This window comes from Citrobacter sp. Cpo045 (genome assembly GCF_030332875.1).
Classification (GTDB): domain Bacteria; phylum Pseudomonadota; class Gammaproteobacteria; order Enterobacterales; family Enterobacteriaceae; genus Citrobacter; species Citrobacter portucalensis.
The window spans coordinates 57,672-115,342 of the sequence record NZ_JAOWGZ010000091.1 but is presented as its reverse complement, the minus strand read 5'-3'; the positions used below and the strand labels follow the sequence as shown (position 1 = coordinate 115,342).

51 protein-coding genes (2 of these 51 cut by a window edge) are annotated in these 57,671 nt (G+C 52.4%); 25 read left to right on the top strand and 26 right to left on the bottom strand.

Annotated elements, in window-relative coordinates; translation table 11 throughout:
• From gspE to nadC, 3 genes are all read right to left on the bottom strand, one after another.
• Nucleotides 1-682, bottom strand: the 5' end (the start) of a protein-coding gene (gene gspE, locus OGY13_RS09320; protein ID WP_213752816.1) for a type II secretion system protein GspE. The gene continues 704 nt to the left of window position 1, outside the view; 682 of the gene's 1,386 nt are visible here — the first part of the coding sequence; it begins with the start codon at nt 680-682; its stop codon lies off the left edge, out of view.
• Nucleotides 683-691: 9 nt separating this feature from the next.
• Nucleotides 692-1,129 carry a prepilin peptidase-dependent pilin gene (gene ppdD, locus OGY13_RS09315; protein ID WP_032942370.1) on the bottom strand — a complete coding sequence of 146 codons (438 nt, stop codon included), beginning with the start codon at nt 1,127-1,129 and terminating at the stop codon, nt 692-694.
• 243 nt (nt 1,130-1,372) lie between these two features.
• The gene (gene nadC / locus OGY13_RS09310) at nt 1,373-2,266 is read right to left on the bottom strand and encodes a carboxylating nicotinate-nucleotide diphosphorylase (protein WP_003837454.1); all 894 of its coding nucleotides are present in this window, start codon (nt 2,264-2,266) and stop codon (nt 1,373-1,375) included.
• Nucleotides 2,267-2,353: 87 nt separating this feature from the next.
• Here nadC and ampD point away from each other — a divergent pair, with 87 nt between their 5' ends.
• Nucleotides 2,354-2,917: a 1,6-anhydro-N-acetylmuramyl-L-alanine amidase AmpD gene (gene ampD, locus OGY13_RS09305; protein ID WP_286637614.1), complete on the top strand. Its 564-nt coding sequence runs from the start codon at nt 2,354-2,356 to the stop codon at nt 2,915-2,917.
• Complete coding sequence (ampE, locus tag OGY13_RS09300; protein ID WP_213752818.1) at nt 2,914-3,768, top strand: beta-lactamase regulator AmpE; 855 nt, start codon at nt 2,914-2,916, stop codon at nt 3,766-3,768. Before ampD ends, ampE begins: the two co-directional genes overlap by 4 nt.
• A 92-nt stretch (nt 3,769-3,860) precedes the next feature.
• On the opposite strand, the gene OGY13_RS09295 is transcribed toward ampE, so the two are convergent.
• The 3 genes from OGY13_RS09295 to aroP all read right to left on the bottom strand — a co-directional run bounded on the left by OGY13_RS09295 (nt 3,861) and on the right by aroP (nt 7,750).
• Nucleotides 3,861-4,811, bottom strand: a complete 951-nt coding sequence (locus OGY13_RS09295) for a glycoside hydrolase family 43 protein (RefSeq protein ID WP_153687615.1) — start codon at nt 4,809-4,811, stop codon at nt 3,861-3,863.
• Nucleotides 4,811-6,217: a glycoside-pentoside-hexuronide (GPH):cation symporter gene (locus OGY13_RS09290; RefSeq protein WP_003829494.1), complete on the bottom strand. Its 1,407-nt coding sequence runs from the start codon at nt 6,215-6,217 to the stop codon at nt 4,811-4,813. The genes OGY13_RS09295 and OGY13_RS09290 overlap by 1 nt, the downstream gene beginning before the upstream one ends.
• Nucleotides 6,218-6,376: 159 nt before the next feature.
• Nucleotides 6,377-7,750 (bottom strand): aromatic amino acid transporter AroP, encoded by a 1,374-nt coding sequence (gene aroP, locus OGY13_RS09285; protein WP_008786209.1) that lies wholly within the window; start codon nt 7,748-7,750, stop codon nt 6,377-6,379.
• Between the two features lie 564 nt (nt 7,751-8,314).
• On the opposite strand from aroP, the gene pdhR reads away from it, so the two are divergent.
• The 5 genes from pdhR to traT all read left to right on the top strand — a co-directional run bounded on the left by pdhR (nt 8,315) and on the right by traT (nt 16,336).
• Entirely contained in the window at nt 8,315-9,079 is a 765-nt protein-coding gene (gene pdhR, locus OGY13_RS09280) for a pyruvate dehydrogenase complex transcriptional repressor PdhR (RefSeq protein WP_003018699.1), read from the top strand.
• 163 nt (nt 9,080-9,242) lie between these two features.
• On the top strand, nt 9,243-11,906 hold the full coding sequence (gene aceE, locus OGY13_RS09275) for a pyruvate dehydrogenase (acetyl-transferring), homodimeric type (protein WP_048236129.1): 2,664 nt from the start codon (nt 9,243-9,245) through the stop codon (nt 11,904-11,906).
• 14 nt (nt 11,907-11,920) lie between these two features.
• Nucleotides 11,921-13,810, top strand: a complete 1,890-nt coding sequence (gene aceF / locus OGY13_RS09270) for a pyruvate dehydrogenase complex dihydrolipoyllysine-residue acetyltransferase (RefSeq protein ID WP_003829487.1) — start codon at nt 11,921-11,923, stop codon at nt 13,808-13,810.
• Nucleotides 13,811-13,985: 175 nt separating this feature from the next.
• Nucleotides 13,986-15,410, top strand: coding sequence for a dihydrolipoyl dehydrogenase (gene lpdA / locus OGY13_RS09265; RefSeq protein ID WP_003829486.1), 1,425 nt, complete (start codon nt 13,986-13,988; stop codon nt 15,408-15,410).
• A 194-nt stretch (nt 15,411-15,604) separates the two neighbouring features.
• On the top strand, nt 15,605-16,336 hold the full coding sequence (gene traT / locus OGY13_RS09260) for a conjugal transfer complement resistance protein TraT (RefSeq protein ID WP_048236127.1): 732 nt from the start codon (nt 15,605-15,607) through the stop codon (nt 16,334-16,336).
• 63 nt (nt 16,337-16,399) lie between these two features.
• On the opposite strand, the gene OGY13_RS09255 is transcribed toward traT, so the two are convergent.
• Both OGY13_RS09255 and OGY13_RS09250 read right to left on the bottom strand, forming a co-directional pair.
• Nucleotides 16,400-17,194 carry a DUF2950 family protein gene (locus OGY13_RS09255; protein ID WP_213752819.1) on the bottom strand — a complete coding sequence of 265 codons (795 nt, stop codon included), beginning with the start codon at nt 17,192-17,194 and terminating at the stop codon, nt 16,400-16,402.
• Nucleotides 17,195-17,204: 10 nt separating this feature from the next.
• On the bottom strand, nt 17,205-18,791 hold the full coding sequence (locus tag OGY13_RS09250; protein ID WP_213752820.1) for a DUF3300 domain-containing protein: 1,587 nt from the start codon (nt 18,789-18,791) through the stop codon (nt 17,205-17,207).
• A gap of 448 nt (nt 18,792-19,239) precedes the next feature.
• Between OGY13_RS09250 and acnB the strand changes: the two genes are divergently transcribed.
• From acnB to OGY13_RS09220, 6 genes are all read left to right on the top strand, one after another.
• Nucleotides 19,240-21,837 carry a bifunctional aconitate hydratase 2/2-methylisocitrate dehydratase gene (acnB, locus tag OGY13_RS09245; protein ID WP_008786215.1) on the top strand — a complete coding sequence of 866 codons (2,598 nt, stop codon included), beginning with the start codon at nt 19,240-19,242 and terminating at the stop codon, nt 21,835-21,837.
• Between the two features lie 174 nt (nt 21,838-22,011).
• The gene (yacL, locus tag OGY13_RS09240) at nt 22,012-22,374 is read left to right on the top strand and encodes a protein YacL (protein ID WP_020996227.1); all 363 of its coding nucleotides are present in this window, start codon (nt 22,012-22,014) and stop codon (nt 22,372-22,374) included.
• Between the two features lie 180 nt (nt 22,375-22,554).
• Entirely contained in the window at nt 22,555-23,508 is a 954-nt protein-coding gene (locus tag OGY13_RS09235) for a 2-keto-3-deoxygluconate permease 1 (protein WP_186413728.1), read from the top strand.
• The gene (gene dtnK, locus OGY13_RS09230; RefSeq protein ID WP_186413727.1) at nt 23,505-24,776 is read left to right on the top strand and encodes a D-threonate kinase; all 1,272 of its coding nucleotides are present in this window, start codon (nt 23,505-23,507) and stop codon (nt 24,774-24,776) included. Before OGY13_RS09235 ends, dtnK begins: the two co-directional genes overlap by 4 nt.
• A complete protein-coding gene (locus OGY13_RS09225) occupies nt 24,766-25,749 on the top strand; it encodes a D-threonate 4-phosphate dehydrogenase (protein ID WP_079934988.1) in 984 nt (327 codons plus the stop codon). The genes dtnK and OGY13_RS09225 overlap by 11 nt, the downstream gene beginning before the upstream one ends.
• 9 nt (nt 25,750-25,758) lie before the next feature.
• Entirely contained in the window at nt 25,759-26,526 is a 768-nt protein-coding gene (locus tag OGY13_RS09220; RefSeq protein ID WP_032942381.1) for a DeoR/GlpR family DNA-binding transcription regulator, read from the top strand.
• A gap of 30 nt (nt 26,527-26,556) precedes the next feature.
• On the opposite strand, the gene OGY13_RS09215 is transcribed toward OGY13_RS09220, so the two are convergent.
• The gene (locus OGY13_RS09215) at nt 26,557-26,904 is read right to left on the bottom strand and encodes a YacC family pilotin-like protein (protein WP_032941691.1); all 348 of its coding nucleotides are present in this window, start codon (nt 26,902-26,904) and stop codon (nt 26,557-26,559) included.
• 153 nt (nt 26,905-27,057) lie between these two features.
• Here OGY13_RS09215 and cueO point away from each other — a divergent pair, with 153 nt between their 5' ends.
• The 3 genes from cueO (at nt 27,058) to hpt (ending at nt 31,301) form a co-directional block, all read left to right on the top strand.
• Complete coding sequence (cueO, locus tag OGY13_RS09210; RefSeq protein ID WP_213752821.1) at nt 27,058-28,674, top strand: multicopper oxidase CueO; 1,617 nt, start codon at nt 27,058-27,060, stop codon at nt 28,672-28,674.
• A gap of 183 nt (nt 28,675-28,857) precedes the next feature.
• Nucleotides 28,858-30,513, top strand: a complete 1,656-nt coding sequence (gene tcp, locus OGY13_RS09205; protein ID WP_186413724.1) for a methyl-accepting chemotaxis citrate transducer — start codon at nt 28,858-28,860, stop codon at nt 30,511-30,513.
• A gap of 251 nt (nt 30,514-30,764) precedes the next feature.
• On the top strand, nt 30,765-31,301 hold the full coding sequence (hpt, locus tag OGY13_RS09200) for a hypoxanthine phosphoribosyltransferase (protein WP_003018658.1): 537 nt from the start codon (nt 30,765-30,767) through the stop codon (nt 31,299-31,301).
• Between the two features lie 70 nt (nt 31,302-31,371).
• Here hpt and can read toward each other — a convergent pair whose 3' ends face one another.
• Nucleotides 31,372-32,034 (bottom strand): carbonate dehydratase, encoded by a 663-nt coding sequence (gene can, locus OGY13_RS09195; protein ID WP_008786227.1) that lies wholly within the window; start codon nt 32,032-32,034, stop codon nt 31,372-31,374.
• Between the two features lie 108 nt (nt 32,035-32,142).
• Here can and OGY13_RS09190 point away from each other — a divergent pair, with 108 nt between their 5' ends.
• The 4 genes from OGY13_RS09190 to OGY13_RS09175 all read left to right on the top strand — a co-directional run bounded on the left by OGY13_RS09190 (nt 32,143) and on the right by OGY13_RS09175 (nt 35,671).
• Complete coding sequence (locus tag OGY13_RS09190; RefSeq protein WP_003829469.1) at nt 32,143-33,069, top strand: ABC transporter ATP-binding protein; 927 nt, start codon at nt 32,143-32,145, stop codon at nt 33,067-33,069.
• Nucleotides 33,066-33,836, top strand: coding sequence for an ABC transporter permease (locus OGY13_RS09185; RefSeq protein ID WP_213752822.1), 771 nt, complete (start codon nt 33,066-33,068; stop codon nt 33,834-33,836). Before OGY13_RS09190 ends, OGY13_RS09185 begins: the two co-directional genes overlap by 4 nt.
• Before the next feature lie 103 nt (nt 33,837-33,939).
• Nucleotides 33,940-34,380: a PTS sugar transporter subunit IIA gene (locus OGY13_RS09180; RefSeq protein WP_032942385.1), complete on the top strand. Its 441-nt coding sequence runs from the start codon at nt 33,940-33,942 to the stop codon at nt 34,378-34,380.
• 61 nt (nt 34,381-34,441) lie between these two features.
• Nucleotides 34,442-35,671: a polysaccharide deacetylase family protein gene (locus OGY13_RS09175; RefSeq protein WP_020996224.1), complete on the top strand. Its 1,230-nt coding sequence runs from the start codon at nt 34,442-34,444 to the stop codon at nt 35,669-35,671.
• Nucleotide 35,672: 1 nt separating this feature from the next.
• On the opposite strand, the gene OGY13_RS09170 is transcribed toward OGY13_RS09175, so the two are convergent.
• The 16 genes from OGY13_RS09170 to thpR form a co-directional block, all read right to left on the bottom strand.
• Nucleotides 35,673-36,734 (bottom strand): fimbrial protein StkG, encoded by a 1,062-nt coding sequence (locus OGY13_RS09170; protein WP_213752825.1) that lies wholly within the window; start codon nt 36,732-36,734, stop codon nt 35,673-35,675.
• Nucleotides 36,735-36,745: 11 nt separating this feature from the next.
• Nucleotides 36,746-37,345 (bottom strand): fimbrial-like protein, encoded by a 600-nt coding sequence (locus OGY13_RS09165; protein ID WP_198802722.1) that lies wholly within the window; start codon nt 37,343-37,345, stop codon nt 36,746-36,748.
• Between the two features lie 14 nt (nt 37,346-37,359).
• Nucleotides 37,360-37,923 (bottom strand): fimbrial protein, encoded by a 564-nt coding sequence (locus tag OGY13_RS09160; RefSeq protein WP_057067425.1) that lies wholly within the window; start codon nt 37,921-37,923, stop codon nt 37,360-37,362.
• Nucleotides 37,924-37,949: 26 nt separating this feature from the next.
• The gene (locus tag OGY13_RS09155) at nt 37,950-38,531 is read right to left on the bottom strand and encodes a fimbrial protein (protein ID WP_057067426.1); all 582 of its coding nucleotides are present in this window, start codon (nt 38,529-38,531) and stop codon (nt 37,950-37,952) included.
• A 34-nt stretch (nt 38,532-38,565) separates the two neighbouring features.
• A complete protein-coding gene (locus OGY13_RS09150) occupies nt 38,566-41,163 on the bottom strand; it encodes an outer membrane usher protein (RefSeq protein WP_286593778.1) in 2,598 nt (865 codons plus the stop codon).
• A gap of 64 nt (nt 41,164-41,227) precedes the next feature.
• Nucleotides 41,228-41,980 carry a fimbrial chaperone gene (locus tag OGY13_RS09145; protein ID WP_137377587.1) on the bottom strand — a complete coding sequence of 251 codons (753 nt, stop codon included), beginning with the start codon at nt 41,978-41,980 and terminating at the stop codon, nt 41,228-41,230.
• A gap of 79 nt (nt 41,981-42,059) precedes the next feature.
• The gene (locus OGY13_RS09140) at nt 42,060-42,665 is read right to left on the bottom strand and encodes a fimbrial protein (RefSeq protein ID WP_213752824.1); all 606 of its coding nucleotides are present in this window, start codon (nt 42,663-42,665) and stop codon (nt 42,060-42,062) included.
• 271 nt (nt 42,666-42,936) lie between these two features.
• A complete protein-coding gene (panD, locus tag OGY13_RS09135; protein WP_000621526.1) occupies nt 42,937-43,317 on the bottom strand; it encodes an aspartate 1-decarboxylase in 381 nt (126 codons plus the stop codon).
• Nucleotides 43,318-43,412: 95 nt separating this feature from the next.
• Nucleotides 43,413-44,267, bottom strand: coding sequence for a pantoate--beta-alanine ligase (panC, locus tag OGY13_RS09130; RefSeq protein WP_008786233.1), 855 nt, complete (start codon nt 44,265-44,267; stop codon nt 43,413-43,415).
• Between the two features lie 78 nt (nt 44,268-44,345).
• On the bottom strand, nt 44,346-45,137 hold the full coding sequence (gene panB / locus OGY13_RS09125) for a 3-methyl-2-oxobutanoate hydroxymethyltransferase (protein WP_057066628.1): 792 nt from the start codon (nt 45,135-45,137) through the stop codon (nt 44,346-44,348).
• Between the two features lie 120 nt (nt 45,138-45,257).
• Complete coding sequence (folK, locus tag OGY13_RS09120) at nt 45,258-45,749, bottom strand: 2-amino-4-hydroxy-6-hydroxymethyldihydropteridine diphosphokinase (RefSeq protein WP_003829228.1); 492 nt, start codon at nt 45,747-45,749, stop codon at nt 45,258-45,260.
• A 51-nt stretch (nt 45,750-45,800) separates the two neighbouring features.
• A complete protein-coding gene (pcnB, locus tag OGY13_RS09115; protein WP_204192014.1) occupies nt 45,801-47,198 on the bottom strand; it encodes a polynucleotide adenylyltransferase PcnB in 1,398 nt (465 codons plus the stop codon).
• 71 nt (nt 47,199-47,269) lie between these two features.
• Nucleotides 47,270-48,166, bottom strand: a complete 897-nt coding sequence (gene gluQRS, locus OGY13_RS09110) for a tRNA glutamyl-Q(34) synthetase GluQRS (RefSeq protein ID WP_032942389.1) — start codon at nt 48,164-48,166, stop codon at nt 47,270-47,272.
• A gap of 70 nt (nt 48,167-48,236) precedes the next feature.
• Entirely contained in the window at nt 48,237-48,692 is a 456-nt protein-coding gene (dksA, locus tag OGY13_RS09105; protein WP_003829221.1) for an RNA polymerase-binding protein DksA, read from the bottom strand.
• 177 nt (nt 48,693-48,869) lie between these two features.
• Nucleotides 48,870-49,574 (bottom strand): DNA/RNA nuclease SfsA, encoded by a 705-nt coding sequence (sfsA, locus tag OGY13_RS09100; protein WP_186413719.1) that lies wholly within the window; start codon nt 49,572-49,574, stop codon nt 48,870-48,872.
• 15 nt (nt 49,575-49,589) lie between these two features.
• On the bottom strand, nt 49,590-50,120 hold the full coding sequence (thpR, locus tag OGY13_RS09095) for an RNA 2',3'-cyclic phosphodiesterase (protein WP_213752863.1): 531 nt from the start codon (nt 50,118-50,120) through the stop codon (nt 49,590-49,592).
• Nucleotides 50,121-50,193: 73 nt separating this feature from the next.
• Between thpR and hrpB the strand changes: the two genes are divergently transcribed.
• The 5 genes from hrpB to OGY13_RS09070 form a co-directional block, all read left to right on the top strand.
• Complete coding sequence (hrpB, locus tag OGY13_RS09090; protein ID WP_213752864.1) at nt 50,194-52,623, top strand: ATP-dependent helicase HrpB; 2,430 nt, start codon at nt 50,194-50,196, stop codon at nt 52,621-52,623.
• A 135-nt stretch (nt 52,624-52,758) separates the two neighbouring features.
• Nucleotides 52,759-55,299 carry a bifunctional glycosyl transferase/transpeptidase gene (gene mrcB, locus OGY13_RS09085; RefSeq protein WP_060682734.1) on the top strand — a complete coding sequence of 847 codons (2,541 nt, stop codon included), beginning with the start codon at nt 52,759-52,761 and terminating at the stop codon, nt 55,297-55,299.
• A gap of 406 nt (nt 55,300-55,705) precedes the next feature.
• A complete protein-coding gene (locus tag OGY13_RS09080) occupies nt 55,706-56,272 on the top strand; it encodes a fimbrial protein (RefSeq protein WP_213752865.1) in 567 nt (188 codons plus the stop codon).
• A 47-nt stretch (nt 56,273-56,319) separates the two neighbouring features.
• A complete protein-coding gene (locus OGY13_RS09075; protein ID WP_060682732.1) occupies nt 56,320-57,033 on the top strand; it encodes a fimbrial biogenesis chaperone in 714 nt (237 codons plus the stop codon).
• A 43-nt stretch (nt 57,034-57,076) separates the two neighbouring features.
• On the top strand, nt 57,077-57,671 hold the 5' portion of the coding sequence (locus OGY13_RS09070; RefSeq protein WP_191215149.1) for a fimbria/pilus outer membrane usher protein. The gene runs 1,892 nt beyond the window's last position; 595 of the gene's 2,487 nt are visible here — the first part of the coding sequence; its start codon is at nt 57,077-57,079; its stop codon lies off the right edge, out of view.

The window sequence follows — 57,671 nt, the reverse complement described above, 5'->3', positions numbered from 1 at the left end:
TGCCGCTTCCGGTAGGCCCGGTAACCAGAATCAGCCCCTGAGGCTGCTGCAAGGCTTGCGAAAATGCGGCCAGCTGCGCGTCTTGCATTCCCAGCGCCGCGATCTCCAGTGACTGATCGACCTGATGAAGTAGCCGTAACACGACTTTTTCGCCGTAGCGACAGGGTAGGGTGGCGATGCGAAACGAGACCGGCTCTCCTGAAATCTCAACGGTAAATTGTCCGTCTTGTGGAAGCCGATGCTCGGCGATATCCAGGCTGCCTAATACTTTTAACCTTGCGGTGATGGCTATGCCCATCTCGGTCGTGACTTCCGGTAACGCGTGAAGCACGCCATCTACGCGTAATCTGATTCGATAGTGATTTTCCTCGGGTTCAAAATGAATATCAGAAGCCCGTTGCGTCAGAGCGGAATGAAACGTCTGATTCAGCAAGTCTGCTGCGCTGGCGCTGCTTTTCGTGACCACTGCCGGGAGCATTTTCTGCGGTGTATGCGTGTGGCCTTCCATTTGCTGACGTGTCCAGCAGACAATGTCGATGTGTCGGGTGGTGGCAAAATGCAGCGCATCCAGCAGCTCGTGTGATGGGGCGTCTACGACGGCGATATGCACCACTTCATTGTCTGCATCCAGTAATATTGCCTGATAACGTTGGCATAGTGCCGTAAGTTGGGTGGTGTTCATCTCTGTTCCTTAGTGGGTATCGAAGCGGAAAACGTCTTCACAGGCCTGCTGCAATGCGCTGTCGTTCTGGATGACGCAGTTTCGGTTCCAGCCGGTAATGCCGTTGGCATTGTCCCAACCTGGCGTCATGGTGATGCTTAGCCCGTTCAGGCTTTCCTGCCCACTAAGGCTGACAACTCCCTTTTCAACGCTCATGGCTGAGACGTAACGGGTAGTTGTTGGAGAGGGAATACCATTCGTTCCGGCATCGCAGGTATTTGTTCCGCCATGCTCCAGTGCACAGAGCTCAACCGCCGTGCGATAGGGGACAAAGGTTTGCAGCATGTCCGTCAGCGCGGCTTTGCGCAGATAGTTTTGATATGCCGGAATGCCGATGGCGCTAAGGATGGCAATAATGCCAATCACCACCATGAGTTCGATAAGCGTAAAGCCTCGTTGCTTGTTCATCGTTCGCTCCTTGAGTTTGCTGGCGCTACTTTGGCAAACCGACGGGAGGACGGCGAGAGACAAAAAACAAAACGGGAAAGCGGGTTCAGAGGATTTTTACGAAATTACAGAGTCAGACAATGTATTTGCGAAGAGACTCGAAGAAACTGCCGGGTGGTGGTGTAAATGCCGTATTCGGCTTACGGAATAAACCTGTGTAGTAGGCCCGATAAGCGAAGCGTCATCGGGCAATACAATCAGCAATTAGCGAAATCGCATGGAGAGATCGAGTGCGCGAACATGTTTGGTCAGCGCGCCAACGGAGATAAAGTCCACACCGGTTTCGGCAAATTCGCGCAGCGTTTCATGGGTGACGTTGCCCGACACTTCCAGACGCGCCTGGCCATTGGTGCGTTTTACCGCTTCGCGCATTTGGTCAGTTTCGAAGTTATCGAGCATGATGATATCGGCCCCGGCTTTCAGCGCGTCGTCCAGTTCATCCAGGCTTTCTACTTCGACTTCAACCGGCACATCCGGGTGCAACCAGAAGGCTTTTTCGACGGCCTGACGTACCGAGCCGGAAGCAATAATGTGGTTTTCTTTAATCAGGAAGGCGTCGGACAGCCCCAAACGATGATTCGCGCCGCCGCCGCACAATACGGCGTATTTTAGCGCGGTACGCAGTCCCGGCAGGGTTTTACGCGTATCCAGCAGTTGGGTCTTGGTTCCCGCTAGCAGGTCGACGTATTTACGCACTTCGCTCGCTACACCTGAAAGCGTCTGCACAAAATTCAGCGCAGTACGTTCACCGGTCAGTAAAACGCGGGAAGGGCCGTCCAGTTCAAACAGCGGCTGATTGGCCTTTATGCTGTCGCCATCTTCAACATGCCAGGTGATGTTGACATCATCGCCAGCCAGCTGAATAAAGACCTCTTCCACCCAACGTTTTCCACAAAAAACGCCATCTTCGCGGGTGATTACGGTGGCATGGGAGCGCATGTCTTCGGGTAAAAGCTGTGCGGTGATATCGTTATTGGCATCAACTTCTCCGCCTAAATCTTCACGCAGCGCCTGAGCTACAGCGGCAGGGATATCCAGATTTATGCGTTCCAACAGCGCGTCACGTCGGTAGTCAGGGTTATAGCGGCGAGGCGGCATGATAAAACTCCAAATTGCTAACGAATCATAAGGTGGAAACATGCTACCCTGAACCTGATATGAGCACCACCAATAAGGAGATTCTGCATGTTGTTAGACGAGGGCTGGCTGGCAGAGGCGCGACGCGTTCCCTCTCCGCATTACGATTGCCGCCCGGATGACGAAAACCCTTCTCTGCTGGTGGTGCATAATATCAGCCTGCCGCCCGGCGAGTTTGGCGGCCCGTGGATAGACGCGCTGTTTACGGGCACGATTGATCCCAACGCCCATCCTTATTTTGCCGGGATCGCCAATCTGCGTTTTTCGGCCCATTGTTTGATTCGCCGTGACGGTGAAATCGTGCAATATGTGCCTTTTGATAAACGCGCCTGGCATGCGGGTGTGTCGAGCTATCAAGGGCGAGAACGCTGTAATGATTTTTCAATTGGTATTGAGTTGGAAGGGACGGATACGCTGGCCTATACCGATGCGCAGTATCAGCAACTGGCTGCCGTGACGAATACTCTGATTACGCGTTATCCGGCCATTGCTAACAACATGACAGGACATTGCAATATTGCGCCCGAGCGTAAGACCGATCCCGGGCCGTCATTTGACTGGGCAAGGTTCCGCGCCCTGGTCACCCCCTCGTCGCACAAGGAGATGACATGACGCTGTTTACAACATTATTGGTGTTGATTGTTGAACGCCTGTTTAAGCTGGGTGAGCACTGGCAGCTTGATCACCGGATTGAAGCTTTTTTCCGCCGGATTAAGCATTTTTCGATGATGCGTACGGTAGGCATGACTCTGATTGCGATGGGAGTGACATTTCTGCTACTGCGCGCACTTCATGGGCTGTTGTTTAATGTTCCGTTGCTGGTGGCGTGGATCTTAATTGGCTTGCTGTGCATCGGTGCTGGCAAGGCGCGCCTTCACTATCACGCTTACCTGAACGCGGCTGCTCGCGATGATGCTCACGCCCGTGATGCGATGGCCAGCGAGCTGACGCTTATCCATGGGGTTCCGCCGGACTGCGATGAGCGTGAATTCTTGCGCGAACTGCAGAACGCGCTGTTATGGAACAACTTCCGTTTTTATCTGGCGCCGTTATTTTGGCTGATTGTCGGTGGTCCGTGGGGACCTGTGACGCTGGTTGGTTATGCTTTTTTACGCGCCTGGCAGTCCTGGCTGGCGCGCTATCAGACACCGCACCAGCGTCTGCAATCAGGTATTGATGCGATCCTGCATGTGCTGGATTGGATCCCGGTGCGTCTGGCGGGCGTGGTCTATGCGCTGTTGGGACATGGCGAGAAGGCGCTGCCGGCCTGGCTTGCCTCGCTTGCGGATCTGCACACGTCGCAATATCAGGTGATTACGCGTCTGGCGCAGTTCTCGCTGGCGCGTGAACCGCACACCGATAAAGTCGAAACGCCAAAAGCCGCCGTTTCGCTGGCGAAGAAAACCTCGTTTGTGGTGGTGGTGGTTATTGCGGTGCTCACCATTTATGGGGCATTAGTATAGCGTTGTGCCGGATGGCGCTAATGCTTATCCGGCCTACAATGAAAAAACGTGTAGGCCCGGTAAGCGTTAGCGCCACCGGGCAGTGCAGCGGTTTAGTTCGTATCAGCAGGCGGGATGCCAAAATCTGGCATGCCGTTTTCGTCCCAACGCACGAGCTTCAGACGAGTGTGGCGGTTTGGGTCGTACAGCGGATCGCCCTCGATTTCGGTGTAGTTTCTCGCGTGATACACCAGTACATCTTCACCTTCCGGCGTTTGTGTAAAGCTGTTGTGTCCTGGCCCAAACTGGCGGTTTTCATAACTGGTGGTAAAGACCGGACGCGGTGATTTGTGCCAGTTCTGCGGTTTGAGCGGATCGGCGTTGAGGTCAATCCACAATAATCCCATACAGTAGTTCTCATCGGTGGCGCTGGCGGAATAGCTGATAAACAGCTTATCGCCATGAACCATGACGGCAGGACCTTCATTGACCCAAAAACCCCGGCATTCCCAGTCATACTCAGGATGACTTAGCATGACCGGCTCGCCTTTAATCGTCCATGGATTTTCCAGCTCAGCGAGATAGATATTGGAGTTTCCGGCGATATCGGGCGACTTCTGCGCCCAGAGGTACCACTGTTTTCCCTGATGGTTAAAGGTGGTGGCATCAAGCGCAAAGGTATCAAACTGCGTTTTAATCTGACCTTTCTCCGTCCACTGCCCGGTCAACGGATCGGCGTCGGCACATTCGAGCGCAAACATGCGATGCTGGAACATCCCCAGCTTGTCGAGCGACTGTGTGTGGGTGGCAGCAAAATAGATGTACCACTTGCCTGCCAGATGATGGATTTCGGGTGCCCAGATGAGTTGGCTCATGGGGCCGCTTTCTGGTTTGCGCCAGACGACAACCGGGGCGGCGGTGCGCAACCCCTCCAGCGAGTCGGCCCGGCGTATCTCCAGTCGGTCATATTCGGGTACTGAAGCAATGAAATAATAGTGGCTACCGTCACGTAAGATAAACGGATCGGCACGCTGTTCAATAAAGGGATTTGGCCACTGATTCATTAGGCTTTCCTTACGGTTTCAGTCGTTTTTATATCGTGGTATTCATTCAGTTCACGGTAGTTGGCGCGGCGCTTTTCTAAATCTGTCTGGATTTGCTGCATAAACTCGCGGTCAACTTTCAGCAGACGAACCACGCCTGCGGTAATCAGGTAGCCTACGCCCGGTATGATGGTAAACAGCAGCATAATACCGTTAATGGCAGAGTCGCTTTGCGCTTTCGCCCCAGCGTCGTAGCCGTACCAGGAGAGCAGGAAGCCGACCATCGCTCCGGCAATTGCCAGGCCCAGTTTCAGGAAGAACAGGTTACCGGAGAAGCTGATTCCGGTTATGCGTTTACCGGTTTTCCACTCGCCATAGTCATCGACATCCGCCATCAGCGACCAGTGCAGCGGAGAAGGGATTTGGTGCAGGATGTTGAGCAGGAAGTAGAGCACCATAATCATCATGGTGGCTTTCGGATCGAAGAAGTAAAACGCGGCAGAGAAAATCGCCAGGATAATATTGGTCCAGAAGAAGACTTTCAGTTTGCACCAGCGATCGGTTAATACCTTCGCCAACATACTGCCGATCATCATTCCGACCACACCAAGACTGATAAACAGCGTTGCGAACTGCGTGCTTTGCTGCATAACCCATGTCACGTAGTACATGGTGGCAGCCATGCGAATAAAGCCCGGACAGACGTTGCACAGTGTTAACAGCAGAATTTTTACCCACTGATCGTTCTTCCACACGTCTTTCAGATCGGCTTTTAAATCGTCATTGGTCTGGACAGCAGGGCGTACGCGTTCACGGACCGTAGCGAAGCAAAACAGAAACATACACATGCCGATGAAAGCCAGAACCGCCATCGCCATCTGATACCCTTTGGCTTTGTCTTCCCCGCCGAACCAGTCGGCCATTGGCAGCAAGGTGAGGGACAGCAGCAGGGTTGCAATGCCTACCAACACAAAGCGATATGACTGGCAGGCGACGCGTTCCTTCGGATCGTTGGTGATGACGCTGCCGAGCGAGCAGTAGGGAATGTTGATCGCTGTATAAGTAATAGATAGCAGGAAGTAGGTAACGAACGCATAGATAACTTTGCTGTTATAGGTCCACTCTGGAGTGGTAAACATCAGTACGCTGAATAACGCGTACGGGAAAGCCATCCATAAAAGCCATGGACGAAATCGACCATATTTACTACGGGTGCGGTCGGCCATCGCGCCCATTATAGGGTCGGTAACGGCGTCGATAACGCGTACTGAGAGCAGTAATACGCCGACCAGTGCAGGTGCCAGACCAAAAATGTCTGTGTAAAAATAGTTAACAAACAACATGATGGCGCCAAAGATGATGTTGCATCCGGCGTCGCCCATTCCATAGCCGATCTTTTCTTTCACCGTGAGCTTACTGGTTTCCATCAACTGCACTCCATTAATGAGATATGGAGAGAATTATTGTCCGGCACCGGTGTTTTTGCGTTGCAGGATAACGCCGCTGATATGGACTAAACAGTCGTGAGTGGGAAAGTGTGAGGCAGGTAACAACCCCCACCTGACGCAGGTGGGGGGAGGGGGGGATTAATGCGCTTTAACCGCGCCGGCCGTTTTTTGTTTACACAGGTAGCCGATGCCAAGAATGGCAATCCATACAGGGATTAAGTACACCGAGATCGCCATACCCGGCGTCATCAGCATAATCACCAGTACTGCAGCCATGAAAATCAGGCACACCCAGTTACCCAGCGGATAGAGCAGCGCCGGGAAGCGGGTGGTAACACCCTGCTGCTGTTTGGCTTTGCGGAACTTCATGTGTGCCAGGCTAATCATTGCCCAGTTGATCACCAGTGCGGAAACCACCAGCGCCATCAGCAGGCCAAAGGCGGATTCCGGTGCCAGGTAGTTGATCAGCACACACAGAGCCGTCACTAGTGCGGAAACCAGAATGGTGTTCACCGGTACACCGCGTTTGTCGACGTTCATCAGCGCTTTCGGCGCATTGCCCTGCTGTGCCAGACCGAACAGCATACGGCTGTTGCAGTATACGCAGCTGTTATAGACAGAAAGGGCGGCAGTCAGCACTACGATGTTCAGGGCATTAGCAACAAAGGTGTCGCCCAGCTCGTGGAAAATAAGGACAAACGGGCTGGTATCCGCCGTGACACGCGTCCACGGCATCAGGGAAAGCAGAACCGCCAGCGAACCCACATAGAAAATCAGGATACGGTAGATAACCTGGTTGGTCGCTTTGGGAATGCTTTGCTCCGGGTTATCCGCTTCTGCTGCGGTGATCCCGACCAGCTCCAGCCCACCGAAAGAGAACATAATAATAGCCATCATCATCACCAGACCGGTGAAGCCATGCGGCAGGAAGCCTCCCTGGTCCCACAGGTTGCTGACGCTGGCCTGCGGGCCGCCGTTACCGCTAAACAGTAACCAGCCGCCGAACAGGATCATCGCTACGACGGCAATGACTTTAATAATGGCGAACCAGAACTCCATCTCACCAAACACTTTCACGTTGGTCAGGTTGATGGCGTTGATCAGCACAAAGAAGGCAGCCGCAGACACCCATGTTGGGATCTCCGGGTACCAGAACTGGATGTATTTACCCACGGCAGTTAGCTCAGCCATGGCAACCAGCACGTACAGCACCCAATAGTTCCAGCCGGAAGAGAACCCCGCGAAACCGCCCCAGTATTTATAAGCAAAGTGACTAAATGAGCCTGCAACGGGCTCTTCAACCACCATTTCACCTAACTGACGCATAATCAAAAAGGCGATAAAGCCGGCAATAGCGTAACCCAGAATAATACCCGGTCCTGCAGACTGGATAACGGATGCGCTACCGAGGAATAACCCGGTACCAATCGCGCCACCCAGCGCGATTAGCTGTATATGGCGGTTCTTAAGGCCGCGCTTGAGCTGATCGCCATGCTGTTGACTTTCCATCATGAAACCTCGTGTGTGGTTTTACTCTTCATATTTCGAGTGCTTATTTTTTGAACTACGCAGCAATGCGTGTGTAAGTTTGCAATTCCGTTTGTTGTATTAATTTGTTTACAGATGCTTTTGATAAAATGTTGCCTTAATACTTTTGTCTTGATCAGAATAATGATATGCGAGCGCGAATGCACCTGCTTTATGCGGGGAAGATGACGAGTTGAATAAAAAGAAACCATTTGTAAATGCAAGTTTATCTACCACAAAATTTCCATTTTGAATTTCTATTCATTAATAGTGGTTGATATATCGATAAATAAGCAGGTGAATCGGTTCAGATGAGATAATTTTTCGTTTCAATTCCGTTAAAACTACCCCGAGGTGGGTAAATTTAACATTTGTGCATAGTTACATGTTTGAAACGTTATTTCTGTAATGTTGTTAAAATATGCCTCCTTTACTGATTTCAATCAAAACCTGTATGGACAGAAGGTGAATACTTTGTTACTTTAGCGTCAAGAACATGAAATTGGTAAGACCAATTGACTCCGGGCAAATGGCTTAAGACAGGAAATCATGGCCTACAGCAAAATCCGCCAACCAAAACTCTCCGATGTGATTGAGCAGCAGCTGGAGTTTTTAATTCTTGAGGGGACACTTCGCCCCGGAGAAAAACTCCCACCGGAACGCGAGCTGGCAAAACAGTTCGACGTCTCCCGCCCCTCCTTACGCGAGGCGATCCAACGCCTTGAAGCGAAGGGCTTACTGCTTCGTCGTCAGGGCGGTGGCACTTTTGTTCAGAGCAGCCTGTGGCAGAGCTTTAGCGACCCACTGGTAGAGCTGCTCTCCGACCATCCTGAATCCCAGTTTGACCTGCTTGAGACGCGCCATGCGCTGGAAGGTATTGCGGCTTATTACGCTGCACTGCGCAGCACGGATGAAGACAAAACGCGTATCCGTGAACTCCACCATGCGATCGAGCTTGCTCAACAGTCCGGCGATCTTGACGGCGAATCTGATGCGGTACTCCAGTATCAAATTGCTGTCACCGAAGCGGCACACAATGTGGTGCTGCTCCATTTGCTAAGGTGTATGGAGCCGATGCTGGCCCAGAACGTTCGGCAAAACTTCGAATTGCTGTATGCGCGTCGTGAAATGCTGCCACTGGTTAGCAGTCACCGTACCCGTATTTTTGAAGCAATTATTGCCGGGAAGCCGGAAGAGGCGCGTGAAGCGTCCCACCGTCACCTGGCGTTTATCGAAGAGATCCTGCTGGACAGAAGCCGTGAGGAAAGCCGTCGTGAACGCGCCTTACGCCGTCTGGAGCAACGAAAGAATTAGTGATTTTTCTGGTAGAACGTTAACCAGAAGATGTTGTAAATCAAGCGCCATATAAAGTGCGCGGCAACTAAACGCAGAACCTGTCTTATTACGCTCTCTGGCGAGAACGTAATGGGACAGGTTCCAGATAACTCAACGTATTAGATAGATAAGGAATACCCCCATGTCAGAACGTTTCCCAAATGACGTGGATCCGATCGAAACTCGCGACTGGCTACAGGCGATCGAATCGGTCATCCGTGAAGAAGGTGTTGAGCGTGCTCAGTATCTGATCGACCAACTGCTTTCAGAAGCTCGCAAAGGCGGCGTGAAAGTAGCGGCAGGTGCAGGGGCCAGCAATTATGTAAACACTATTGCCGTTGAAGATGAACCGGAATACCCGGGCAATCTGGAGCTGGAACGTCGTATTCGTTCTGCTATCCGCTGGAACGCCATCATGACCGTACTGCGCGCGTCTAAAAAGGACCTCGAGCTGGGTGGCCACATGGCATCCTTCCAGTCCTCCGCAACGGTATATGATGTTTGCTTCAACCACTTCTTCCGTGCACGCAACGAGCAAGATGGCGGCGATCTGGTGTACTTCCAGGGTCACATCTCTCCGGGCATCTACGCACGCGCATTCCTGGAAGGTCGTCTGACTGAAGAGCAGATGAACAACTTCCGTCAGGAAGTACATGGCAAAGGCCTGTCTTCCTACCCGCACCCGAAACTGATGCCAGAATTCTGGCAGTTCCCGACCGTATCTATGGGTCTGGGCCCAATCGGTGCTATCTACCAGGCTAAATTCCTGAAATATCTGGAACACCGTGGCCTGAAAGATACCTCTAAACAAACCGTTTACGCCTTCCTGGGCGACGGCGAGATGGATGAGCCAGAATCTAAAGGTGCGATCACCATCGCGACCCGTGAAAAACTGGACAACCTGGTCTTTGTTATCAACTGTAACCTGCAGCGTCTTGACGGCCCGGTAACCGGTAACGGCAAGATTGTTAATGAACTGGAAGGCATCTTCGCGGGCGCTGGCTGGAACGTTATCAAAGTCATGTGGGGCGGTCGTTGGGATGAGCTGCTGCGTAAAGACACCAGCGGTAAACTGATCCAGCTGATGAACGAAACCGTTGACGGCGACTACCAGACCTTCAAATCCAAAGATGGCGCATACGTACGTGAGCACTTCTTCGGTAAATACCCGGAAACCGCAGCACTGGTTGCTGACTGGACTGACGAGCAGATTTGGGCTCTGAACCGTGGTGGTCACGATCCGAAGAAAGTCTACGCTGCACTGAAAAAAGCGCAGGAAACCAAAGGCAGAGCAACTGTAATCCTGGCCCATACCATCAAAGGTTACGGCATGGGTGACACTGCTGAAGGTAAAAACATCGCTCACCAGGTTAAGAAAATGAACATGGACGGCGTGCGTTATATCCGCGACCGTTTCAACGTTCCTGTGACCGACGAGCAGGTTGAAAACCTGTCTTACATCACCTTCCCGGAAGGTTCTGAAGAGCACACTTATCTGCACGCTCAGCGTCAGAAACTGCACGGCTACCTGCCTGCTCGTCAGCCGAACTTCACCGAGAAGCTGGAACTGCCAGCTCTGGAAGACTTCGGTGCGCTGCTGGAAGAGCAGAACAAAGAAATCTCCACCACTATCGCTTTCGTTCGTGCCCTGAACGTGATGCTGAAGAACAAGTCGATCAAAGATCGTCTGGTTCCGATCATCGCTGACGAAGCGCGTACTTTCGGTATGGAAGGTCTGTTCCGTCAGATTGGTATCTACAGCCCGAACGGTCAGCAGTACACCCCGCAGGACCGTGAGCAGGTTGCTTACTACAAAGAAGACGAGAAAGGTCAGATCCTGCAGGAAGGTATCAACGAACTGGGTGCAGGCGCATCCTGGCTGGCTGCTGCGACTTCTTACAGCACCAACGATCTGCCGATGATCCCGTTCTACATCTACTACTCCATGTTCGGGTTCCAGCGTATTGGTGACCTGTGCTGGCAGGCAGGCGACCAACAGGCTCGTGGCTTCCTGATTGGTGGTACTTCTGGTCGTACTACGCTGAACGGTGAAGGTCTGCAGCACGAAGATGGTCACAGCCATATTCAGTCTCTGACTATCCCGAACTGTATCTCTTACGATCCGTCTTACGCGTACGAAGTTGCGGTCATCATGCACGATGGTCTGGAGCGTATGTACGGTGAGAAACAAGAGAACGTTTACTACTACATCACCACGCTGAACGAAAACTACCACATGCCGGCAATGCCAGCAGGTGCCGAGGAAGGTATCCGTAAAGGTATCTACAAACTCGAAACCCTCGAAGGTAAGAAAGGTAAAGTTCAGCTGCTGGGCTCCGGTTCTATCCTGCGTCACGTGCGTGAAGCAGCACAGATCCTGGCGAACGACTACGGTGTAGGATCTGACGTTTACAGCGTAACCTCCTTCACTGAACTGGCGCGTGATGGCCAGGATTGTGAGCGCTGGAACATGCTGCACCCGCTGGAAACTCCGCGCGTTCCGTACATCGCTCAGGTGATGAACGACGCTCCGGCAGTGGCATCTACTGACTATATGAAACTGTTTGCCGAACAGGTTCGTACTTATGTACCGGCTGATGATTATCGCGTACTGGGTACTGACGGTTTCGGTCGCTCTGACAGCCGTGAAAACCTGCGTCACCACTTCGAAGTTGATGCTTCCTACGTGGTTGTAGCGGCCCTGGGCGAACTGGCTAAACGTGGCGAAATCGATAAGAAAGTGGTTGCTGACGCAATCATCAAATTCAACATCGATGCAGATAAAGTTAACCCGCGTCTGGCGTAAGAGGTAAAAGAATAATGGCTATCGAAATCAATGTACCGGACATCGGGGCTGATGAAGTTGAAATCACCGAGATCCTGGTCAAAGTAGGCGACAAAGTTGAAGCTGAACAGTCGCTGATCACCGTAGAAGGCGACAAAGCCTCTATGGAAGTTCCGTCCCCTCAGGCGGGTATCGTTAAAGAGATCAAAGTCTCTGTTGGCGACAAAACTGAGACCGGCAAACTGATCATGATTTTCGATTCCGCCGACGGTGCAGCAGCTGCTGCACCTGCTCAGGCAGAAGAGAAGAAAGAAGCAGCTCCGGCAGCAGCACCTGCTGCCTCTGCGGCGAAAGACGTACACGTACCTGACATCGGCGGCGACGAAGTAGAAGTTACCGAGATCATGGTTAAAGTGGGCGACACCGTTGCGGCTGAACAGTCTCTGATCACCGTTGAAGGTGACAAAGCCTCTATGGAAGTTCCGGCGCCGTTCGCAGGTACCGTCAAAGAGATCAAAATCAACACGGGTGACAAAGTGTCTACCGGTTCCCTGATTATGGTCTTCGAAGTGGCGGGCGCTGCGCCTGCTGCTGCACCGGCTCAGGCGGCTGCTCCAGCAGCAGCGGCGGCTCCGGCTGCTTCCGGCTCGAAAGAAGTTAACGTACCGGATATCGGTGGTGACGAAGTTGAAGTCACTGAAGTGATGGTTAAAGTGGGCGATAAAATTGCCGCTGAGCAGTCACTGATCACCGTTGAAGGCGATAAAGCGTCGATGGAAGTTCCGGCACCGTTCGCGGGTACCGTGAAAGAAATCAAAATCAGCACCGGCGACAAAGTTAAAACCGGTTCTCTGATTATGGTCTTCGAAGTCGAAGGCGCAGCACCTGCAGCCGCTCCTGCACAAGCAGCAGCTCCGGCTCCGGCCGCTGCACCAGCGCCTGCGCAAGCCGCAGCTCCGGCCGCAAAAGCGGAAGGCAAATCTGAGTTTGCTGAAAACGACGCTTACGTTCATGCAACGCCGCTGATTCGTCGCCTGGCGCGCGAATTCGGTGTGAACCTGGCGAAAGTGAAAGGTTCTGGCCGTAAAGGTCGTATCCTGCGTGAAGACGTTCAGGCTTACGTGAAAGACGCTATCAAGCGTGCTGAAGCGGCTCCGGCTGCAGCAGCAGGTGGCGGTATCCCGGGCATGCTGCCTTGGCCGAAAGTGGACTTCAGCAAGTTTGGTGAAATCGAAGAAGTGGAACTGGGCCGTATCCAGAAAATCTCTGGTGCTAACCTGAGCCGTAACTGGGTGATGATCCCGCACGTTACTCACTTCGATAAGACCGATATCACCGATCTTGAAGCGTTCCGTAAACAGCAGAACGCCGAAGCTGAAAAACGTAAACTGGACGTGAAATTCACCCCAGTAGTCTTCATCATGAAAGCCGTTGCCGCAGCTCTGGAACAGATGCCGCGCTTCAACAGCTCCCTGTCTGAAGACGGTCAGCGCCTGACCCTGAAGAAATACATCAACATCGGTGTAGCGGTTGATACTCCGAATGGTCTGGTTGTTCCGGTCTTCAAAGACGTGAACAAGAAGAGCATTACCGAGCTGTCTCGTGAACTGACCGTGATCTCCAAGAAAGCGCGTGATGGCAAGCTGACCGCTGGCGAAATGCAGGGCGGTTGCTTCACCATCTCCAGCATCGGTGGCCTGGGTACTACCCACTTCGCGCCGATTGTGAACGCGCCGGAAGTGGCTATCCTCGGTGTCTCCAAGTCCTCTATGGAGCCAGTGTGGAACGGTAAAGAGTTTATGCCGCGTCTGATGATGCCGATTTCGCTCTCCTTCGACCACCGTGTAATTGACGGTGCGGATGGTGCGCGCTTTATCACTATCATCAACAACATGCTGTCTGACATTCGCCGCCTGGTGATGTAAGCGAAAAAGCCGGCCCGACGGCCGGCTTTTTTCTGGTAATCTCATGAAGTCAGTGAGGTTATTGTGCGAAAGACAAATCGGTTGCCGTTTGTTGTTTCAAAATTGTTAACAATTTTGTAAAATACGGGCGGATAGAACGACCCGCTGGACGACGGGTATAAATTAAGAGGTCATGATGAGCACTGAAATCAAAACTCAGGTCGTGGTACTTGGGGCAGGCCCTGCAGGTTACTCTGCTGCCTTCCGTTGCGCAGATTTAGGTCTGGAGACCGTCATCGTAGAACGTTACAGCACCCTTGGCGGTGTTTGTCTGAACGTCGGCTGTATCCCTTCTAAAGCGCTGCTGCACGTAGCAAAAGTTATCGAAGAAGCCAAAGCGCTGGCTGAACACGGTATCGTTTTTGGCGAGCCGAAAACCGATATCGACAAGATTCGTACCTGGAAAGAAAAAGTTATCACTCAGCTGACCGGCGGTCTGGCGGGTATGGCCAAAGGCCGTAAAGTGAAAGTGGTTAACGGTCTGGGTAAATTTACCGGGGCAAACACCCTGGAAGTTGAAGGCGAAAACGGCAAAACCGTGATCAACTTCGACAACGCAATCATCGCGGCGGGTTCCCGTCCGATCGAACTGCCGTTTATTCCGCATGAAGATCCGCGCGTGTGGGATTCCACCGATGCACTGGAACTGAAAACTGTTCCTAAGCGCCTGCTGGTAATGGGCGGCGGTATCATCGGTCTGGAAATGGGTACCGTGTACCATGCGCTGGGTTCAGAGATCGACGTGGTTGAAATGTTCGATCAGGTTATCCCGGCTGCCGACAAAGACGTGGTTAAAGTCTTCACCAAGCGCATCAGCAAGAAGTTCAACCTGATGCTGGAAACCAAAGTGACCGCCGTTGAAGCGAAAGAAGACGGTATCTACGTTTCCATGGAAGGCAAAAAAGCCCCTGCCGAAGCTCAGCGTTACGATGCTGTGCTGGTCGCTATCGGTCGTGTACCGAACGGTAAAAACCTCGACGCGGGCAAAGCTGGCGTGGAAGTTGACGACCGTGGCTTCATCCGCGTTGACAAACAGCTGCGCACCAACGTACCGCACATCTTTGCTATCGGCGATATCGTCGGTCAGCCGATGCTGGCACACAAAGGTGTTCATGAAGGTCACGTTGCCGCTGAAGTTATCGCCGGCAAGAAACACTACTTCGATCCGAAAGTTATCCCATCCATTGCATACACTGAACCAGAAGTTGCATGGGTTGGTCTGACCGAGAAAGAAGCGAAAGAAAAAGGCATTAGCTACGAAACCGCCACCTTCCCGTGGGCTGCTTCTGGCCGTGCTATCGCTTCCGATTGCGCAGACGGTATGACCAAACTGATTTTCGACAAAGAATCTCACCGTGTTATCGGTGGTGCGATTGTCGGTACCAACGGCGGCGAGCTGCTGGGTGAAATCGGTCTGGCGATCGAAATGGGTTGTGACGCAGAAGATATCGCGCTGACCATCCACGCGCACCCGACTCTGCACGAGTCCGTGGGCCTGGCGGCAGAAATCTTTGAAGGTAGCATTACCGACCTGCCAAACCCGAAAGCGAAGAAAAAGTAATCTTCCCGCTTTTGTGAAAACGCCTCTTCGGAGGCGTTTTTTTTGCCTGAAAACTACCAGTTTTAGTAGTCATCTCATTGATATTTCCACTAAAAAAAATTGCGCAACTGCCGATACTTTTTTCGCCATTGTGTGGCTACTGGCCGCACGGAGAAGAGGCTCTGGACTCTCTATTACACGAAAAAGGAAAATACATGTCTTTAAAAAAAATCGCGGTTGTTGGCATGGTTGTCGCGACAATGACGCTGACCGGTTGTGGTGCGATGACCACCGCCGTTAAAAAACGTAACCTTGAAGTGAAAACGCAGATGAGTGAAACCATCTGGCTGGAGCCTTCCAGCGAGAAGACCGTCTACATTCAGGTAAAAAACACCTCTGACAAAGACATGAGTAACCTGCAAACCCTGCTGGCAAATGACCTGTCAGCGAAGGGGTATAAAGTGACCAGTTCGCCAGACAGCGCTTATTACTGGGTGCAGGCGAACGTGTTGAAAGCGGACAAAATGGATCTGCGTGAAGCTCAAGGCTTCCTGAAAACGGGTTACGAAGGTGCCGCGATGGGCGCAGCGCTGGGCGCGGGGATTACCGCTTATAACAGCAACTCCTCTGGTGCGGCGCTGGGTGTTGGTATCGCGGCGGGTCTGATCGGCATGGCCGCGGATGCGATGGTGGAAGACGTTAACTACACCATGGTTACTGACCTGCAAATCTCTGAACGCAGCAAAGCGAAAGTGACAACGGATAATGTTGCTGCATTGCGTCAAGGGACATCTGGCATCAAGCTGCAAACCAGCAGCGCACAAGGCGATCGCGCAAAATACCAGACCCGCGTTGTGTCTAATGCTAACAAAGTGAATCTGAAGTTCGAAGAAGCGAAGCCGGTGTTGGAAGCTCAATTGGCGAAATCTGTCGCTAACATCCTGTAATTTGTTGCGGGTTGCCGGGGGGCGGCTATGCCTTACCCGGCCTACTAACCTTCCGATTCGGTATCAGGGCGCTACAGGTTGCCAGTTTTTATCCGGATGGAATGTGGTTAACGCTTGTGCTTTCTGCTGTGATTCAACACCGAGATCGGCCTGGTAGACTTTGTCTTCACCGTTAATCATAAAACTCATCACGCCGGTGTGATCGTAGCTAACGGGCCAGGCTACCATGGCAAAACCGCTGGTTTTATCGGCAAGGATCCGGAAGCGATAGCCGTGATAGCCCATGCCTGGCTCCTGTGGACTGAAGGCTGGGCCAAGCGGGCTTGGCGCTTCGCCCGGCGAAACAGGCCAGTACAGACCATCCTTTTTCCCTTCAGAACTGACAATCTTTTGCGCGTATTTCTGGTTCATCGCAAAATAGCTCTGCTGAGCATCCACATAGGCGTGCAACGCCTCGATGGCAGCAAGTTCGTTGCGTCCAATCTCACGGGTCAGGATCTCTTCGGCCGCTTCCTTGATATCAAATTGCCAGCCTGAAGCGTTTTTGACGACCGGGATTGGCAGTTGCCAGTCGCTGTCCCCAACCACAAGATGCGCCGTATTGCCGTCGATGACAGTGCTATGGCGTACCTTCCAGTCACGCAGGAAGCGATCAACCGCATCAGGATCGACGCCTTCTGGCGGCAGAAAATCACGCCAGTTTTCCCCGAGCAGGTTGCTCATTGCACTTTCATTTTGCTCACTGATAGCGTTTGCCAGCGCATCTGTTGCCTGGTCTGGTGTGCTGAAGGATTGTTGTGCCATCGCGGTGGCCGAAACCATGAACAACACCATTCCCCTGAGTAGTTTATTTTTCATGTCGGTTCCCTTAACGATGACGGAATTCACGGTGTTCAGCACGCCCGCCAGAAGGCTGGCGTGATGGCTGATTACGGGCGACCTGCCGGCTCTGGGCACCTCGCTGTTGCTGTGCCTGCCAGTTGGCGGAGCGACTGTCGTTACCGCTCAGCGCATTGGCGCGTGGCTGGCTGGTTCGCTGTTGAAGATTGCGCTGTTGCACATTGCGTTGTTGTGCCGGTTGCGTGACCCGTTTCTCCTGTCGCTGGGCGACTGCCTGGCGATTCTCACGCTGCTGAGTGCTCGTCCGCTTCGCGGTGTGCGGTTTGGTATCGTAACCGCGGTAGTTATTACGTTGGGAAATTTGCTTCAGCTGTTGATTCGATGCCTGACGCTGGGCGTCTTTCGTGCCCGAGCGTGCCGTCTGCGGGAATGTTTTCCCCGTCGATTTTTCCATTTGGCTCATCGCGGCCTGGCGCTGGTTATCACGGTTGACCGGTCTTTGCTGGGTCGAACTTAATCCGGTTGCCGTGTTAGTGGGGTGGAAGCGGTTATTGAGCTGGCTATTTGGGTAAGGCACACCCTCACGGTAGGCCGGGTTATGCTGCCAGGTACGGTTGGCATCTGTCAGGCGCTGACCACTGATTTTATTGAAGTTATCAACGTTAATGTTGATGTTGTTATCACCGTTGCGGTTATAGCCGCCATGGTTATCCCAGTCATCATTATGATGGTGGTCGTCGTCGTCATCCCAGTCGATGTTGCTGAAGATGGCATAGGTTGTGGCGACACCAAGGCTGAAGCCTAAACCATTGACGAAGCTGTTACCAAATTGCTCACCGGGCGTTGGTGGCAGATAGGTTGGCGGATAGGCGGTATTCGGCCAGGTACCGTAAACCGTGTTCGGGTTATAGGTTGGAACGTACACCACCTGCGGATCGGCGGATTCAATCTTGATGACAGTAGGGCTTGTCGTGGTGGTAGTGCTGGTTGTTGACGTGCTGGTGGCGGTTTTCGCTGGTGCCGCTTTGGTCACGGTGGTGACGGTCTGTTGCGGTGTTGATTGCAGCGCGCCGGTTTGTTGCGCCAGTACACGCAGACGTTGAACGGAATCCATGACGTCCTTCGGCTGTGCGAGGAAAGCATCGCCCAGGCTTTGTACCCACGGCGGATTTTCACCCATCAGTGACATCAACTGAGGAAAAGCGACCAGTGATTTCACGCTGGGATCCCAGGGCTGGCTGGCAACGGCCTGAATGGCGGCATCGCCCTGCATTTTGGGATTGTCTTTTGACCACTGTGCGGCCTGGATGACGTTAGCCGGATAGGTTGAGGCCATCAAAATTTGCGACAACAGCGAGTCTGGATAGAGCGCGATAGGCGCAACCCACTGATCGATTTGTGCTGCTGAGTAGGTTGGTGCCACGGCGGGCGCTGTTTGGTCAGCCGGGGCAGGGGCCGCTACGGGAGCTGGGGCCGGTGTTGACGGTTGCTGCGCAACGGGGGCCGGAGCAGCAGGCTCCGTTGTGCGACTTTTAACAAACATCACGCCAGAGGCGGCAAACAGCCCGGCACTGCACAAAAGGACAAGCAGATGTGGCTTAAGGGGCAACTTCATAAAATGACTCCAACGAGACGAGCGCTGTGCCGTGAGGCGTTCCTGTTGCCGCGAGTATTATTCACCCGTGTTAGACAGTTTTGACTTTTATGGTTGATTCACCAGGTAGGTCCGAAAAAAGAGTGTGAGTATTTATTACACAATTATATGTGATGGCGGAAAAATCGCTGGAATATTCAGCCGATCGCGCTTGAAAATTAACCGTTTATGGGCGGTTTTAAGCTGACTTAATTTCGCCTCACCTTGTCGCTATACCATTCTTAACGATTCAGCCAATTTTTTATGTTGCTTTTTTGTAAACGGATTAACACTTAATGAAAATCCTGTTATTGTGCCTTATGCGGTACTGGGCATTTACCCTACTAACTACTGTCTCACAGGAGCGTGAAGAGAATCGCCCATCTACAAAAGCGCCGCATTATGACAATGAGAGCGAGGAGATATCGTCGTGCTAGAAGAATACCGTAAGCACGTAGCTGAGCGTGCTGCCCAGGGGATTGTGCCAAAACCTTTAGACGCAACCCAAATGGCTGCACTTGTCGAGCTGCTGAAGACCCCGCCTGTGGGCGAAGAAGAATTCCTGTTAGACCTGTTGATCAACCGCGTTCCTCCTGGCGTAGATGAAGCCGCTTATGTTAAAGCTGGTTTTCTCGCCGCTGTCGCAAAAGGCGACACCACCTCCCCGCTGGTTACCCCAGAAAAAGCCATTGAACTGCTGGGCACCATGCAGGGTGGCTACAACATTCATCCGCTGATCGACGCGCTGGACGATGCAAAACTGGCGCCGATTGCCGCCAAAGCGCTCTCTTCAACGCTGCTGATGTTCGATAACTTCTACGATGTAGAAGAAAAAGCCAAAGCGGGCAACGAATATGCGAAGCAGGTAATGCAATCCTGGGCTGATGCCGAATGGTTCCTGAACCGTCCAGCTCTGGCTGAAAAAATCACCGTTACCGTCTTTAAAGTGACGGGTGAAACCAACACCGATGACCTTTCTCCGGCACCGGATGCATGGTCTCGCCCGGATATCCCTCTGCACGCGCTGGCGATGCTGAAAAACGCCCGTGAAGGTATCGAACCGGATCAGCCGGGCGTGGTTGGCCCGATCAAACAGATCGAAGAATTGCAGAAAAAAGGTTACCCGCTGGCTTATGTGGGTGATGTTGTCGGTACCGGTTCTTCGCGTAAATCCGCAACCAACTCCGTGCTGTGGTTCATGGGTGACGACATTCCTCATGTGCCGAACAAGCGCGGCGGCGGCCTGTGCCTCGGCGGCAAAATTGCACCTATCTTCTTCAACACCATGGAAGATGCGGGCGCACTGCCGATTGAAGTGGACGTGTCGAACATGAACATGGGCGACGTGATTGACGTTTACCCGTTCAAAGGCGAAGTACGCAACCACGAAACCGGCGAACTGCTGGCAAGCTTTGAGCTGAAAACCGAAGTCCTGATCGACGAAGTACGCGCCGGTGGCCGTATCCCGCTGATCATCGGTCGTGGCCTGACTACCAAGGCGCGCGAAGCGCTGGGTCTGCCGCACAGTGACGTATTCCGTCAGGCGAAAGACGTGGCGGAAAGCAGCCGTGGCTTCTCCCTGGCACAAAAAATGGTTGGCCGTGCCTGCGGCGTGAAAGGCATCCGTCCGGGCGCGTACTGCGAACCGAAGATGACCTCCGTCGGTTCTCAGGATACTACTGGCCCTATGACCCGTGACGAACTGAAAGACCTGGCGTGCCTGGGCTTCTCGTCTGACCTGGTGATGCAGTCCTTCTGCCACACTGCGGCGTACCCGAAGCCGGTTGACGTGAACACGCATCACACGCTGCCAGACTTCATCATGAACCGCGGCGGTGTGTCGCTGCGTCCGGGCGACGGTGTTATTCACTCCTGGCTGAACCGCATGCTGCTGCCGGATACCGTAGGTACCGGTGGTGACTCCCATACTCGTTTCCCTATCGGGATTTCCTTCCCGGCAGGTTCTGGTCTGGTGGCGTTTGCTGCTGCGACCGGCGTGATGCCGCTGGATATGCCGGAATCCGTTCTGGTGCGTTTCAAAGGCAAAATGCAACCGGGTATCACCCTGCGCGATCTGGTACACGCCATCCCGCTGTACGCGATCAAACAGGGTCTGCTGACCGTTGAGAAGAAAGGTAAGAAGAACATCTTCTCTGGCCGCATTCTTGAAATCGAAGGTCTGCCGGATCTCAAAGTAGAGCAGGCGTTCGAATTGACCGACGCCTCCGCTGAACGTTCTGCTGCCGGTTGTACCATCAAGCTGAACAAAGAGCCGATCGTTGAGTATCTGAGCTCTAACATCGTTCTGCTGAAGTGGATGATCGCAGAAGGTTACGGCGATCGCCGTACGCTGGAACGTCGTGTGCAGGGCATGGAAAAATGGCTGGCGGATCCGCAGTTGCTGGAAGCCGACGCTGACGCAGAATACGCGGCAGTGATCGACATCGATCTGGCGGATATCAAAGAGCCAATCCTGTGTGCACCGAACGATCCGGACGATGCGCGTCTGCTGTCTGACGTACAGGGCGAGAAGATCGACGAAGTGTTCATCGGCTCCTGCATGACTAACATCGGCCACTTCCGTGCCGCTGGTAAGCTGCTGGATGCGCACAAAGGCCAACTGCCAACGCGTCTGTGGGTGGCTCCGCCAACCCGTATGGATGCGGCACAGCTGACCGAAGAAGGTTATTACAGCGTGTTCGGTAAGAGCGGTGCGCGTATCGAAATTCCAGGCTGCTCTCTGTGCATGGGTAACCAGGCGCGTGTAGCCGACGGCGCAACGGTGGTGTCGACCTCTACCCGTAACTTCCCGAACCGTTTAGGTACTGGGGCGAACGTCTACCTGGCTTCTGCGGAGCTGGCGGCGGTTGCGGCGCTGATCGGCAAACTGCCGACGGCGGAAGAGTACCAGACCTATGTGGCGCAGGTAGATAAAACGGCCGTAGATACTTACCGTTATCTGAACTTCGACCAGCTGTCTCAGTATACCGAGAAAGCCGATGGTGTGATTTTCCAGACTGCGGTGTAATGTCCTAAAGCATTTTGTGTAAAAACGCATCAATGCCCGGAGAAGTCTGCTTCTCCGGGCATTTTTATTTCTATTCCTTATACCCACTACGCTTTTTTTCTGCCGCGCTGCTGCGATAATTACAGCAAGGCGCAATGCGGTATTGGCGCATTGCCGGGAGTAGAGGAAGACATTATGGATTACGAATTTCTGCGCGATATTACCGGGGTGGTAAAAGTGCGTATGTCCATGGGCCACGAGGTGGTGGGGCACTGGTTTAATGAGGAAGTGAAAGAAAACCTGGCCTTACTTGATGAAGTGGAACAGGCAGCGCGTGCGGTTAAGGGCAGTGAGCGCTCCTGGCAGCGAGCAGGGCATGAATACACGCTCTGGCTGGATGGCGAAGAAGTGATGGTTCGCGCTAATCAGCTGGAGTTCTCTGGCGATGAGATGGAAGAGGGGATGAGCTACTACGACGAAGAAAGTTTTTCGCTCTGTGGTGTAGAGGACTTTCTTCAGGTTGTGGCGGCATACCGCGAATTTGTGCATCAATCCTGAGATATTTCAGATATCAATGAAGCCGGGTGAGACAAACCCGGCTTTTTTTTCATCCGAATGATTATTTGATTTTTATTAATCATTAAAAAACTGTGATCTGCCGCGTTTGTGATCTGATTTTGATTGAATATAATCGTTTTGATTTTATTCAATCACAACATAACAACAGGCGGGAAGACCATGAACATCAAGAAGGCAATAGAACGCGTACCCGGCGGCATGATGGTTGTGCCGTTGGTTATCGGTGCCATTATCAACACTTTTGCCCCGCAGGCGTTGCAGATCGGTGGATTCACCACTGCTTTATTTAAAAATGGCGCGGCTCCCTTGATTGGCGCGTTCCTGCTCTGTATGGGCGCGGGAATTAGCGTAAAGGCGGCACCGCAAGCTTTGCTACAAGGCGGCACGATTACGCTGACCAAGTTACTGGTCGCGATTGCAATTGGTCTCGGGGTTGAACACCTGTTTGGCGCGGAAGGCATCTTTGGCTTAAGCGGTGTTGCCATTATTGCGGCAATGAGTAACTCCAATGGCGGGCTTTACGCGGCGCTGGTTGGCGAGTTTGGCAATGAACGTGATGTAGGCGCGATCTCCATTTTGTCTCTGAATGACGGACCTTTCTTTACCATGATCGCGCTGGGCGCGGCGGGTATGGCAAATATTCCTATCATGGCGCTGGTGGCGGTTCTTGTTCCGCTGGTGGTTGGCATGATCCTCGGTAACCTCGACGCTAATATGCGTGACTTCCTGACCAAAGGCGGTCCAGTGCTCATTCCTTTCTTTGCGTTTGCACTTGGAGCCGGTATTAACCTGGAAATGCTGCTGCAAGGCGGTCTGGCGGGCATTCTGCTGGGTGTGCTGACCACCTTTGTGGGCGGCTTCTTTAACATTCGTGCCGATCGTCTGGTAGGCGGGAGTGGTATTGCTGGTGCTGCGGCATCCAGTACGGCGGGGAACGCCGTCGCGACGCCACTGGCCATAGCACAGGCCGATCCCTCGCTGGCAGAGGTTGCCGCTGCGGCAGCGCCGCTGATCGCTGCGTCAGTCATTACAACCGCCATTCTGACGCCAATTCTTACGTCGTGGGTCGCGAAAAGGCAGTCTCGTCAGACCGTGCAGGAGAAGAAAGCATGAAAATGATCGTTATCGCCGATGACTTTACGGGCTCTAACGATACCGGCGTACAGCTGGCGAAAAAAGGGGCGCGTACCGAAGTAATGCTGACCCCAGCGCAGAAACCGTCGCGCCGCGCCGATGTTCTGGTCATCAATACGGAAAGCCGGGCGATGCCGGCAACGCAGGCCGCCGCGGCTGTACAACAAGCGTTAGCGCCATGGTGTGAGGGCGAAGCAATACCGCTGGTATACAAAAAAATAGACTCGACATTTCGTGGCAATGTGGGGGCTGAAGTCACTGCAGCCATGCGTACAGCCGGTCGGACGCTGGCCGTGATTGCGGCGGCAATTCCTGCTGCCGGGCGCACTACGCAGGATGGCTTGTGCCTGGTCCATGGTGTGCCGCTGCTGGAAACGGAATTCGCCAGCGATCCAAAAACGCCTATTCACTCTTCGCGTATTGCTGAACTGGTCGCACTGCAAAGCGATGTCCCTGTACATGAGGTGTCGCTGGTGGATGTGCGTCGGGGAAGTTTGAGTGCGCTGCTGAGTGCTTTTGCAAAAGCCGGCGAATGTATGGTGGTGGTGGATGCCGTGGAAGAGCGAGATCTCGCGCTCATTGCGCAGGCGGTTTGTGAGCAAAAACAGATGCCGCTACTCGTAGGGGCGGCAGGGCTGGCCAATGCGCTACCGGCCGCAACGTTTATGCAAGAAAAGCAGGAATTACCGGTGTTGGTTGTGGCTGGCTCAATGAGTGAGGCAACGCGACGTCAGGTGGAAAAAGCAGTGTGTCAGGGGCGGGCAAAAGTCGTTGATATCGATGCCGCGCGGTTGGTTGCATCGTCATTTGCACCGGAAATGGACTCTGTTATTGAACAGGCTTGCGCGCAACTGAGCCAGCAGCAGCACACGATCTTACGCACCAGTCGATGTGCAGAAGACCGGGACATGATCGACACGCTGTGTTTCAACGTGGGGATGAGTCGCCAGCAGTTGGGAGAACTGCTGAGTCAGCGTCTAGGGGAGATAACGCTGCGCATTATTGAACAAGCACGTATCGGCGGATTGTTCCTGACCGGAGGCGATATTGCCACGTCGGTCGCCAGTGCGTTGGGTGCTGAAGGGTATCGCATCCACAGTGAGGTCGCCCCCTGTATTCCGTGCGGAACGTTTGTGAATAGCGAGATTGACGACTTGCCGGTTATTACCAAAGCGGGTGGATTCGGTTCTGATACGACCCTTTGCGATGCGCTGTATTTTATTGAGGAGATGTACCGTGGTAACTAAAACAATTGCGATTACGATGGGAGACCCGGCGGGGATTGGTCCGGAAATTATTGTTAAAGCGCTACGCGAAGATGAACTTAATGGTGCACCGCTGGTGGTGGTTGGGTGCCTAAAAACGCTGCAGCGGTTACAGGCTCAGGGGCTGGCTGACGGAGTAACATTTCGCGCTATTGAACAGGTCGCCGATGCCAGATTCACGCCAGATACGATTCATGTGATTGATGAACCGCTGGCGAAACCTGACGAACTGCTCCCTGGTACAGTGCAGGCGCAGGCGGGCGATCTGGCCTATCGCTGTGTGAAGCGGGCGACTGAACTGGCGATGAAGGGGGATGTACATGCCATCGCGACCGCGCCGTTGAACAAAGAAGCGCTGCATCTCGGCGGACACAATTATCCTGGACATACCGAACTGCTGGCAACGCTAACCGAAAGCCGCGACTATGCGATGGTGCTGTACACCGATAAGCTGAAAGTTATCCATGTTTCGACGCATATCGCACTGCGCAAATTCCTTGATACGCTCAATGGGCAACGTGTCGAAACGGTGATTGGTATCGCAGATACCTTCCTGAAGCGCGTAGGCTTTGCACACCCGCGTATTGCCGTTGCGGGGGTGAATCCACATGCCGGAGAGAATGGCCTGTTTGGCGATGAGGAAATTCGTATTGTCGGACCCGCGATTGAGAATATGAGAGCGAAGGGGATGGATGTTTACGGTCCGTGCCCGCCGGATACCGTGTTTTTACAGGCTTATGAAGGTCAGTATGACATGGTGGTGGCGATGTACCACGATCAGGGACATATCCCACTGAAATTGCTGGGTTTCTATGATGGTGTAAATATCACAGCAGGTTTACCGTTTATTCGTACCTCTGCCGATCACGGTACGGCATTTGATATCGCCTGGACGGGAAAAGCAAAATCTGAGAGCATGGCCGTATCGATCAAACTGGCAATGCAACTGGCGTAATTTACTGTTATGAAAGGGCAACACCGTCTGGATAAGATTGTGGCGTATTTGAAAAATCATACGCTGGTTACCGTGGAACAGTTGGTTGACGCGGTTGACGCCTCTCCAGCAACGATCAGGCGCGATCTCATCAAGCTGGATGAACAGGGTGTGATCAGCCGCAGCCACGGCGGTGTTGCGTTACGACGCTTTGAAGCTGCGCAGCCAACCACAAACGAAAAGCAACTGCGATCGCCTGCTGAGAAACGGGCGATTGCGCGTTTTGCCGCCTCAATGGTGCGTGCGGGTGATGCCGTGGTGCTTGATGCCGGTACCACAATGCTGGAGCTGGCAAAATGTCTGACTCATTTGCCGCTGCGAGTGATTACCGTTGATCTGCATATTGCCCTGTTTTTGTCAGAATTCCGTCAGATAGAGGTGACGATCGTCGGTGGACGCATCGATGACAGCAGCCAGTCCTGTATTGGTGAGTTTGGCCGGAAAATGTTGCGCAGCGTCTATCCTGATATTGCTTTTATGAGCTGTAACACCTGGAGTATGGAAAAGGGTGTAACCACGCCAACGGAAGATAAAGCGGGATTAAAGCAGGAAATTATTGCGAATGCCCAACGGAAGGTATTGCTGGCGGATAGCAGTAAGTACGGCGCACATTCGTTATTTAACGTCGCGCCGCTTAGTTGCTTTACCGATGTTGTTACCGATGTGAATCTACCGCCAAACGCGCAGGCTGAATTAAAAGCGCAATCCGTTGCCCTGACGCTGGTACAGCCAGAGTAACTGCACTCTCAACCCTGATTGCGCCGGAGATTATTTAACGTAGGCCAGCAGGCTCAGAGAGTCACGCGCCAGCGCTTTGCATTTCTTTGCTGTTGGGATGCCGATACCGCTGAGATCGCGGTAGCTGTCTTCACCCAGCGCTTTCATATTGAAGGTGTCGTAATTACTCAGGTCCCACTGGTTTTGCTGGGCAAAAAAGACCAGTGCGCGACGAATCTGCCCATTAGGCAAATTCTGGTATCCACAGTCATTTTTCAGAAAAACAAAAACTGCCGTTAAATCGGCCATATCTTCGGCTTCGGACTCGCTGAGCGCGTAGCTATTTGCGCATACGGCCATCAGGGTGCCGAACAAAACTGTTCTGAAAAACGTCTTCATTGCTTCTACCACTGCATCACGGAATTTAAACGTTAGCATACTGCGAGCGAAGCGACGACCTTTATTATTAGCCGTTCACTTGACCTTCCCGTAAGGGGAAGGCTTATGCTTAAAAGATAGACTGCTTAAGCTGCTGAATATAAGGAAGTGATTATGCAACGTCGTGACTTTTTAAAGTACTCCGTGGCGCTGGGCGTCGCGTCAGCGTTACCTCTGTGGAGCCGGAGCGTATTTGCCGCAGACCGCCCTGCATTGCCCATTCCTGACCTGTTAACCGCGGATGCCTCAAACCGTATGCAATTGGTGGTGCAAGCCGGAAAATCGAGCTTTGCTGGTAAAACAGCGACGACCTGGGGATATAACGGCAATTTACTCGGACCTGCGGTCAAGCTGAACAAAGGGCAGTCGGTGACCGTGGATATCCATAACCAGCTTGCCGAAGAGACGACGTTGCACTGGCACGGTCTGGAAATCCCCGGTGAAGTCGACGGTGGGCCGCAAGGCATTATCCCGGCGGGCGGGAAACGTTCAGTGACCTTCACGCCGGATCAACGGGCGGCGACCTGCTGGTTCCACCCGCATCAGCATGGAAAGACCGGCCGTCAGGTAGCTATGGGACTGGCCGGACTGGTGCTGATTGAAGATGAAGAGATACGCAAGCTGGTGCTGCCTAAGCAGTGGGGCATTGATGATGTGCCGGTGATTATTCAGGATAAACAGTTCTCTGCTGATGGGCAGGTTGATTATCAACTGGACATCATGACCGCCGCAGTCGGCTGGTTTGGCGATACGCTGCTGACCAACGGGGCGATTTATCCTCAGCATGCCGCACCGCGTGGCTGGTTGCGTCTACGCCTGTTGAATGGTTGTAACGCACGCTCACTGAACATTGCGGCCAGCGACGATCGTCCTTTGTACGTCATTGCCAGCGACGGCGGACTGTTGGCGGAACCGGTAAAAGTGACCGAGCTTCCTATGCTGATGGGCGAGCGCTTTGAAGTGCTGGTGGATGTCAGTGACGGTAAAGCTTTTGATCTGGTCACTCTGCCAGTCAGCCAGATGGGGATGGCGATTGCGCCATTCGATAAGCCGCACCCGGTGATGCGCGTTCAACCGTTGCTGATTACCGCTTCCGGCACGCTGCCAGATTCGCTGACATCCATGCCATCGCTGCCGTCACTGGAAGGGCTGACGGTGCGCAAGCTGCAGCTGTCGATGGATCCGATGCTCGATATGATGGGCATGCAAATGCTGATGAAGAAATACGGCGGTCAGGCCATGGCGGGTATGGATCATGGGAAGATGATGGGCCATATGAATAATGACAATATGGGCCACGGCAATATGAATCATGGCAATATGAACCACGGTGAGATGGGGAATATGCAGCATGGCGACATGGGCAACATGAAGCATGGATCATTCGACTTCCATAATGCCAACCGGATTAATGGTCAGGCATTTGATATGAATAAACCGATGTTTGCCGCGGCGAAAGGTCAGCACGAACGCTGGGTGATTTCCGGTCAGGGCGACATGATGCTGCACCCGTTCCACATTCACGGCACACAGTTCCGCATTCTGTCTGAGAATGGCAAAGCGCCTGCCGCACACCGCGCGGGATGGAAGGACACGGTGCGGGTAGAAGGCGGCGTGAGCGAGGTGTTAGTGAAGTTTGACCACGACGCGCCAAAAGAGCATGCCTATATGGCGCACTGTCATCTGTTAGAGCATGAAGATACCGGGATGATGCTCGGCTTCACCGTCTAAAAAATTACGCTGTGCTTATCCGGCCTGCAGAAATCTCTCGTAGGCTGGATAAGACACAGTCGCTTTACCGCGTTTCACCGCACGACTCCCTCTTCCTGCAAATTCTGCTATTGCACATAAAGTAATCGCCTTTGAAGCCGATAATCATTGGGTACCCAATGTGAATTCAATGGATGAAATACTATGATTAAAAATGTGCGTGTTATTACCGGCATTCTTCTGGTTCTCGCCATTTTCTGTTTGCTACAGGTCGTGACAGGCAGCTTTTTTTATTCTGCGGTAAACAATGATCGCCATAATTTCCAGAACTCAGGCACCCTGAATGCCCAACAGGAAAATCTGAGTGATAGCGTCAATACGCTGATTAAAACCCGAGTAACGGTAACCCGCGTAGCAATTCGTTTCTTAAAGAATCAACGCGATCCGGCCTCACTGGCGGCCATTGATACTTTGCTAAAAACGGCGAGTGAGTCGATGAAGAAGGCTGAGGGATACTTCGCGCATTATCAGTCATTGCCGCAGGTGTCGGGGCAGAATCCGCAAATTGCATCTGAAATGGAAAAACAGTATCGGCAGATGCACGACGTGATGGCGTTATCGATAGAGTATCTGCGCGCGAATAACTATCAGGCCTATGGCGATCTTGATGCTCAGAAAGCGCAGGATGAAATGGAAGCCAGCTATGACCAGTGGCGTAACGAAAACAACGCGTTGCTCCAGCACGCGGCGGCGGAAAATCAGCACAGCTTTACCCGTATGCAATGGACGTTAGGGGCAATTGTCGTCGCTGTGCTCATCGTTCTGGGCATGATCTGGAGTGGGTTGCAGCATATGCTGCTTAAACCCCTGGCGCAGATCATGGAGCATATCCGCATTATTACCCGTGGTGATCTGACCCATCAACTCGACGTCCAGGGACGTAATGAAATGGGACGTTTGGCCACGGGCTTAGATGAAATGCGACAGTCGCTGATTTCGACAGTCACGTCGGTGCGTAACAGCTCAGAAACGATTCATAGCGGCGCAACGGAAATCTCATCAGGTAACAACGATCTGTCTTCGCGTACTGAGCAGCAGGCTGCTTCACTTGAAGAGACAGCCGCCAGCATGGAACAGCTTACCGCGACCGTGAAGCAAAATACGGACAATGCGAAACAGGCGACTCAACTGGCTAAGAATGCGTCTGATACTGCCGCACGTGGTGGACGGGTTGTTGATACTGTCGTGCACACGATGAGTGAAATTGCCGGTAGTTCACAGCAAATTGCGCAGATCACCAGCGTCATCGACAGTATTGCTTTCCAGACCAATATCCTGGCGCTCAACGCGGCGGTTGAGGCTGCCAGAGCAGGAGAGCAGGGACGCGGATTTGCTGTTGTGGCGGGTGAAGTCCGTACCCTGGCAAGCCGTAGCGCTCAGGCAGCCAAAGAGATCAAAGCGTTGATTGATAACTCAACCCACAGCGTGGGGATGGGATCTCAGCAGGTGTCGGACGCGGGTAAAACGATGAAAGAGATTGTCGCAGCGGTCACCCGCGTGACGGACATCATGGGGGAAATCGCCTCAGCCTCGGAGGAACAGAGTCGGGGGATTGAGCAGGTGAGTCTCGCGGTCTCGCAGATGGACAGTGTCACACAACAAAACGCCGCGCTGGTAGAGGAGTCTGCCGCCGCAGCCGCTTCGTTGGAACAACAAGCTGAACAGTTACGCCTGGCCGTGGCGGCATTTCGCATCACTCGCGATGCCTCCAACGGTGAGCATCGAAAACCACCTAAGGATACTCCACGAGCGACCTCTGCGGGGAGTTCGCCACAAGATCCACACTGGGAAACGTTTTAGCCACAGACTGCCGTGCACTCCTGGTTTTGATTAATAAGCGTACAAAAAACGACGCAAACGGGTTCTCCTGTGAACTATCAGAGGAACCCGCTCTCTTTACTGGTATACTTCATCAACTGAATTGTTTGTATGCTGTCGCAAGTTTTGTGGTTAGAGCGGGTCGCCGTCTGTCAGTCGGTGTATCAACGTAAGCGCTTTCTTTCGATCTGCATGATGTGTCAACTGATAAAAATCAGTGAGTTATAGGGTTTATGAAACATACTGTTGAAGTGATGATCCCGGAAGCGGAGATCAAAGCGCGTATTGCTGAACTGGGGCGCCAGATTAACGAACGTTACAAGGACAGCGGCAGCGATATGGTGCTGGTTGGTCTGTTACGTGGCTCATTTATGTTTATGGCGGATCTGTGCCGTGAAGTGCATGTCTCTCACGAAGTCGATTTCATGACGGCATCCAGCTACGGTAGCGGAATGTCTACCACGCGTGATGTTAAAATCCTGAAAGACCTGGATGAAGACATTCGTGGCAAGGACGTGCTGATTGTCGAAGACATCATCGATTCCGGCAATACGCTGTCCAAAGTGCGTGAAATTCTGAGCCTGCGCGAGCCGAAATCCCTGGCTATTTGTACGCTGCTGGACAAACCTTCTCGTCGTGAAGTGAATGTTCCGGTCGAGTTTATCGGCTTCTCAATTCCTGATGAGTTTGTGGTCGGTTACGGCATTGACTATGCCCAGCGTTATCGCCATCTGCCGTATGTTGGCAAAGTAGTGCTGCTGGACGAGTAATTGGCTGGAGCGCCTGATGGCGCAGGTTTGTAGGCCGGGTAAGGCGTCGCCGCCTCCCGGCAATGTCACATTATTTATGGTTGCTGTGTTTCTGACTCAGGTTAGACAACCCCTGGCGATAGCGCTGTTCCAGCGTTTCGCGGCTGGTGGCGGTGACGTCGAGATCGCGCAGCAGGCCATCATGAATACCGTAAGCCCAGCCGTGAATGGTCACTTTCTGACCGCGCTTCCAGGCTGAACGCATAATGGTTGAGTGGCCCAGGTTATAGACCTGTTCCATGACATTCAGTTCGCACAGGGTGTCCATACGACGTTCTTGCGGCATTTCGCCCAGCAGTGAGCTGTGTTTGAACCAGATATCGCGGATGTGCAGTAACCAGTTATCAATCAGCCCCTGTTCTTTATTTTCAATCGCCGCCTGGACGCCGCCGCATCCATAGTGGCCGCATATAATAATATGTTCCACTTCCAGCACATCCACCGCATACTGAACCACTGAGAGACAGTTCAGGTCGGTGTGAATAACCAGATTGGCAACATTGCGGTGAACAAATAATTCACCCGGTTCAAGACCGGTCAATCGTTCAGCGGGAACGCGGCTATCGGAACATCCAATCCATAGAAAACGCGGATTCTGGGCATGCGTCAGCGTTTCAAAAAATCCGGGATCTTCTTCTATCAGCATCTTTGACCATAGTGCATTGTTGCTGATGAGTGTATCTATGTCTTTCATGGAGTAGCACGACCCGAAGCCAGATAAATTCGATGGGCTAATATAGGGTAACTCCATCATTATTTAAACTATATATAAAATGTCAGAACGTAAGGTAAGTATAAAAACATGACCATTGCTCTGGAACTTCAACAACTTAAAAAAACTTACCCCGGTGGCGTTCAGGCGTTACGCGGGATAGATTTGCAAGTCGAAGCGGGTGATTTTTATGCGCTTTTGGGACCGAATGGCGCAGGAAAATCCACCACCATTGGAATAATCAGCTCGCTGGTGAATAAAACCTCCGGGCGGGTGAGCGTCTTCGGATACGATCTTGAAAAAGATACGGTTAATGCTAAACGCCAGCTTGGCCTGGTACCGCAGGAGTTTAACTTTAACCCGTTTGAAACCGTGCAGCAGATTGTGGTCAACCAGGCGGGTTACTACGGTGTTGAGCATAAAGAAGCGGTCAAACGCAGCGAACTATATTTAAAGCAGCTCGATTTATGGGAAAAACGTAACGAGCGCGCGCGCATGTTGTCTGGTGGGATGAAACGTCGTCTGATGATTGCCCGTGCGCTGATGCACGAGCCAAAATTACTCATTCTGGATGAACCAACGGCGGGCGTCGACATTGAGCTGCGTCGTTCAATGTGGGGCTTTTTAAAGGATTTAAACGACAAAGGCACCACCATTATTCTGACCACTCACTATCTCGAAGAAGCGGAAATGCTGTGTCGTAATATCGGCATTATTCAGCACGGCGAGCTGGTGGAAAACACCTCGATGAAGAGTCTGCTCTCCAAGCTGAAATCCGAGACCTTTATCCTCGATCTGGCACCAAAAAGTCCGCTGCCGAAACTGGAAGGTTATCAGTACCGACTGGTCGACACTTCCACGCTGGAAGTGGAGGTTCTGCGTGAACAAGGGGTCAATAGCGTCTTCTCTCAGCTGAGCGCACAGGGCATTCAGGTATTGAGTATGCGTAACAAAGCGAACCGACTGGAAGAACTGTTTGTTTCTCTGGTGCATGAAAAACAAGGAGATCGCGCATGATGCAGCTTTACTGGGTTGCGCTGAAAAGCATCTGGGCGAAAGAGATCCACCGCTTTATGCGTATCTGGATCCAGACTTTGGTGCCACCCGTCATCACCATGACGCTCTATTTTATTATCTTTGGTAACCTGATCGGCTCGCGTATCGGCGAAATGCATGGCTTTAGCTACATGCAGTTTATTGTGCCGGGGCTGATTATGATGGCAGTGATCACCAACTCGTACGCCAACGTGGCCTCGTCATTCTTTAGCGCCAAGTTTCAACGCAATATCGAAGAGCTGCTGGTCGCCCCGGTGCCGACGCACGTGATTATCGCCGGTTTTGTCGGCGGCGGCGTGGCGCGTGGCCTGTGCGTAGGCATTCTGGTCACGGCTATTTCACTGTTCTTCGTACCGTTCCAGGTGCATTCCTGGGTCTTTGTGGCGCTCACGCTGGTGTTAACGGCGGTGCTGTTCTCGCTAGCCGGTTTGCTGAACGCAGTCTTTGCAAAAACCTTTGACGATATCAGCCTGATCCCCACCTTTGTGCTGACGCCGCTGACCTATCTGGGTGGCGTGTTCTATTCGTTAACGCTGCTGCCGCCGTTCTGGCAGGGACTGTCGCATCTGAACCCAATTGTCTACATGATTAGCGGCTTCCGCTACGGCTTCCTGGGTATTCACGATGTTCCGCTGGTCACCTCGTTTGGCGTGCTGGTTGTGTTCATTGCGGCGTTTTACTTGCTGTGCTGGTACCTGATTCAGCGCGGACGCGGCCTGCGTAGCTAATTCTTTCTTCCTCTCCTGACTCGGGAGAGGAAGACTTTTGATGCTTATCACCATTACCGATTTATCACCCTGATAAACTACTTGCCTGCTAAGGAGGTAGGCAATGTTAGGTTGGGTAATTACCTGTCATGACGATAAGGCACAGGATATGCTGCATCGTCTGGAGAAAAAGTACGGTCCGTTGGAGCAATGTCAGGCGGTAAGTTTCTGGCGTGGGCTCAGCTCGAATATGTTAAGCCGCATGATGTGCCATGCCCTGCATGCCACAGACTCTGGTGAAGGGGTAGTATTCCTGACGGATATGGCCGGGGCTGCGCCTTACCGTGTGGCTTCGTTAATGAGTCATAAACATCCCCAGTGCGAAGTGATTTCAGGTATCAGCTATCCATTGCTTGAGCGAATGATTTCGTCACGGGAATCGCTGAGCAGTTCTGCGTTTCGCGATTGCATCGTAGCGCTTGGCGGCCCCGAAGTCTCCAGCCTCTGGCATCAACAACAAAAAAATCCCCCCTTCGTGTTGAAGCATGATTTGTATGAGTATTAATCATTGGTATTGATGATGCTTTTGCTACAATAACCGAGGTTTCTCGCCTCGGTTAAATCATATGGTTATGCGCGTTCTGTTTGTTCTGTTGCTCCTGTTTTCTGGTGGCGTAGGTGCGGCCTTGCCCGCTCGCTATATGCAAACTACGGAAGATGCGGTGATCTGGGCGCATATTGGCAATAAGACGGAGACTGTCGGTAATTTACGCGCGGGACAGATTATTGCCGTTGAACCGGATGCAAAGGATTACTACACCTTCAACTTCGGCTTTGGCAAAGGCTACATCGACAAAGGGCACCTGGAACCTGTGCAGGGGCGTCAGCGTGTGGAAGACGGCCTGGGTGACTTAAATAAACCGTTGAGTAACCAGAACCTGATTACCTGGAAAGATACTCCGGTCTATAACGCGCCGGACGTAGGCAGTGCGCCGTTTGGTACGCTGGCTGAGAATCTACGCTACCCGGTGCTCAGTCGGCTGAAAGACAGACTGAATCAGACCTGGTATCAGATTCGCATCGGCGAGCGGCTGGCCTATATCAGCGCGCTGGATGCTCAGCAGGATAACGGTATCCCGATTCTGACTTACCATCATATTCTGCGCGATGAAGAGAACACGCGTTTTCGTCATACCTCCACCACCACATCAGTGCGCGCGTTCAGTAACCAGATGACCTGGCTGCGAGATATGGGCTATACCACGCTGACGATGTATCAGTTAGAAGACTACCTCAATAATCGCGCAAACCTTCCGGCGCGTTCGGTCGTTATTACGTTCGATGATGGCCTGAAGTCCGTTAGCCGCTATGCGCATCCCGTCCTCAAGCAGTATGGCTTTAAGGCGACGGCGTTTATCATTAGCTCACGTATCAAGCGCCACCCACAGAAGTGGGATCCGAAATCGCTGCAGTTTATGAGTATTTCCGAGCTGGAAGGGATTAAAGATGTTTTCGACTTCCAGTCGCACACCCATTTCTTGCATCGGGTGGATGGCCAGCGACGACCTATTTTACTCAGCCGTAATTATCACAATATTCTGTTTGATTTTGAACACTCCCGTCGGGCGCTCGGGCAGTTTAATCCGCATGTGCTCTATCTTTCCTACCCGTTTGGCGGCTATAACGCGACGGCGGTGAAAGCGGCGCATGATGCCGGTTTTCATTTGGCGGTGACGACGGTGAAAGGGAAGGTGAAGCCTGGCGATAACCCGATGTTGCTAAAGCGGCTGTATATCCTGCGGACGGATTCGCTGGAAACAATGTCGCGGCTGATAGTCAATCAGCCGCAGGGGTAGTTTACTGGTAGGTTATCTGGAAGGTGACAGACGTTCCAAAAATGCCAGGGGTTACGGCTTCCGTCCCTGTTTTGACAAGCTTTGCCTTAAAGTTAGCGTTTACCGAGGTCACAGGCATTCCGATTATCTCACCCACGGCAATGACTTCAGCTGTGCTGTCGGCATACATTTGCGAATAGGCTGGAGAGCTTATTTTCACGCCGACGCCGCCAGCCGCGGTGATGCTGGCGTTGCTGGTGATCGAGTTGGTGAATAAGCTTTTATCCGCTGTGGTGTACGATGATTTAGCCACGAACGAGACTTCAATCGTCCCGGTACAGGTGCCGCTAATCTGGAAAGGCACCTCGGTGGTTTGGTCTTTCTCCACGTCACTTCGATACCAGTCGCCTAAATTCACGGTGGTGGGGGCTGTAAGAATGCAGGTCGGTTCGGAGAATGGAATGTAAAATGTGGCATCTGACATCGTAATCAGTGGACGAGGATGGTCGCTGCCCTCAGAGCTACTGGGGTTTCCCAGCACAATATGACCGATCGGGCCGCCGGCGGCGCTAAGAAAACCGATGCCTTCAGGCACGCCGCTAAAGCCCGGTAGCTGGTAGATATCCATGACCGCATGCCATTTTTTTTCACTGAAGTAGCTTTCATTATCATTAGATATCGCAGATTCGGTATATGAGCTGGTGTTGGTGAGGAACCATGCGGTAAGCGGTCGTCCGTCGGGGTAGAGCCCGATGGTGTACTCAATGCCCGGAATGTTAGTACGAAACAACGCCTTCCCATCGACAGAGCCGATTAATAAGCTGCTGTCCGTCATTGAGAAGACATCTTCGCCATCAATCCCCATCATGCAGTGGCTTTGCATCTGCGGGGTGAGTTCCATAATGATATTGCTCGCCAGCAACGTAGCGCTAGACACGGAAGGCAGGAAGGTGATCGTCGGTGCGGTACCAGGAGACATGATTTCCCGCGTTGTATCATTGTAAAATTTACATTCCTGGTCAGCATATGCTGCACCGGATGCGCCCAACAGTAACAACGCGGCCAGGTGAGGGGAGAGCTTCATCATAAATCCTTTTATTCGTAGCTGACGTCAACCAAGACGTTGCTGGTGACAACGCCGCTGACAACTGCGCCCGTATTCTGATAGCGCGCGTAAAACTGATAATCCGTTAAATACTGTGAACTGCTTTTCTCGCTGACGTCGTAAACAACATTTGAACTGCCATCGCTGTTTAAGACGTTAGTTTTAGCGTCCGCAGAAAAAATAACGATACCGACGTTTTGCGCGGCATCCACCGTGGCATCATTTTTGAAAACCTGGTTCTGGTTGCTCCAGAAGCCAGATTGCGGCGTAAAACTGAACATCAGTTGCTTGATACTGCCGTTATCGGCGCAGTCTTCGAGCCGCACGTTAAAAGGTGTGCCGCCAGCATCATCGGTTGGTGCATATTTACTGCTGCCGTCACTATGGTAAAACCATGCCCGTGCAACAGTGGGGAGATAAATCTCCCCTCCGTTTTCCAGACTCAGCTGACAAGTGTTGTTGATGATATTGGCCGTTAGGTTGATATCCAAACCAGCACTTGCCTGGCTTACCCCAGACGCCAGCCCACTCGTCAGGCCCGCAAGCAACACAAGACCGGGCTGGCGAAAAAAGAACGGTAATTGTTGCATGTGCATTACCTGCTTTACGGGTAGGTAACGGTGAAGGTGACCGGTGCGAACGCGGAGCCTGTTTTCACATCACTTATCGTTCTGTCTTGCGCGACAACGATACGTGAATTCATGGGAAACTCGCCGACACCTTCGGTAATAGTCACTTCCTGCGCTGCCGGCGGCCTTTTGCAGCTCAGCATAAGGCCGGTGTCCGCCTCGCCGGACCACACTTCAAACCCTGTGCCCAAGCCAGCCGCAAAGGAATCTCCATTGCTATTTGGGCCAGAGCATCCCCCGCCAGAACCCGGCTTGGCGGCTACAGTGGCGATGTCGACCCCGGAGCAGTTAGTGAATTTAATTTTCAGGGGTTCAATACGTGTTTTATTCGCGATATCGGAGATATAAACATCGCCAAAACCGATTTCTGCGGTTTCTGTCCCCGCTCCATTAACCACGCTAGCGTTACAGGTACCGGTGGTTACCGTTGATGTGAAGGTCATTTGCACGCTGTCGGTGCCGCTAATTGCCGCATTAACCATGCCGGAAAATAAAATGGCAGAAACGGATAAAGCGAGTAATGCTGAGTTAAATTTCATAGGAGTTCTCCGTTATTCTGCGCGAATTAATCGTATTCAAATTCGAATACAGCGGTGGCTTCAAATCTACCCACGGTCAGTGAACTGGCCTTGGTTTCTTGCAGAGAAGCGACCAACGGTACGGATTTATTCGAGATCTCCGTTTCCGTCCAGACCAAACGTTCTGCATCAGCGGTTGAGTTAATGACAAAAGGGGTGGTTGATGCGGTTTGTCGCGCGATGGTGACGGCGGAGTAATCTGAAACGCCAGTGCCTTTCGCCAGTGAGTTGGTTATCCCGGTGAGCAGATAGCCTGACGGCGTACCGGTGACCGTTGTTTTTAATGAGCTGAGCGATGCCGGGCATTCGACGATCACAATCTGGAAATTCGCCGTTGCCGCATTATTTCGCACATCATCGAGTCTAACCTCACCGTTAGCATTGCCTATTGTTAAGGTTTGCACAGTGTCGCTACCCTGACCACCGACTAACTTCATGTTACACGTCGTCTCTAAAATAGTGGCCGTGAAATTAACATCAAGGTTAGTGGAATTAGCAGCAAGCGCGTTTCCAGAGGCTGCCATCGCGACAAAGGCCGCGATGGGAAGACTGAGGCGGTTTCTTTTCATATAAACTCTCATTAGTTTTTCCCTAAACAGGTCATTACATGTGGCAAAGTTGATTACTTAATACGGGCGTTAGCCCCGCTTTTGCCGTGGTTGCGGTTAACTGATAATGCACCGTACAGGTGCTTTCTTTACCACTGCCCCACACCACGCGAAGTTCGCCTTGTGGGTCTACGCCGCGCACGTAGGCTTGCCCGGCCTGGCCTACGGTACCGACGGTTTCATTTTTCTCGTTAAGGACATCTGCGCCTAAAGGAATAAAACCTTTATCGCTGCGCAGTAATTCCAGAATCAGTGAGCGCCCTTCATTGGTTTCAAAATTGACCAGCACGACGGCACCGCTACGCGGTACGGTAACGGTACTGGTACTTTTGATTTCAACATCGTTTTCCAGCGTGCTGATATCCAGCGACACCCGGTTCTCGCGGTAGGCCGACATATACGGCAAAATGCCGTAGCCTGAGCTGCCGATTTCACTGCTGCTGTAACCTAACCCTGCACCTTTCGCGCCGCTGGCTTTTACCAGCGCGACGGCGTCGCTCTCGCCAATGCTGCCCGGCGCGAACGCTATACCGCCAGAATGCAGCACCATGCCACCGCTGTAGCTGGCGGAATATTGCTGGCTATTGTCGTCGCCAAAAGAAGCGGAAAGCCCTAATGGGCCGTAACTGCTGTTGAGGGAACCAAAGCCGCTCACCTGATTCAGATTGCCGTAATTACCGCTACTGGAGGCGGCGCTAACGGAGTAGCTGATGTCGTTATCTTTGGTGTTACCGCTGGCGGTGGAGTTGACGTTAGTACCGCCTTTCATGTCAGAGCGCAGGCCCATGTTGATATTGGAGAAGCCGCCAGAACGTTCCCCGCTGTGGGAAAACATACTCAGTGGAATACTGAAGCTGACATAGATGCTGTCGTCTTTATTGCCGTTCTGGTCATAGGCACGTTGTACCGACAGGCTATAGCTGCCGTAGGCAAAACTGTTGTTGTAACCCACGCTATAGTTGGCCGTTGATCCCGCATCATTCCAGTAATCTTGCCATGTTCCGCTGACATACACAGAACCCCAGGCAGTTTCTCCCTGGTTTAAGGGCTGGTTGATACTGACCTGCACCTGGTTTTTGGTGCGCTGGTAATCAGCATAAAGCTCATCACCTGATTGGTAACTTTGCTGGGCGTATTGCCGGTGTTTAACACTGTCTTGCAGAGACGCAGCGTCATTCAGGCTGAGGTAATCTTCGGTGGAAAAGCGATAAGCGGCGACGTTAAACGAGGTATTGGTCGCTTCTATCATTTTGCTGTATGTCAGTCGGTAGCTTTGCCCACTGAGTGTGCCTAGATCATCAATGCTGGCGTGAGATTGCGTCACATCAAAGGCGAATGCGCCAATGCCGGTGTTCATTGCCAGGCCTAATAACCCGGCATAGAAGTCCATATCGGTATATTGCGCGCCAATATAGCCGGTAAAGGTGTTGTTCAGGCCATAGTAAAACTGCGCGTAACCCACCTGTGGTTTATCATGCAAAGAATCATCGTTCAGCTCGCCGACGCCGATATCCCAACGTGTCGCGCCGGGGCGTAACATTTGGGTGACAGAAGAAAAGGGGACAGAAAAGCTGCGTTTGCTGCCATCGGTTTCTTCTACGGTAACCAGCAGATCGTTACCGTAACCCGTGGTGCTGAGGTCGTTAATCTCAAACGCGCCCGGCGGTACGGTCGTTTCGTAGATTTTATTACCGCTTTGCATCACCGTGACTTTGGCGTTGCTGTTGGCGATGCCGCGGATGACGGGCGCATAGTTGCTGGAGCCCATCGGCAGCATGCGATCGTCGTTATACATGCGTGTCCCGCGCAGACTGAAGGAGTCAAACGCATCGCCACGGGTATAGGAATCGCCTATCACCATTTGCGCTTTCAGCGCCGTGATATCTCGCTGTAAATAAACGTCCTGATTGTTGTATTCGCTACCGGTCTCTTTGTTCCAGTTAAGGCTACCTCGGGAACGCAAACGCCACGGCCCCATATTTAAACCGTAACGCAGGCCCATGTAGGCGGTATCGGATGTCGTACCATTGCCTTCACTGTGCCACGCGTTCATATCATAAGAGACGATTGCTGCTGGAACACCATCCTCCCACAGAGAAGGGTCAACATACCCGGCGGGGCGCTTCAGGATATAAATTTGCGGGAAGTTAAGATCCATTGCCTGTTTGCCGGAATCATAAGTTGCCGTAGCTCCAGGGTAGTATTTTTTTATATCCAGGCATGAAGTGTTGTCATCAGCCTCGAAATCATCGCTCATCGAGGTGGGATCAACACCTGCCTGGGTGAGTAAAAGTGGCGTCAGGCACGCGCTGGCGCGCGGCGTACCGTTTTCATTAAAGGTAATTTCAGAGGTGGATTTCAACGCATTGTTAAGGTTTACTTTTACACGATAGGTTCCGGCGAGTACCGGGTTGCCATACGTATACCGACTAATATCGATATTAGCACCGCTGTTAAGTAAAAATTGCTCGTTAAATTCTACGGCTTCATCTGACTCGACAATGGTTTTAGCTGATTCTGAACTTGCAGCAGAAACAGAAAAAGGGAGCGCAGCGCCAATAGCAAGGCATAGTAATGAGCGTTGAAATAGCATTCTTTATCCGAATAATTGATGTGGGCTATTGTTGCCCACAATATTGAAGCGTAATTATTATTAATTAGTCGATTTTGGCTTCTCGCTTATCTGTACCGCCATTATCATTAATGGTGTTATAGATAACTGTACCACTGGTATTACTCGAAAGATTTTTTACGGGCATGCCTATCCCGCTGAAGGGCAAAACAGATTTACTGTCGACGGTATATTCTTTGCCGCCCACTTTAAATTTAACGTTCGAAATGGAAACATTGTACGGGCTATCATTCTGGGCAAACAGTGAAAACGTATTGCCTTCTTTTTTCTGCGACCATTTTAGATTTTCAGCCGCATCGCCAGGCGTGCCTTTCAGGCCATCTGGACGGAAAAATAATTTGATACGCGTGCGAAAGGCGAGTTGAAGTTGATTTAAATTTTCGCCTTCTTTCGCTTTTGATTTTGGCGGGATTTCCAGCACGTTAAACCAAAACAGTGATTCCCGATCCTGAGGTAATGCGCTACCCATATACGTAATGCGTAAGGATTGCCCTTTTTGTGGATCGATACGAGATACCGGGGGAGTAATGACAAATGGCAGTTTTAGCTCCTGAGGATCAACACCGTCACGCCCGTCATCCAACCAGGTTTGCACCAGTAGCGGTTTATTTCCCCGATTATCCAGATTCACAATCACGTCTTTTGATGACTGCGGGTACACTATACGTGTTCCGGAAATGACGATATCCGCGTTGACCTGGAACGCTGTAAATGCCGAGAAGGCCGCAGCAGCGAAGCAGGTGGCTTTAAATCCCTTTGTGATAACCGTATTGACCATTTTACCCTCCCTGTAGGTACACTTTAAAATCCCCCAGCACAGTCGCTGAGGGATTGGCTAATCTTTTTAAATAAAAGGATTAGTTATAAACAACGGTGAAGGCAACCTGCGCCTGTACGGTTCCTGCCGTTACCGGGCTGCTGTCCTTATTCCACTTCTGGCCCTGGGTGTAGGCTACGCGGTAGAACAGGTCACCGGTACCATCAGCGGAAATAGTGGCTTTCTGCGTGTTGTTAGTCTGGTCAACTTTGATCAGATCGGTAGCGCCGTTGCCGTTGTTAGACAGCACCAGGTTAACGTTTTCTGCCGCACCCTGTAGGTTAGCCGGCGGTACTAACAGGCCACCAGACGTAGAACTGGAACCACCCCAGGAATCAAACTGAGCGGAGGCATCTTTTACCGTTGCGTTATCACATTCGCTCAGGTTCAGAGCGAATTGTTTTTCGCCCAGAGTACTGTTCTCACCCAGCGCGTCCGCGAAGTTTTTAACGAAAACGGTATCCAGAGTAACGTCAAAATCATTACCGTCTTGATCGATTTTATTATCGAGAGAGATTTTACAGGTATTGTTAGAAACCAGACCGTGGAAAGTAATTGTACCCGTATCTGAATTCGATGCCATTGCAGAGCCTGCGCTCAAAATCATTGCCACAGCGGCTGCCATACCATATTTTCTAAAAGACATGTCTAATATCCATATTTAGTTTTTAAATATAAACATAAGATATAATTTCATATATCTTATTTTTTGAAATATTAAATTTCGGAGCGTATTTTATAGAGGGCGATGACGAAAGGGAATTGGGAGATTATTAGAAATGCTTTAAGTTCTTTTAAGTATAATTAAAGTGTATTACTTAATAAATAAGATAGATAATAAATAATATTATTTATAGGTTTTAAATACAACTCATCAAAAATATGTTTATCTTGATGAGTTGTATTAGTGGTGAGATCTAGGCGACCTGTACCGGAATGGCTTTTGCAGTACGTTTCATTTCGTTGTCGCCTTCGAAATAGGCCACTTTCGGACGCCATGTACGGGCTTCTTCGTCAGACATAGTGACGAAGCTGGCGATAATCACAATGTCGCCAACTTCAGCACAGTGCGCCGCTGCACCGTTCACCGAGATGATTCTGGAGCCGCGTTCAGCCGCAATGGCATAGGTTGAGAAACGTTTACCATTGGTCACGTTCCAGATATCAATAGCTTCGTTTTCCAGAATACCTGAGGCATCAAGGAAATCCTGGTCGATGGCGCAGGAGCCTTCGTAATGCAGGTCCGCCTGCGTGACTTTTACGCGGTGGAGCTTGCCTTGCAGCATGGTGCGAATCATAACTTCTATACCCTGTCGTTTACCTTGGCTAAGCAGGCGCGACTGGCCTGCTTTGAGAAATCTTCAGGCAGTATTGCCCGATTTTTAACCCCTGTCTACTGGGCTAATGTAACGCTTTGATTATCGATCAGACGAGCCTGACCCAGCCATGCTGCGGCCAGAATCACCGCGCGTTTACTGGTTTCAGTCAACTCCAGCAGCGTGTCGGCATCACGAATCTGAATATCGTCGGCGCGGAAGCCTTTTTCATTCAGTTCTTGTTCGGCAATGGTAATAATTTCTTGCAGCTCACGATTACCCGCAATCAGCTTTTCAGCGATACCGTTCATCACGTTGTGCAGGCCTGGCGCAATTTTACGCTGTTCTGCCGTTAGATAACCGTTACGTGAGCTGAGGGCCAGACCGTCTTTGGCGCGAATAATCGGTACGCCAACGATCTCAATGTCATAACCCATGTCCGCTACCATTTTGCGGATCAGCGCCAGCTGTTGGAAATCTTTTTCACCAAAGCAGGCGATATCGGGTTGGATCAGGTTAAACAACTTGCTGACGATAGTGGAAACACCACGGAAGTGGCCCGGGCGGCTGGCGCCTTCCAGCATGGTAGAGAGGCCGGGAACATCAACGAAAGTCTGGCCTTCCAGACCCTGCGGGTAGATCTCTTCAACGGCCGGAGCAAAGACATAATCGACTTTACGCTTGTTCAGCTTTTCGCAATCTTCCTGCAGGGTGCGCGGATAGCGCACCAGATCGTCTGGTCGGTCAAACTGCATCGGGTTAACGAAAATGCTGACGAACACCACATCAGCCCGCGCTTTTGCTTCATCGACCAGTTTCATATGGCCGTCGTGCAGGTTGCCCATGGTGGGAACCAGTGCGACGCGTTTGCCTTCCTGACGCAGACGACGAATATGCTGGCGCAGCAGCGGCAGGGTTTCAATGATTAACACGACAAGACTCCTTGAGTTGCCTGAGGTACCGTAGGCCGGATAAGACGCGTAGCGTCGTCATCCGGCACGGTCAGAAAATTAGTGGAAGCTGTGCTCTTCGCCCGGATAAACGCCGGACTCCACTTCAGCCATATACTGCCGCACTGCGGCGCGCATGTCGCCTGCTTCATTGAGGAAATTCTTCGCAAATTTCGGAATATGGCCGCCGGTAATACCAAAGGCATCATGCATGACGAGGATTTGCCCGTCGGTGACGTTGCCGGCACCGATACCAATCACCGGGATCGACAGCGCTTCAGTGACGCGCTTCGCCAGCTCAACCGGCACGCACTCCAGCACCAGCAACTGAGCACCAGCGGCTTCTAAGGCCAGCGCATCATCCAGCAGTACCTGCCCGGCGTCGCCGCGGCCCTGAATTTTATAGCCGCCGAAGATATTCACCGACTGGGGCGTTAATCCCAGATGACCGCAAACCGGCACCGCGCGTTCGGTGAGCATTTTCACCGTATCTACCAGCCAGGCGCCACCTTCGATTTTGACCATATTAGCGCCCGCGCGCATAACCACCGCAGCGTTTTCAAACGCCTGCTCCGGAGTGGCATAAGCCATAAACGGTAGGTCGGAGAGCAGCAGACAATTCGGTGCGCCGCGACGCACGGCTCGGGTGTGGTAAGCAATGTCTTCAACGGTGACGGGCAGGGTGGAGTCGTGCCCCTGTACCGTCATGCCCAGCGAATCACCGACCAGCATCACGTTGATGCCTTCATCGGCAAACAGCTTAGCGAAGCTGTAGTCGTAGGCGGTGATAGTCGCGAAGCGCTTTTTCTCTTGCTTGCATTTCTGCAGCAGTGAAATAGTGGTGGGTTTCATAACATTTCCTGATGATGAAAGTCATATTTATCGGCATTCTAACAGTCACATTCAGGGGGGCAATTGTTTTAAGCAATCGTTTGGCGCTAAAGCAGTAAACGCTAAAGGGGAGAAGATACTTTACCAGTGTGCAGGTTTTGCGGCACCAAGATGGGTGAGGTGCTGATGCAGGCTGATACCATCCGGAAAGATAAGCTCAGGAGCAATTTCGAATAACGGCCACAGCATAAAACCACGGTTTTTCATGTCGTAGTGCGGTACGGTCAGACGTTCGGTGTTAATCACTTCATCGCCAAACAGCATAATGTCGAGGTCCAGCGTTCGTGGTCCCCAGCGTTCGGCTTTGCGCACCCGCCCCTGCTGTAACTCAATGCGTTGGGTGTGATTGAGTAATTCTTCCGGCGCAAGGGTGGTTTCCAGTGCGACGGCGGCGTTCAGGTAATCGGGTTGATCCTGTGGGCCTAATGGTGGCGTACGGTAAAATGAGGAGACAGCCACGATTCGGCTGTCAGGGATTTCACCGATCGCTTTCACGGCAGCATTAACCTGCTCCAGAGGGGAGGCTAAATTACTGCCGAGGGCGATATATACCCGTCGTTTTTCAAGCTGCATCTGTGTCACCACCTTGATGCGACTCGAAATTTGTTGGGTATACGTGATAGGTCATGCGGAGCCTTCACGGCGTGGCGCGCGTTTACGCGGGCGACGATGGCGACGACGTGCGTCTGGCTCTTCATCCAGCTCGTTCAGCATGCCTTTTTGTTCTGGCGGCGCAGAAACCTGGAATTCACCCCACCATTTCGCCAGTCGCTGCAATTCCGCGTTGTGTTCGACTTCAGCACGCAGCGCTAACAGGTCGTAAGCTGCGCGGAACTTTGGATGCTCCATCAGCTTCCAGGCGCGTTTGCCCTGGCGACGGGACATACGTAACTGCAACTGCCAGATATCGCGGGTCAGTGAGGTCAGACGTTTCGGGATCGCCAGCGAGCGGCAGGCTTCGTCCAGCACGTCGTTCATTGCCAGCGCGAAAGCATCGTAATAGGCCAGACCGCTTTCTTGCGCAATTTTCTGTGCGGCTTCCAGTAACGGATACCAGAACATGGCAGCAAACAAGAACGCCGGGTTAACGCGCATATCATTGTGAATGCGGTTATCGGTATTCTTCAGTACCTGGGCAATGATGCGTTCCATTGGGCTGTCACCGTCTTCGGTGAAGTAGCGCGTAATGGTTGGGAACAGCGGTTGGAACAGGCTGTACTCACGCAGTTTTTTATAGGTTTCGTACCCATAGCCCGCCTGTAACAGCTTGAGCGCTTCTTCAAACAGGCGTGCAGGAGGAATATCGTTAAGCAAGGTTGCCAGACGTGGGATCGGCTCTGCGGTTTCCGGGCTGATACGCATGTCGAGCTTGGCGGCAAAGCGTACGGCGCGCAGCATGCGCACGGGATCTTCGCGATAGCGCGTTTCCGGATTACCGATCAGGCGAATGATGCCCTCTTCGAGATCCTGCATTCCCCCAACGTAATCACGTACGGTGAAATCGGCCACGCTGTAATACAGGCTGTTAATCGTGAAATCGCGACGCTGTGCATCTTCTTCGATGGAGCCGAAGATGTTGTCACGCAGCAGCATACCGTTTTGCCCACGCTGCGATGTTGTGCGATCGGATTCGCTGCCTTCATGATGGCCGCGGAACGTCGCCACTTCGATAATTTCAGGGCCGAACATGACATGGGCCAGACGGAAACGGCGACCGACCAGGCGACAGTTACGAAACAGTTTGCGCACCTGATCCGGCGTTGCGTTAGTGGTGACATCAAAATCTTTCGGTTTTTTGCCCAGCAAAAGATCGCGTACACCACCGCCAACCAGCCATGCCTCGTATCCGGCCTTATTGAGCCTGTACATTACCTTCAGGGCATTTTCACTGATATCTTTGCGGGAGATAGAGTGCTGCTCACGCGGAATTACCGTCATATGTGGACGGGCGACGGCGAGCTCAGCCTCGCGCTCCTCGCGGCTTAGCACCTTGCGGCAAAAATTAGCGACTCGGGTAAAAATAGTGCACCTCGGTAGTGTCAAACTTCAATCAGAACAAGTGTTGCTGTGTAAAAATAGCGGCTAATCATAGCTCAGCATGATGCATTTGAGAATGCCGGATTTAAGATCGCCGATTCAGGCACCGCTGTCAGACGCCAATTCTCAACGGCAAACTCCAGGATCTGATCAACCTGCATATCCTGCCACGGGATATCGGCACGCTGGCCGAGAAAGCGCAGCGCGGCAATAATCACCGGACGCGGATCGCCTTGCGGCAGCGCAGGTGCATGATTTTGTTTTGAAAGTTTAGCGCCTTGTTCGTTGAGCGCCAGCGGAAGATGAATATAGTCAGGTGCTTGCCAGCCAAACTGCTGATACAAAGAGATTTGCCGCACCGTGGGTTCGATAAGATCGGCACCGCGTACAATCTCTGTTACGCCCTGAAAGTGGTCATCAACCACCACGGCGAGGTTATAGGCAAAGAGCCCGTCGCGACGGTGAATGATAAAATCTTCGCCTGCAAGCTGTGGATCTGCCTGAATTTCACCGCGCAGTTGGTCAGTAAACTGCATCACCGGGTGACGTTGCTTTATGCGGACTGCCGCCTGCTCTGGTCCGAGGCGTAACTCACGGCAGTGGCCGTCATAAATACCGCCGACGCTTTGAATACGCGCCCGCGTACAGGTGCAGTAATAGCTCAGATCCTGTTGATGTAACCAGGCGAGCGCCTCGCGGTAGGCGTCATGACGTTGGGATTGCCATAAAATATCGCCATCCCAGTGCAGTCCGTAATGTTCCAGCTGACGCAGAATCGTATCTGCAGCACCGGGAACTTCACGAGGGGGGTCAATATCTTCAATGCGCACTCGCCAGATTCCGCGCTGTGCGCGGGCCTGCAGGTAACTCCCGAGGGCGGCAATTAGTGAACCGAAATGCAGTTCGCCAGAAGGGGAAGGGGCGAAGCGGCCTATATAGTGTGAATCGCTCATTTTGCGGACTAACAAATAATAAGGCGGGAGAAGCTCCCGCCTGTAGTAAACGTGGTAAAAATGACCGGAATTAACCTGCCATTTGTTTTTCGCGGATTTCTGCCAGCGTTTTACAGTCGATGCACAGATCGGCTGTCGGACGCGCTTCCAGACGGCGAATACCAATTTCTACGCCGCATGATTCGCAGTAGCCGAAATCTTCGTCTTCTACTTTCTTCAGCGTCTTCTCGATCTTTTTGATCAGTTTGCGCTCACGGTCACGGTTACGCAGCTCAAGGCTGAATTCTTCTTCCTGTGCGGCGCGGTCCACCGGATCAGGGAAGTTAGCCGCTTCGTCTTGCATATGAGTTACGGTGCGATCGACTTCATCCCTAAGTTGATTGCGCCATGCCTCAAGAATACGCCTGAAGTGCGACAGCTGGGCTTCGTTCATATACTCTTCGCCCGGTTTCTCCTGGTACGGCTCCACCCCAGCGATGGCGAGAATACTCAGGGACGATGTTTTACGGTTTTGCCCTTCTTGCATGTTGCTTCTCCTTAACACGCACTATCGATCCCCATGTTCGGGGGAAAAATCAGGTCGCTATAAATAGCAGATGCTTTTCCGGATAGCAATTATCTAAACGTAACACTTGACAACCCTGTGAGGAAAAGCGTATTTGCCCACGCGCCCAGAATACTAATTGACCAGATATTTACACCATTACAAGGTAATGGGCAACGGCTCTTTAAGAGTCATACCGTGGGCAGAAAGTTCCGCTTTATAAACCAGAATTTCAACCCCCTTAAGCTGTGCTTCAACTAATAATTGCGCATATTTTGCATCGATATGGCGCGCGGGTGAAAACCGTGTAATGGCTGAATGTAGCACGGCGAAAAATATCACTGCCCGCTTGCCTTCAGCCGCTACGCTCATCAATTCCCGAAGATGCTTCTGACCTCGTTCAGTGATGGCATCGGGAAAATAACCCTGCTCTTTTTCCGCCAACGTGACTGATTTCACTTCAATATAGCAGTCAGGTCGGGAATCTGCCTGTAACAAAAAGTCGATGCGGCTCCCTTCGGCGCCGTATTTTACTTCACTTTTCAAAGTACTGTAGCCTGAAACTTCCGAAATTAACGCCTGCTGAATCGCCTCTTTCGTTAATCTGTTGGCCCACAGCGTGTTAACACAAATAAATTCACCGGATTGGGTTTGCGTTAATTCCCAGGTATGTGGATATTTGCGTTTAGTATTTTCTGATGTCGAATACCAAACGGTGTCACCTGGTATTGCGCATCCGGTCATCGCACCGGTATTTGGGCAGTGTAGCGTTAACGCTGTGCCATCGGGTGTGATCACATCCGCTAAAAAGCGCTTATAGCGCTGAATGAGCGTTGCAGGTTGTAAAGGTGGAGAAAATTGCATAAGCAGTCCCTTTAATTATTCAGTCAGCGTCCAGCGTTGCAGCGGCGTATAACGCGTGCGTCCTCGTGAAAATGAGGAGGAGTAAAGTGCGAACTCCGTTACCGGAAATGACCAGCCAAAGCCCGGTGGAGGGATTGGAACCGCGTGACCGGCATCGCGCAGCAGCGTGATATGTGGATGAAACGGCTGCGGGCTTTGGTAGCAACCGCTGCGTGCGGCCTGTGCCCGCAGCATATTCGCCAGTTGCAGCAACCCGCGCGGCGGCTGACGCATTCCCAGCCACACAACCCGGGATCGCAACCATTGCCCGGCATCATCGAGTTTGAGCGTAAAACCTGGCTGGCGAATACGCCCCGCGAGCTGCGACAGCGCCTGTTGCTTCTCAGCGCTGACGTCGCCTAAAAAGGCCAGCGTCAGATGCAGATTATCAGCCGCGACGGGGCGACCCGCTTCAGGGGGGAACTGCGCGGCCCGCCAGTGGATTAGCTGCTCCCGAACCCCGGCTGGCAATTCAATCGCAAAGAACAGCCTTTTTGGCTCAGACATGATGGATACTCGGTTATGAATTAACGCGATGCTACAATGCAGCGCGAAGAATGTTAACCCTCTGGAGCCATTTGTGACGTTGTTGCCCATTGCTGCCGTAGTGCCTGAACTGCTTACCGCCCTTGATGCCTCGCCGCAGGTTCTGCTGACGGCGCCGACCGGTGCCGGGAAATCGACCTGGCTGCCGTTGCGACTTCTTGAGCATCGCGGTATCACGGGGCGGATTATTTTGCTGGAGCCGCGCCGCCTGGCAGCGCGCAATGTGGCGCAACGATTAGCGGAATTGCTGAACGAAAAGCCTGGTGAAACCGTGGGCTATCGCATGCGTGCACAAAGTTGCGTAGGGCCGCAGACCCGGCTGGAAGTGGTAACAGAGGGCGTCCTGACGCGGATGATCCAACGCGATCCTGAACTGACAGGCGTCGGGCTGGTGATCCTCGACGAATTTCACGAACGGAGTTTACAGGCTGATCTGGCGCTGGCGCTATTGCTGGATGTACAGCAAGGGCTGCGGGACGATCTGAAACTGTTGATTATGTCCGCCACTCTGGATAACGGGCGTTTGCAGCAGATGTTGCCCGATGCGCCGACGATCGTTTCTGAAGGCCGCGCATTTCCCGTTGAGCGGCGGTATCAGCCGTTGGCGGCGCATTTGCGTTTTGATGAAGCGGTGGCGATAGCGACGGCGGAGCTATTGCGCCATGAAAGCGGGTCACTGCTGCTATTTTTACCGGGTGTGGGCGAAATCCTGCGTGTACAGGAGCAGCTGGCTACGCGTGTAGGCAGCGATGTTGTGCTGTGTCCACTGTACGGCGCGTTAACGCTTTCCGAGCAGCGTCAGGCGATTGTGCCCGCGCCGCAAGGCAAACGCAAAGTGGTGCTGGCCACCAATATTGCTGAAACCAGCTTGACGATCGAAGGCATCCGACTGGTGGTGGACTGCGCCCAGGAACGCGTGGCGCGCTATGACGTGCGTACCGGTCTGACGCGACTGATTACCCAGCGCATCAGCCAGGCCTCGATGACTCAGCGCGCGGGACGTGCGGGTCGTCTGGAGCCCGGTATTTGCCTGCATCTGCTTGCCAAAGAGCAGGCAGAAAGAGCGGCAGCGCAGGGGGAAGCGGAGATATTGCAGAGCGATCTGTCCGGGCTACTGATGGAGTTGCTGCAATGGGGATGTACCGAACCTGAACAACTGAACTGGCTGGATACGCCGCCCGCCATCAACCTGCAGGCGGCAAAACGGCTGTTGCAGATGCTGGGCGCGCTTGAGGGCGACAGGCTCAGTGCCCGCGGGCAGAAAATGGCGGCATTGGGTAACGATCCTCGTTTAGCGGCGATGCTGGTCTGTGCCAAAAATAATACCGAAGCGGCTACGGCGGCAAAACTGGCCGCGATTCTGGAAGAGCCGTCGCGCGGTGGAAGTACCGATCTGACCGTGGCGTTTTCACGAAATCAGCCCGCCTGGCAGCAGCGCAGTCAACAGTTGCTGAAACGGCTTAACGTTAGCAGCGGGCAGCCCGACAGCACGCTGCTCCCCTCATTGCTGGCGCGGGCGTTTGCCGATCGGATCGCGCGTCGACGCGGGCAGGAAGGGCGCTATCAGCTGGCGAATGGCATGGGCGCCATGCTGGATGCCGATGATGCCTCAGGACGCCATGAATGGTTGATAGCGCCACTTTTGTTGCAGGGCAGCGCTTCGCCAGACGCGCGTATCTTGCTGGCTCTGCCGCTGGATATCGAGTCGCTGATGCAGGCATGTCCTGAGCTGCTGCAACAGTCCGACACCATCGAATGGGATGAAACCCAGGGAACGTTAAAGGCATTGCGTCGGTCGCGCATTGGTCAGCTCACGGTAAAAGTACAGCCATTGGCCAAACCCTCGGAAGAGGAGTTGCATCAGGCGATGTTGAATGGCATTCGCGATAAAGGGCTAAGTGTGCTCAACTGGACGCCGGAAGCCGAGCAGTTTCGACTGCGTCTGCAATGTGCGGCAAACTGGTTGCCAGAGTATGACTGGCCCGCGGTAGATGAGGATTCTCTGCTGGCGTCGCTGGAGACCTGGCTGCTGCCGCACATGGGCGGTGTGCACTCGTTACGCGCATTAAAAGCACTCAATGTGGGACAGGCGTTGCGCGGTTTACTGGACTGGTCAATGTTGCAACGTCTGGATAGTGAGCTGCCTGCGCATTACACTGTGCCGACGGGAAGCCGGATTGCCATTCGCTATCATGAGGATAATCCTCCAGTATTGGCAGTTCGGATGCAGGAAATGTTTGGTGAAGCAAAGACTCCAACCATTGCCCAGGGGCGCGTGCCGCTGGTGCTGGAGCTGCTGTCTCCGGCCCAAAGACCGCTACAGGTGACGAGCGATCTGAGCGCGTTCTGGCAGGGATCGTACCGCGAGGTGCAAAAAGAGATGAAAGGGCGTTATCCCAAACATGTCTGGCCGGACGATCCGGCGAATACCGCGCCAACGCGGCGCACCAAAAAGTATTCGTAATGTAACTGTAGGCCGGATAAGGCGTTATGCCGCATCCGGCGAAAGAGCGGTAATAATTGAGAGATTTCTTCTTCTGTCGCAGGACGGAAGAACAGAGAATCGGGCCCTTGCGCCTGAATGTTGCGGAGAAAAAGCATGGCGGGGAATGACCGCGAGCCAATTGGACGTAAAGGAAAACCCTCGCGTCCGGTGAAACAAAAGGTGAGCCGTCGTCAACTCAGAGATGATGAGTATGACGACGATTATGATGATGATGACTATGAGGATGAAGAACCGATGCCGCGTAAGGGTAAAGGCAAAGGGCGTAAGCCTCGTGGTAAGCGCGGCTGGTTCTGGCTGCTGGTAAAACTGTCGATTGTCTTTTTGGTACTGATCGCCATTTACGGCGTTTATCTGGACCAAAAAATCCGTAGCCGTATTGATGGCAAAGTCTGGCAGCTTCCTGCGGCAGTTTATGGCCGTATGGTTAACCTTGAGCCAGAAATGCCTATCGGCAAAAACGAGATGGTGAAGCTGCTGGAGGCCACGCAGTATCGTCAGGTGACGAAGATGACGCGTCCGGGCGAATTTACCGTACAGGCGAAGAGCATCGAGATGATTCGTCGTCCGTTTGACTTCCCGGACAGTAAAGAAGGGCAGGTGCGTGCGCGTCTGACCTTTGACGGCGATCATCTGGACACCATCGAGAATATGGATAACAACCGCCAGTTCGGTTTCTTCCGTCTCGATCCGCGTCTGATCACCATGCTCTCTTCACCTAACGGTGAGCAGCGCCTGTTTGTTCCGCGTAGCGGCTTCCCGGATCTGCTGGTGGACACACTGCTGGCGACCGAAGACCGTCACTTCTATGAGCATGACGGTATCAGCCTTTATTCCATTGGCCGTGCGGTGCTGGCGAACCTGACGGCGGGTCGTACGGTACAGGGGGCCAGTACGCTGACTCAGCAGCTGGTGAAAAACCTGTTCCTGTCCAGCGAACGTTCCTACTGGCGTAAGGCCAACGAAGCCTATATGGCGCTGATCATGGATGCGCGTTACAGCAAAGACCGCATTCTTGAGCTGTACATGAACGAAGTCTATCTCGGCCAAAGCGGTGATAACGAGATTCGCGGCTTCCCGCTGGCGAGCCTCTATTATTTCGGTCGTCCGGTAGAAGAGCTGAGCCTCGACCAGCAGGCGCTGCTGGTGGGGATGGTTAAAGGGGCGTCGATCTACAACCCGTGGCGTAACCCGAAACTGGCGCTGGAGCGTCGTAACCTGGTTCTGCGTTTGCTGCAACAGCAGCAGATTATCGACCAGGATCTGTATGACATGCTGAGTGCGCGTCCGTTAGGCGTACAGCCGCGTGGTGGGGTGATCTCCCCGCAGCCTGCCTTTATGCAGATGGTGCGTCAGGAGCTCCAGGCGAAGCTGGGCGATAAAGTTAAAGATCTCTCCGGCGTGAAGATTTTCACCACCTTTGATTCCGTGGCGCAGGACGCCGCAGAAAAAGCGGCGGTGGAAGGCATTCCTGTACTGAAGAAACAGCGTAAGCTGAGCGATCTGGAAACCGCGATTGTGGTTGTTGACCGCTTTAGCGGCGAAGTTCGCGCCATGGTCGGCGGAGCAGAACCGCAGTTTGCGGGCTATAACCGTGCGATGCAGGCGCGTCGTTCGATTGGTTCTCTGGCCAAGCCTGCGACCTATCTGACCGCGCTCAGCCAGCCGAAGTTGTACCGCCTGAATACCTGGATTGCCGACGCGCCGATTGCACTGCGTCAGCCGAACGGCCAGGTGTGGTCACCGCAGAACGATGACCGTCGCTATAGCGAAAGCGGTAGAGTGATGCTGGTGGATGCGTTAACGCGTTCAATGAACGTGCCAACGGTAAATCTGGGGATGGCGCTGGGCCTGCCTGCTGTAACCGATACCTGGTTGAAGCTGGGGGCGCCGAAAGATCAGCTTAACCCGGTTCCGGCCATGCTGCTGGGGGCGTTGAACCTGACGCCAATTGAAGTGGCGCAGGCATTCCAGACTATCGCCAGCGGCGGGAACCGCGCGCCGCTGTCGGCGCTGCGTTCGGTGATTGCCGAAGATGGAACCGTACTGTACCAGAGTTTCCCACAGGCCGAGCGTGCCGTTCCGGCGCAAGCAGCGTATATGACGCTGTGGACTATGCAGCAGGTGGTTCAGCGTGGTACAGGTCGCCAGCTTGGCGCGAAGTATCCGGGTCTGCATCTGGCAGGGAAAACCGGGACCACCAACAACAACGTGGATACCTGGTTTGCCGGGATCGACGGCAGCCAGGTGACCATTACCTGGGTGGGCCGCGATAATAACCAGCCAACCAAGCTGTACGGTGCCAGCGGCGCGATGTCGATTTATCAGCGTTATCTGGCCAACCAGACGCCAACACCGCTGGTGTTGACGCCGCCGGAGGATGTGGTGGATATGGGCGTAGACTACGACGGTAACTTCGTTTGTAGCGGCGGGATGCGCACGCTTCCTGTATGGACCACCGATCCGGATTCACTGTGTCAGCAAGGTGAGATGCTGCAGCAGTCGGGTAATCCGTTCGATCAATCTTCTCAGCAGCCGCAGCAACAGCAGCCTCAACAGCAGCAACCGCCGCAGCAAGAGAAGAAGGACGGCGATGGCGTAGCCGGTTGGATTAAAGAGATGTTTGGTAGTAATTAATTCAGTAATAAATTAGACCTAAACACCCGCTATTAGCGGGTGTTTTTATTTCTGGGTAAAATGATTTTTATTTTTTCATGATGCAATTGTATTGATTTAATTTTAATTAAGAACAAATTAAGTAAAACAAATGTTTGCAAAAGACATTGGAAATTAAATAGTTAACTTCTTTTATGGTGTGTGAAAAATCGCAGGCTATAGACAGTCTCTCCGGTGGTTTGATTTAATCCGCGAGTGAACACTATACACGATTCATTGTATTGATTTGATGAAGGGATTTCAGAAGATCATGTTTTTTGCATATCTTTATTCTTTTCTCTCCGTGCTCACCCTCAATATTTCTCGCCAGTAATTTATTATTGGCAATGGGACTTTGTCATTCAATCGTTCTGATTAAGGGATTCTAATGAATAAAAAGCTTCTTACTGTGCTGATGGCCGGAAGCCTGATTGCCGCTGTAAATACTTCTGCATTTGCAGAAGATACGGGTAAGGTAGAGTTTTCTGGCCGTATTGTTGCCGACACTTGCGTTATTGATGTCGATGGCGCAGGAGCAAATACCGTGGTTACTTTTGCTGATGCTTACCCGGATAATTTTGGTTCTGATGGGGCAATTGGCCCGACAAAAGATTTCCAGATTTCTCTGGCTAAATGTGACCCTGCTATAGCAAGTTTAAACCTGAGGTTCAGTGGTGACACTACTGACGGCGAGAAATTACGCCTGAAGAACGACCTTAGTGATGCGAGTGCTTCAACAAATGTGGGTATTACCGTTACCAATAATAATGGTGGTAACACTGACGTTGTGTTTGATGACTCCGTTCCGGTATCAACCACGGATGTGGCGAATACTGGCGATGAAGCAACGCCTTCTATTTTCAACTATACCGCGAAAGTGATTCAGATTGGTGATGAAAAACCGACTGCAGGTAAATATCACGCCTCCGCGAATTTTACCGTATTCTATCGTTAAGTATGACAGGCAGCCCTTCAGGGCTGCCTGACCAGGGAGTATTGCGGGTGAAATTATATGCGCGAATTTGTTTTGCCATCATTGGGCTTATTGCCATAAATGCACAGGCCAGCATTGTCCTGGGGGGAACTAGAATCATTTACCCGGAGAATAAAAAAGAAGTACAGATATCTATTAAGAATAAAGAAGATGCCAATAAATATCTGATACAAAGCTGGGTAACAAAGACAGATAACACAAAAGCGCCTTTTATTATCACTCCGCCGATTTATAAAATGGACGCTAATGGCCAGGCTCTGCTGCATATCGTCTTTATTGGCGATAAAGGATCGCTACCACAAGACCGTGAATCGATGTTTGTTGCCAACTTTAAATCTGTTTCGGCTATGCCTGATGAATTAAAAGATAAAAATACGCTGCAGTTTGCGATGAAAACACAGCTGAAACTTTTTTGGCGGCCAGTGGGTCTTAAAGAATCGGCCGCTGCCGGTGCGTGGGAAAAATTACGGTTTAGCCGTCAGGGTTCTCAATTAACCGCAAAAAATCCAACGCCATTTCATATTTCGTTATTAGAACTCTCTGTTGGCGGAAAGCAGGTAAAACCTCTCGCAGACAGTTCTGTACCTGAGTCATTGTCAATGACGGTTCCTCCCTTTGGGGAACAGATATTTTCAATACCTGCAGCTGCAGTAGGTGATGTGTCATGGGCTGCAGTGAATGACTATGGCGCTGCAACGGTGAAAAAGCGCCAACAACTATAATACGCAATGACCGTATGGGTAATAATTAAAGGGACTTTATTATATGCGGCCTTATCCTTTGCGATCTTGTCGACTCTTTTTGCTCAACAGCATTACGCTGGCATTATGCTCATTTTTGCACCCAGCGAGTGCTGAAGATGAATTCAATTTGCATATTCTGGAACTCGGTACACCGTTAGAGAATACGTCAACACTGGAAACCTTTTTGCAAAATAATGGGTTACAGCCAGGGACTTATTTGACTGAAGTGATGTGGGATTATGATCGCATTGATAAGCGAAATATTACTTACGTACTATCACAGGATAAGACGCAATTACTCCCGCAGTTCAGCAAAGGGGATCTCAGAGAGCTGGGGGTGAAGGTCGATAGCCTTCCCGGCTTGAAATCATTGGCTGATACGGCTCCAGTTGGCGACATCGCCCAGTACATATCGGGAGCAAAGTTTGATTTTCAACTCGATAGCCAAACTCTTTTCATGCGGATCCCGCAAATTTATCGCGACCAGCAAGTCGCTGGCGCTATCCCTATTAAAGACTGGGACGATGGCATTCCTGCGGCATGGAGCAGCTATTACATTAGCGGCAACCGCCAGCAAGTAAATGGCGAGAACGATAACTCGAACTGGGCAAGCCTTA

Bases quoted from the DNA above. Each gene is read 5' to 3' on its own strand.
- sfsA (WP_186413719.1), bottom strand. From the start codon at position 49,574: ATGCAATTTTCTCCACCTTTACAACCTGCAACGCTCATTCAGCGCTAT.
- aroP (WP_008786209.1), bottom strand. From the start codon at position 7,750: ATGATGGAAAGTCAACAGCATGGCGATCAGCTCAAGCGCGGCCTTAAG.
- folK (WP_003829228.1), bottom strand. From the start codon at position 45,749: ATGCAGCTTGAAAAACGACGGGTATATATCGCCCTCGGCAGTAATTTA.
- nadC (WP_003837454.1), bottom strand. From the start codon at position 2,266: ATGCCGCCTCGCCGCTATAACCCTGACTACCGACGTGACGCGCTGTTG.
- pdhR (WP_003018699.1), top strand. From the start codon at position 8,315: ATGGCCTACAGCAAAATCCGCCAACCAAAACTCTCCGATGTGATTGAG.
- ampE (WP_213752818.1), top strand. From the start codon at position 2,914: ATGACGCTGTTTACAACATTATTGGTGTTGATTGTTGAACGCCTGTTT.
- OGY13_RS09295 (WP_153687615.1), bottom strand. From the start codon at position 4,811: ATGAATCAGTGGCCAAATCCCTTTATTGAACAGCGTGCCGATCCGTTT.
- OGY13_RS09140 (WP_213752824.1), bottom strand. From the start codon at position 42,665: ATGTCTTTTAGAAAATATGGTATGGCAGCCGCTGTGGCAATGATTTTG.
- panB (WP_057066628.1), bottom strand. From the start codon at position 45,137: ATGAAACCCACCACTATTTCACTGCTGCAGAAATGCAAGCAAGAGAAA.
- dksA (WP_003829221.1), bottom strand. From the start codon at position 48,692: ATGCAAGAAGGGCAAAACCGTAAAACATCGTCCCTGAGTATTCTCGCC.
- OGY13_RS09215 (WP_032941691.1), bottom strand. From the start codon at position 26,904: ATGAAGACGTTTTTCAGAACAGTTTTGTTCGGCACCCTGATGGCCGTA.
- OGY13_RS09165 (WP_198802722.1), bottom strand. From the start codon at position 37,345: ATGCAACAATTACCGTTCTTTTTTCGCCAGCCCGGTCTTGTGTTGCTT.
- mrcB (WP_060682734.1), top strand. From the start codon at position 52,759: ATGGCGGGGAATGACCGCGAGCCAATTGGACGTAAAGGAAAACCCTCG.
- OGY13_RS09080 (WP_213752865.1), top strand. From the start codon at position 55,706: ATGAATAAAAAGCTTCTTACTGTGCTGATGGCCGGAAGCCTGATTGCC.
- lpdA (WP_003829486.1), top strand. From the start codon at position 13,986: ATGAGCACTGAAATCAAAACTCAGGTCGTGGTACTTGGGGCAGGCCCT.
- OGY13_RS09170 (WP_213752825.1), bottom strand. From the start codon at position 36,734: ATGAAGCTCTCCCCTCACCTGGCCGCGTTGTTACTGTTGGGCGCATCC.
- ppdD (WP_032942370.1), bottom strand. From the start codon at position 1,129: ATGAACAAGCAACGAGGCTTTACGCTTATCGAACTCATGGTGGTGATT.
- tcp (WP_186413724.1), top strand. From the start codon at position 28,858: ATGATTAAAAATGTGCGTGTTATTACCGGCATTCTTCTGGTTCTCGCC.
- OGY13_RS09185 (WP_213752822.1), top strand. From the start codon at position 33,066: ATGATGCAGCTTTACTGGGTTGCGCTGAAAAGCATCTGGGCGAAAGAG.
- cueO (WP_213752821.1), top strand. From the start codon at position 27,058: ATGCAACGTCGTGACTTTTTAAAGTACTCCGTGGCGCTGGGCGTCGCG.
- OGY13_RS09220 (WP_032942381.1), top strand. From the start codon at position 25,759: ATGAAAGGGCAACACCGTCTGGATAAGATTGTGGCGTATTTGAAAAAT.
- OGY13_RS09250 (WP_213752820.1), bottom strand. From the start codon at position 18,791: ATGAAGTTGCCCCTTAAGCCACATCTGCTTGTCCTTTTGTGCAGTGCC.
- OGY13_RS09255 (WP_213752819.1), bottom strand. From the start codon at position 17,194: ATGAAAAATAAACTACTCAGGGGAATGGTGTTGTTCATGGTTTCGGCC.
- OGY13_RS09235 (WP_186413728.1), top strand. From the start codon at position 22,555: ATGAACATCAAGAAGGCAATAGAACGCGTACCCGGCGGCATGATGGTT.
- hpt (WP_003018658.1), top strand. From the start codon at position 30,765: ATGAAACATACTGTTGAAGTGATGATCCCGGAAGCGGAGATCAAAGCG.
- OGY13_RS09150 (WP_286593778.1), bottom strand. From the start codon at position 41,163: ATGCTATTTCAACGCTCATTACTATGCCTTGCTATTGGCGCTGCGCTC.
- aceF (WP_003829487.1), top strand. From the start codon at position 11,921: ATGGCTATCGAAATCAATGTACCGGACATCGGGGCTGATGAAGTTGAA.
- thpR (WP_213752863.1), bottom strand. From the start codon at position 50,120: ATGTCTGAGCCAAAAAGGCTGTTCTTTGCGATTGAATTGCCAGCCGGG.
- OGY13_RS09160 (WP_057067425.1), bottom strand. From the start codon at position 37,923: ATGAAATTTAACTCAGCATTACTCGCTTTATCCGTTTCTGCCATTTTA.
- OGY13_RS09145 (WP_137377587.1), bottom strand. From the start codon at position 41,980: ATGGTCAATACGGTTATCACAAAGGGATTTAAAGCCACCTGCTTCGCT.
- OGY13_RS09155 (WP_057067426.1), bottom strand. From the start codon at position 38,531: ATGAAAAGAAACCGCCTCAGTCTTCCCATCGCGGCCTTTGTCGCGATG.
- dtnK (WP_186413727.1), top strand. From the start codon at position 23,505: ATGAAAATGATCGTTATCGCCGATGACTTTACGGGCTCTAACGATACC.
- gluQRS (WP_032942389.1), bottom strand. From the start codon at position 48,166: ATGAGCGATTCACACTATATAGGCCGCTTCGCCCCTTCCCCTTCTGGC.
- OGY13_RS09290 (WP_003829494.1), bottom strand. From the start codon at position 6,217: ATGGAAACCAGTAAGCTCACGGTGAAAGAAAAGATCGGCTATGGAATG.
- OGY13_RS09190 (WP_003829469.1), top strand. From the start codon at position 32,143: ATGACCATTGCTCTGGAACTTCAACAACTTAAAAAAACTTACCCCGGT.
- aceE (WP_048236129.1), top strand. From the start codon at position 9,243: ATGTCAGAACGTTTCCCAAATGACGTGGATCCGATCGAAACTCGCGAC.
- ampD (WP_286637614.1), top strand. From the start codon at position 2,354: ATGTTGTTAGACGAGGGCTGGCTGGCAGAGGCGCGACGCGTTCCCTCT.
- yacL (WP_020996227.1), top strand. From the start codon at position 22,012: ATGGATTACGAATTTCTGCGCGATATTACCGGGGTGGTAAAAGTGCGT.
- OGY13_RS09175 (WP_020996224.1), top strand. From the start codon at position 34,442: ATGGTTATGCGCGTTCTGTTTGTTCTGTTGCTCCTGTTTTCTGGTGGC.
- can (WP_008786227.1), bottom strand. From the start codon at position 32,034: ATGAAAGACATAGATACACTCATCAGCAACAATGCACTATGGTCAAAG.
- traT (WP_048236127.1), top strand. From the start codon at position 15,605: ATGTCTTTAAAAAAAATCGCGGTTGTTGGCATGGTTGTCGCGACAATG.
- OGY13_RS09180 (WP_032942385.1), top strand. From the start codon at position 33,940: ATGTTAGGTTGGGTAATTACCTGTCATGACGATAAGGCACAGGATATG.
- panD (WP_000621526.1), bottom strand. From the start codon at position 43,317: ATGATTCGCACCATGCTGCAAGGCAAGCTCCACCGCGTAAAAGTCACG.